Source organism: Deltaproteobacteria bacterium (assembly GCA_023382265.1).
Classification (GTDB): domain Bacteria; phylum JAMCPX01; class JAMCPX01; order JAMCPX01; family JAMCPX01; genus JAMCPX01.
In genome coordinates, this window is record JAMCPX010000004.1 from 1 (window position 1) to 57,671 (window position 57,671).

57 protein-coding genes and 1 tRNA gene (1 of these 58 running past the window's edge) are annotated in these 57,671 nt (G+C 40.2%); 29 read left to right on the plus strand and 29 right to left on the minus strand.

What is annotated here, in order from left to right; translation table 11 throughout:
• The 11 genes from M1381_00410 to M1381_00460 all read right to left on the minus strand — a co-directional run.
• The coding region (locus M1381_00410; protein MCL4477551.1) for a hypothetical protein at positions 1-326 on the minus strand (326 nt) is incomplete at its 3' end.
• A gap of 106 nt (positions 327-432) precedes the next feature.
• Positions 433-505, minus strand: a tRNA-Ala gene (locus M1381_00415).
• Positions 506-521: 16 nt separating this feature from the next.
• Positions 522-830 (minus strand): hypothetical protein, encoded by a 309-nt coding sequence (locus M1381_00420; GenBank protein ID MCL4477552.1) that lies wholly within the window; start codon positions 828-830, stop codon positions 522-524.
• Between the two features lie 185 nt (positions 831-1,015).
• Positions 1,016-1,345 carry an ATP synthase F0 subunit C gene (locus M1381_00425; protein ID MCL4477553.1) on the minus strand — a complete coding sequence of 110 codons (330 nt, stop codon included), beginning with the start codon at positions 1,343-1,345 and terminating at the stop codon, positions 1,016-1,018.
• Between the two features lie 19 nt (positions 1,346-1,364).
• Positions 1,365-2,063, minus strand: a complete 699-nt coding sequence (gene atpB / locus M1381_00430; GenBank protein MCL4477554.1) for a F0F1 ATP synthase subunit A — start codon at positions 2,061-2,063, stop codon at positions 1,365-1,367.
• Positions 2,056-2,415 carry a hypothetical protein gene (locus M1381_00435; GenBank protein MCL4477555.1) on the minus strand — a complete coding sequence of 120 codons (360 nt, stop codon included), beginning with the start codon at positions 2,413-2,415 and terminating at the stop codon, positions 2,056-2,058. The genes atpB and M1381_00435 overlap by 8 nt, the downstream gene beginning before the upstream one ends.
• Complete coding sequence (locus M1381_00440; GenBank protein MCL4477556.1) at positions 2,412-2,627, minus strand: AtpZ/AtpI family protein; 216 nt, start codon at positions 2,625-2,627, stop codon at positions 2,412-2,414. The genes M1381_00435 and M1381_00440 overlap by 4 nt, the downstream gene beginning before the upstream one ends.
• A 60-nt stretch (positions 2,628-2,687) precedes the next feature.
• Positions 2,688-2,981: a hypothetical protein gene (locus M1381_00445; GenBank protein ID MCL4477557.1), complete on the minus strand. Its 294-nt coding sequence runs from the start codon at positions 2,979-2,981 to the stop codon at positions 2,688-2,690.
• A gap of 1 nt (position 2,982) precedes the next feature.
• The gene (locus M1381_00450) at positions 2,983-4,962 is read right to left on the minus strand and encodes an ATP-dependent helicase (protein MCL4477558.1); all 1,980 of its coding nucleotides are present in this window, start codon (positions 4,960-4,962) and stop codon (positions 2,983-2,985) included.
• Between the two features lie 3 nt (positions 4,963-4,965).
• Positions 4,966-6,030, minus strand: a complete 1,065-nt coding sequence (locus M1381_00455; GenBank protein ID MCL4477559.1) for a peptidylprolyl isomerase — start codon at positions 6,028-6,030, stop codon at positions 4,966-4,968.
• Positions 6,031-6,101: 71 nt separating this feature from the next.
• Positions 6,102-7,079, minus strand: a complete 978-nt coding sequence (locus M1381_00460; protein ID MCL4477560.1) for a M48 family metallopeptidase — start codon at positions 7,077-7,079, stop codon at positions 6,102-6,104.
• A 386-nt stretch (positions 7,080-7,465) separates the two neighbouring features.
• On the opposite strand from M1381_00460, the gene M1381_00465 reads away from it, so the two are divergent.
• Positions 7,466-7,984: a hypothetical protein gene (locus tag M1381_00465; protein MCL4477561.1), complete on the plus strand. Its 519-nt coding sequence runs from the start codon at positions 7,466-7,468 to the stop codon at positions 7,982-7,984.
• Positions 7,985-7,987: 3 nt separating this feature from the next.
• Positions 7,988-9,628 (plus strand): methylmalonyl-CoA mutase family protein, encoded by a 1,641-nt coding sequence (locus M1381_00470; protein ID MCL4477562.1) that lies wholly within the window; start codon positions 7,988-7,990, stop codon positions 9,626-9,628.
• Between the two features lie 121 nt (positions 9,629-9,749).
• On the opposite strand, the gene M1381_00475 is transcribed toward M1381_00470, so the two are convergent.
• Both M1381_00475 and M1381_00480 read right to left on the minus strand, forming a co-directional pair.
• On the minus strand, positions 9,750-10,532 hold the full coding sequence (locus tag M1381_00475; protein ID MCL4477563.1) for a hypothetical protein: 783 nt from the start codon (positions 10,530-10,532) through the stop codon (positions 9,750-9,752).
• Positions 10,533-10,938: 406 nt separating this feature from the next.
• Positions 10,939-11,103, minus strand: coding sequence for a hypothetical protein (locus M1381_00480; GenBank protein ID MCL4477564.1), 165 nt, complete (start codon positions 11,101-11,103; stop codon positions 10,939-10,941).
• 218 nt (positions 11,104-11,321) lie between these two features.
• Here M1381_00480 and M1381_00485 point away from each other — a divergent pair, with 218 nt between their 5' ends.
• Genes M1381_00485 through M1381_00495 form a run of 3 tightly spaced genes read left to right on the plus strand, consistent with a single transcriptional unit; the run spans position 11,322 to position 14,024 of the window.
• Entirely contained in the window at positions 11,322-12,077 is a 756-nt protein-coding gene (locus M1381_00485) for an enoyl-CoA hydratase/isomerase family protein (protein ID MCL4477565.1), read from the plus strand.
• A gap of 34 nt (positions 12,078-12,111) precedes the next feature.
• Positions 12,112-12,609 (plus strand): hypothetical protein, encoded by a 498-nt coding sequence (locus tag M1381_00490; protein MCL4477566.1) that lies wholly within the window; start codon positions 12,112-12,114, stop codon positions 12,607-12,609.
• Positions 12,606-14,024, plus strand: a complete 1,419-nt coding sequence (locus M1381_00495) for a B12-binding domain-containing radical SAM protein (protein ID MCL4477567.1) — start codon at positions 12,606-12,608, stop codon at positions 14,022-14,024. The genes M1381_00490 and M1381_00495 overlap by 4 nt, the downstream gene beginning before the upstream one ends.
• Here the strand turns inward: M1381_00495 and M1381_00500 are convergent.
• A complete protein-coding gene (locus M1381_00500; GenBank protein MCL4477568.1) occupies positions 14,000-14,752 on the minus strand; it encodes an alpha/beta hydrolase in 753 nt (250 codons plus the stop codon). The two genes, M1381_00495 and M1381_00500, sit on opposite strands and share 25 nt — an antisense overlap.
• 165 nt (positions 14,753-14,917) lie before the next feature.
• On the opposite strand from M1381_00500, the gene argF reads away from it, so the two are divergent.
• The 4 genes from argF (at position 14,918) to M1381_00520 (ending at position 20,350) form a co-directional block, all read left to right on the plus strand.
• Positions 14,918-15,823 carry an ornithine carbamoyltransferase gene (gene argF, locus M1381_00505; protein ID MCL4477569.1) on the plus strand — a complete coding sequence of 302 codons (906 nt, stop codon included), beginning with the start codon at positions 14,918-14,920 and terminating at the stop codon, positions 15,821-15,823.
• Positions 15,824-15,839: 16 nt separating this feature from the next.
• Positions 15,840-17,231: a bifunctional UDP-N-acetylglucosamine diphosphorylase/glucosamine-1-phosphate N-acetyltransferase GlmU gene (gene glmU / locus M1381_00510; GenBank protein ID MCL4477570.1), complete on the plus strand. Its 1,392-nt coding sequence runs from the start codon at positions 15,840-15,842 to the stop codon at positions 17,229-17,231.
• Positions 17,231-19,060 (plus strand): glutamine--fructose-6-phosphate transaminase (isomerizing), encoded by a 1,830-nt coding sequence (gene glmS, locus M1381_00515; protein MCL4477571.1) that lies wholly within the window; start codon positions 17,231-17,233, stop codon positions 19,058-19,060. Before glmU ends, glmS begins: the two co-directional genes overlap by 1 nt.
• Positions 19,061-19,300: 240 nt before the next feature.
• On the plus strand, positions 19,301-20,350 hold the full coding sequence (locus M1381_00520; protein ID MCL4477572.1) for a DUF1646 domain-containing protein: 1,050 nt from the start codon (positions 19,301-19,303) through the stop codon (positions 20,348-20,350).
• Positions 20,351-20,394: 44 nt separating this feature from the next.
• On the opposite strand, the gene M1381_00525 is transcribed toward M1381_00520, so the two are convergent.
• The 5 genes from M1381_00525 to M1381_00545 form a co-directional block, all read right to left on the minus strand.
• On the minus strand, positions 20,395-21,357 hold the full coding sequence (locus tag M1381_00525) for a thioredoxin domain-containing protein (protein MCL4477573.1): 963 nt from the start codon (positions 21,355-21,357) through the stop codon (positions 20,395-20,397).
• Between the two features lie 13 nt (positions 21,358-21,370).
• On the minus strand, positions 21,371-24,343 hold the full coding sequence (locus M1381_00530) for a penicillin acylase family protein (protein MCL4477574.1): 2,973 nt from the start codon (positions 24,341-24,343) through the stop codon (positions 21,371-21,373).
• Between the two features lie 131 nt (positions 24,344-24,474).
• Positions 24,475-25,719, minus strand: coding sequence for a hypothetical protein (locus tag M1381_00535; protein ID MCL4477575.1), 1,245 nt, complete (start codon positions 25,717-25,719; stop codon positions 24,475-24,477).
• A 114-nt stretch (positions 25,720-25,833) separates the two neighbouring features.
• Positions 25,834-27,804 (minus strand): alpha/beta hydrolase, encoded by a 1,971-nt coding sequence (locus M1381_00540; protein ID MCL4477576.1) that lies wholly within the window; start codon positions 27,802-27,804, stop codon positions 25,834-25,836.
• Positions 27,805-27,815: 11 nt separating this feature from the next.
• The gene (locus M1381_00545) at positions 27,816-28,589 is read right to left on the minus strand and encodes an enoyl-ACP reductase (protein ID MCL4477577.1); all 774 of its coding nucleotides are present in this window, start codon (positions 28,587-28,589) and stop codon (positions 27,816-27,818) included.
• 118 nt (positions 28,590-28,707) lie between these two features.
• Between M1381_00545 and M1381_00550 the strand changes: the two genes are divergently transcribed.
• The 5 genes from M1381_00550 to M1381_00570 all read left to right on the plus strand — a co-directional run bounded on the left by M1381_00550 (position 28,708) and on the right by M1381_00570 (position 33,014).
• Entirely contained in the window at positions 28,708-29,988 is a 1,281-nt protein-coding gene (locus M1381_00550; GenBank protein ID MCL4477578.1) for a hypothetical protein, read from the plus strand.
• A 2-nt stretch (positions 29,989-29,990) separates the two neighbouring features.
• On the plus strand, positions 29,991-30,290 hold the full coding sequence (locus M1381_00555; GenBank protein MCL4477579.1) for a metal-sulfur cluster assembly factor: 300 nt from the start codon (positions 29,991-29,993) through the stop codon (positions 30,288-30,290).
• 2 nt (positions 30,291-30,292) lie between these two features.
• Positions 30,293-31,093 carry a DUF2249 domain-containing protein gene (locus M1381_00560; GenBank protein ID MCL4477580.1) on the plus strand — a complete coding sequence of 267 codons (801 nt, stop codon included), beginning with the start codon at positions 30,293-30,295 and terminating at the stop codon, positions 31,091-31,093.
• Between the two features lie 127 nt (positions 31,094-31,220).
• Positions 31,221-31,925 (plus strand): MBL fold metallo-hydrolase, encoded by a 705-nt coding sequence (locus tag M1381_00565; protein ID MCL4477581.1) that lies wholly within the window; start codon positions 31,221-31,223, stop codon positions 31,923-31,925.
• Positions 31,926-32,045: 120 nt separating this feature from the next.
• Positions 32,046-33,014 carry a 2-hydroxyacid dehydrogenase gene (locus M1381_00570; GenBank protein ID MCL4477582.1) on the plus strand — a complete coding sequence of 323 codons (969 nt, stop codon included), beginning with the start codon at positions 32,046-32,048 and terminating at the stop codon, positions 33,012-33,014.
• Positions 33,015-33,059: 45 nt separating this feature from the next.
• Here the strand turns inward: M1381_00570 and M1381_00575 are convergent, their stop codons facing one another.
• The 3 genes from M1381_00575 to M1381_00585 all read right to left on the minus strand — a co-directional run bounded on the left by M1381_00575 (position 33,060) and on the right by M1381_00585 (position 36,909).
• Complete coding sequence (locus tag M1381_00575) at positions 33,060-33,221, minus strand: rubredoxin (GenBank protein ID MCL4477583.1); 162 nt, start codon at positions 33,219-33,221, stop codon at positions 33,060-33,062.
• 8 nt (positions 33,222-33,229) lie between these two features.
• A complete protein-coding gene (locus tag M1381_00580; GenBank protein MCL4477584.1) occupies positions 33,230-34,408 on the minus strand; it encodes an FprA family A-type flavoprotein in 1,179 nt (392 codons plus the stop codon).
• Positions 34,409-34,554: 146 nt separating this feature from the next.
• On the minus strand, positions 34,555-36,909 hold the full coding sequence (locus M1381_00585; GenBank protein ID MCL4477585.1) for a beta-propeller fold lactonase family protein: 2,355 nt from the start codon (positions 36,907-36,909) through the stop codon (positions 34,555-34,557).
• A gap of 245 nt (positions 36,910-37,154) precedes the next feature.
• Here M1381_00585 and M1381_00590 point away from each other — a divergent pair, with 245 nt between their 5' ends.
• Genes M1381_00590 through M1381_00600 form a run of 3 tightly spaced genes read left to right on the plus strand, consistent with a single transcriptional unit; the run spans position 37,155 to position 39,767 of the window.
• Positions 37,155-38,252 carry an acyl-CoA dehydrogenase family protein gene (locus M1381_00590; protein ID MCL4477586.1) on the plus strand — a complete coding sequence of 366 codons (1,098 nt, stop codon included), beginning with the start codon at positions 37,155-37,157 and terminating at the stop codon, positions 38,250-38,252.
• Between the two features lie 10 nt (positions 38,253-38,262).
• Positions 38,263-39,504, plus strand: coding sequence for an acyl-CoA dehydrogenase family protein (locus M1381_00595; protein ID MCL4477587.1), 1,242 nt, complete (start codon positions 38,263-38,265; stop codon positions 39,502-39,504).
• Positions 39,505-39,512: 8 nt separating this feature from the next.
• Entirely contained in the window at positions 39,513-39,767 is a 255-nt protein-coding gene (locus tag M1381_00600; protein MCL4477588.1) for a ferritin, read from the plus strand.
• Between the two features lie 176 nt (positions 39,768-39,943).
• Here the strand turns inward: M1381_00600 and M1381_00605 are convergent, their stop codons facing one another.
• Complete coding sequence (locus M1381_00605; GenBank protein MCL4477589.1) at positions 39,944-40,546, minus strand: DUF799 family lipoprotein; 603 nt, start codon at positions 40,544-40,546, stop codon at positions 39,944-39,946.
• Positions 40,547-41,026: 480 nt separating this feature from the next.
• Between M1381_00605 and M1381_00610 the strand changes: the two genes are divergently transcribed.
• From M1381_00610 to mutL, 9 genes are all read left to right on the plus strand, one after another.
• On the plus strand, positions 41,027-41,509 hold the full coding sequence (locus M1381_00610) for a CarD family transcriptional regulator (GenBank protein ID MCL4477590.1): 483 nt from the start codon (positions 41,027-41,029) through the stop codon (positions 41,507-41,509).
• Positions 41,510-41,562: 53 nt separating this feature from the next.
• Entirely contained in the window at positions 41,563-42,579 is a 1,017-nt protein-coding gene (locus M1381_00615) for a PIN domain-containing protein (protein ID MCL4477591.1), read from the plus strand.
• Between the two features lie 58 nt (positions 42,580-42,637).
• Positions 42,638-43,270, plus strand: a complete 633-nt coding sequence (gene ispD / locus M1381_00620) for a 2-C-methyl-D-erythritol 4-phosphate cytidylyltransferase (protein ID MCL4477592.1) — start codon at positions 42,638-42,640, stop codon at positions 43,268-43,270.
• Complete coding sequence (ispF, locus tag M1381_00625) at positions 43,258-43,731, plus strand: 2-C-methyl-D-erythritol 2,4-cyclodiphosphate synthase (protein ID MCL4477593.1); 474 nt, start codon at positions 43,258-43,260, stop codon at positions 43,729-43,731. Before ispD ends, ispF begins: the two co-directional genes overlap by 13 nt.
• Positions 43,732-45,189 (plus strand): cysteine--tRNA ligase, encoded by a 1,458-nt coding sequence (gene cysS, locus M1381_00630; protein ID MCL4477594.1) that lies wholly within the window; start codon positions 43,732-43,734, stop codon positions 45,187-45,189. It begins immediately after the preceding gene.
• A 67-nt stretch (positions 45,190-45,256) separates the two neighbouring features.
• A complete protein-coding gene (gene uvrB / locus M1381_00635; GenBank protein MCL4477595.1) occupies positions 45,257-47,251 on the plus strand; it encodes an excinuclease ABC subunit UvrB in 1,995 nt (664 codons plus the stop codon).
• Positions 47,252-47,455: 204 nt separating this feature from the next.
• Complete coding sequence (locus M1381_00640; GenBank protein ID MCL4477596.1) at positions 47,456-48,901, plus strand: aspartate ammonia-lyase; 1,446 nt, start codon at positions 47,456-47,458, stop codon at positions 48,899-48,901.
• Position 48,902: 1 nt separating this feature from the next.
• Entirely contained in the window at positions 48,903-49,931 is a 1,029-nt protein-coding gene (locus M1381_00645; GenBank protein ID MCL4477597.1) for a redoxin family protein, read from the plus strand.
• 6 nt (positions 49,932-49,937) lie between these two features.
• Positions 49,938-51,710 (plus strand): DNA mismatch repair endonuclease MutL, encoded by a 1,773-nt coding sequence (gene mutL, locus M1381_00650; GenBank protein ID MCL4477598.1) that lies wholly within the window; start codon positions 49,938-49,940, stop codon positions 51,708-51,710.
• Positions 51,711-51,819: 109 nt separating this feature from the next.
• Here mutL and M1381_00655 read toward each other — a convergent pair whose 3' ends face one another.
• The 6 genes from M1381_00655 to hisB form a co-directional block, all read right to left on the minus strand.
• Entirely contained in the window at positions 51,820-52,200 is a 381-nt protein-coding gene (locus tag M1381_00655; GenBank protein MCL4477599.1) for a methylglyoxal synthase, read from the minus strand.
• Entirely contained in the window at positions 52,197-52,796 is a 600-nt protein-coding gene (gene tadA / locus M1381_00660; protein ID MCL4477600.1) for a tRNA adenosine(34) deaminase TadA, read from the minus strand. The genes M1381_00655 and tadA overlap by 4 nt, the downstream gene beginning before the upstream one ends.
• A 65-nt stretch (positions 52,797-52,861) precedes the next feature.
• Positions 52,862-53,668, minus strand: a complete 807-nt coding sequence (gene hisF, locus M1381_00665) for an imidazole glycerol phosphate synthase subunit HisF (GenBank protein ID MCL4477601.1) — start codon at positions 53,666-53,668, stop codon at positions 52,862-52,864.
• Positions 53,669-54,391 carry a 1-(5-phosphoribosyl)-5-[(5-phosphoribosylamino)methylideneamino]imidazole-4-carboxamide isomerase gene (gene hisA / locus M1381_00670; protein MCL4477602.1) on the minus strand — a complete coding sequence of 241 codons (723 nt, stop codon included), beginning with the start codon at positions 54,389-54,391 and terminating at the stop codon, positions 53,669-53,671.
• Between the two features lies 1 nt (position 54,392).
• On the minus strand, positions 54,393-55,013 hold the full coding sequence (gene hisH / locus M1381_00675; protein ID MCL4477603.1) for an imidazole glycerol phosphate synthase subunit HisH: 621 nt from the start codon (positions 55,011-55,013) through the stop codon (positions 54,393-54,395).
• A 2-nt stretch (positions 55,014-55,015) separates the two neighbouring features.
• Positions 55,016-55,594 (minus strand): imidazoleglycerol-phosphate dehydratase HisB, encoded by a 579-nt coding sequence (gene hisB, locus M1381_00680; protein MCL4477604.1) that lies wholly within the window; start codon positions 55,592-55,594, stop codon positions 55,016-55,018.
• 302 nt (positions 55,595-55,896) lie between these two features.
• Here hisB and M1381_00685 point away from each other — a divergent pair, with 302 nt between their 5' ends.
• The 3 genes from M1381_00685 to M1381_00695 form a co-directional block, all read left to right on the plus strand.
• Entirely contained in the window at positions 55,897-56,205 is a 309-nt protein-coding gene (locus tag M1381_00685; protein ID MCL4477605.1) for an RNA-binding protein, read from the plus strand.
• A 286-nt stretch (positions 56,206-56,491) separates the two neighbouring features.
• Positions 56,492-57,172: a gamma-glutamyl-gamma-aminobutyrate hydrolase family protein gene (locus M1381_00690; GenBank protein MCL4477606.1), complete on the plus strand. Its 681-nt coding sequence runs from the start codon at positions 56,492-56,494 to the stop codon at positions 57,170-57,172.
• 155 nt (positions 57,173-57,327) lie between these two features.
• Positions 57,328-57,671, plus strand: partial view of a UbiX family flavin prenyltransferase gene (locus M1381_00695; GenBank protein MCL4477607.1) — the 5' portion only. The gene runs 229 nt beyond the window's last position; 344 of the gene's 573 nt are visible here — the first part of the coding sequence; it begins with the start codon at positions 57,328-57,330; its stop codon lies beyond the right edge, outside the window.

Here is a 57,671-nt window from a genome sequence, read left to right on the forward strand (position 1 = left end):
CTGCCGGATACACCTCCCTCCCCAAGACCTGATGGAACCGCCTCTGTTGTTGGACTTGTTGCACCCATGCCTATCGGTGCAAGACCTTCAGGGGCTATTGTGCCTGCAGGAGCCGTGCTGCCGGATACACCTCCCTCCCCAAGCCCTGATGGAACCGCCTCTGTTGTGGTAGTTAAAACAGTACTTGTTTGGGGCATACCTTCTAATAAACTCTGCGCAGGCCGTTCGGCCCCAGTCTTTTGTGTTACAATAATTCCTCTTGCACAAGATGTGAGTAGTATGATTATTAAAAATAAAAATATTTTTTTTAATTTATAACTTTTCATTGTTATCACTCCTTTTTTTATATATCACAAAAACATATCATTTTAAAGTAAACCGAAACTTTATCATATTAGGATATAACAATATTTTATGTATATCAAAAAAATATGGAGCTGAAGGGGATCGAACCCTCAACCTCTACAATGCCATTGTAGCGCTCTCCCAACTGAGCTACAGCCCCCCATTTACAAATAGTTTTATGCCTGATCAGTATTTCCTGATTTTCTTTTATCTTGCATGTTATTTATCTCTTCTTTCGCGATGATTATGTTCTGTTCAAGGTTATTCAACCTTTCGATAGATGAGGAAAAGATTTTTACATCGTTAATTCCTGATTTTGCAATTGTATAGAATTGTTCTCCCAGTTCAAAGAGAGCTTTATTATATTGTCTGGTGACTTCATACAATTTAAGTTTCTTTTTAAAGAAGTTCGTATACAGCAAAATTGTTTCTTTAAATTTTTCCATTATAACAATTATTTTATTCTTCAGATTTTCTTCATGCATATTGTTCTGTAATAACAGATATGCATATAGAAGTCAATATTTTCGAAGTCTTAAACATCAGGGTTTCAAATCCAACAGCTACGCATGATGCAGCAAATAAACTTAATCCAGGATACCTTACACAAACTCATCTAAGATAAAACCAGATTAGAAAAATAAAATGGGAGGCATGAACCTCCCATTTTTTATATCTTACCTTGTAATAAAAATGCTATAACAAAGGCGTATATAACAAGTGACTCTACCAGAGCAAGACCAATGATCATGGGCGTTACGATTTTGCCGGACGCACCAGGGTTTCTCGCAATACCATCAAGCGCAGAAGCGATTGATCTGCCCTGTCCAAGTGCACCGCCAAATGCAGCTATACCAATTCCAAGACCGCTTGCAAGAGCAAGTGCTGCATCCTTAAGACCTGTACCTTGCGGCTGCACAGTAGCACCAGCCTCTGCTGCAAGTGCGGGGATCGCTGTGATCATTAGCAGTACGATAGATGTAAATATTCGTTTAAACATGTTTTTTCCTCCTTTTATATTAATGTTCTTCTTCGTGTGCGACGGCAAGTGCTATGTATATGGCACTTAAAATAGAGAATACAAGTGCTTGAATAAAAGATACAAATATTCCAAGCATCATAAATATGATAGGAACCCCTACAGGCACGAGGTGCGAAAATATGTGTAGTGCCGTATGATCTCCGAGCATGTTTGCAAAGAGCCTGAGGGAAAGCGACAGCGGTCTAACAAGATTACTTATCAGTTCAACTACTATCATTATAGGTGCAAGTACCCAGACGGGTCCCATAAAATGTTTGAGATATTTTATGCCATGTGCTCTAAACCCAAAATAGTTGTAAGCAATAAACACAATAACAGCCATTGCAAAATTTGTGTGTAAGTTGTCGGTTGGAGGCACCATACCCGGAATCACCCCAAAAAGATTTGATATAAAGATAAATACAAATAACGTTCCAATCAAAGGCAGATACCTTTCCGGTTCTTCCGGTATTACAGATGCCGTAAAATTATAAAGAGCCTCATAGATCATATCAAATATAGAAAGTAGGGTAAATCCACCGTCAGGGACCTCAGGATAATTTCTTTTTTTTAATAATCTATAGGTAAACAAAGAGAATAATATAAGTATTATGCCTGAAATAAAGTATGTAATTACGTAATCATGTACTTTGTTTAATTCCGGTATAATGCTAAACCATGTTAATTGTTCATGCATTTTGCTCTCCCCCTATCATGGATATTATACCTGTGATAACAATACTAACGGGTGCTACTGTTATTCCTAATATGAATGGAATGACAGGTAATTTTATTGTTACGATGGATATATAAAGCGATGCAAGTAATAATGGATATTTTAAAAATATCAAAAGCCCGAAGAATAGCTTATTTTTATGCTTTAATAGTTTCGCTATGCCAAAACCAATCACGCCAATGTCTATTATGATGATCACAGCACCTATTAAGAATGATAGAAAATTGTGTTTATCATGAGAAAACACTACCCCGCCAGCTATAATAACAGCAGCACATACTGCGATCCATATTTTATAAATAAACGGTTTCATTTTTTATTAGCCCCTAAAAACTTAACCAGCTCTATCAACCTCATTACACTTGCCAGAAAGCCAAGTATAGTAAAAGCTATAGTAAACCACGGCGTTGTCTTAAGGTATTTATCAATATAATCTCCTATCAGTATACCTACTACTACAGAGAGTCCTGCCTCAATACTCAGAGAAAATACGGTGCCAACCTTTTTTAAATTAAATCCGAGCACGATAATATTGTTGCTAACACAATGATAAAAAACAAGTCAAATGAATTAAACGATATCAGTTTAATTGGAATGCTCTCTTATGAACTCATCGAGTTTTTTTGTGTCTTCTTGATGTTTTATAACTGCTTTTTTAGGTTTTTCCTGCTGTACCTGTTTCTCTGGTTCGGAATTTTTAGGTTGTTTTTCGGAAAGGAACTGTTTTTTAAGTTCCTCTGTCCTTTGCTTAATATCTTCTATTTTATGCCGGTTTTTGAGTGTTATCTCCAGAGCGTTATGCTGCAATCTGATTCTGATAAAATAGATCAGGGCTGCTATAATAATAATTAAAATAATAAATTTCAAAATTTTCAGCATTTTAATCTTTCCATTTCTCATACGCATAAGATGGAAGTTCTTTTATGAACCTTGATGGTTTTGTTATCATATTATCGTAGTTACCTCTTTCCGGCAAGGCTTCAGGATAGCAAAGATATAAAATATCTTTTGCACGGGTTATCGCAACATAAAATAATCGCCTTTCTTCCTCGATAGCATCGTTATCAACTTCTGCATGACTTTTTTGCGTGCCTCTTATAATCGGGAACTTGCCGTCCACGAGCCATGGAATAAATACTGCTTTCCATTCAAGCCCCTTTGCCTGGTGTATGCTTGAAAGAACAACCTGCTCTTTTTCTCCTGCATCGTTAGCAGACGCTGAAACAGTTGCTACGAGTGCCATTTCACTTAAAAAATCGGTAACATTTTTGAATTTCGTAGAATAATTAATTAGCTGCTTTATATCTTCAAGCCTTGTTTCATAGTTTGTATAAGCAAGTTTGAGATATTCATTGTAGCCGTTATCAAGGATAAGCATAAGCATGTCGGAAGGCAGTTTTTCTTCTATATTTGATAGCATTTGCAAGAGCTCATAAAATTTATTTAAATGGTGCATAGCTTTTTTTGATATTATCCCGGATAGTTCGTTAGAGTTTAATAGGGAGATATCGGATTCATGTTTGCTAAAAAAGTCCCAGACAACTCCTGATGTTTTAACACCAATACCCGGATACAGCTTTAAAGCCCTTTTAAATCCAAGTTCATCGGAAGGGTTATTCATAAACCTCAAATAACTAAGAACATCCTTTATATGCGACTGTTCAAAAAATCGGATCCCTGATCTTACTTCATAAGGTATACCAAGCCTTGTAAGTTCCATCTGTATCTCCATGGAATGGTAATGCGATCTGTAAAGAACCGCAATTTCATTAAGATTGAGATCTGATGAAATCGAGAGTATATGTTTTGCTATAAAACCGGCTTGTTCGTCTGTACTTTCCAATTCCACTACCACAGGTAAAACTCCTGCCCCTCTTGTTGCTATAAGATGTTTTTGATACTGTTTTTTATTCCGAATTATTGTAGCATTCGCGAGGTCGAGTATTGCCTGAGTGCTTCTATAATTTGTCTGAAGCTTATAAACAACAGCATCAGGATATCGCTCTGTAAACCCTAGGATGTTATCATAATGTGCACCCCTGAATGCGTATATGGACTGAGAATCATCTCCCACGACCATAAGGTTTCTATGCTTCTGTGATATTATATCAATAATATCGGCCTGGAGCTTGCTTGTATCCTGATACTCATCAACAAGTATATGCTGGAAGTGCTCTTCATAATGTGTTCTTACGTCATCATGTTCAAGTAGAAGCTGTTTCAAAAGCAACAACAGATCATCAAAATCCAGTGCATTAAGCTTTGCCTTTTTAGTGACCAAACGTTCATGAATCAAGAAAAGGTCATCTATATATTCCGTCAATTGCGGGAATCTCTTTGTTACGGTATGCTCCACATTTATAGAGAGATTGGAGCTGAGGCTGAGTATTGTGTTTACCGTATCCTCCGACGGAAATCGCCTGTTATCGTTAAGACCAAACTCCGTTATCGTATCGGATATGAGGTCTTTTCTATCTTCTTCATCAAGGATTGTAAAATTGTGTTTAAAACCAAGTAGCCCAATGTGTCTTCTAAGGATGAGGTTTGCAATGTGATGAAATGTCCCACCCCAAATACCGGAATTATCCATTGATAAAAGCTTCTGAACCCGGGACAGCATCTCTCTTGCAGCTTTGTTTGTAAATGTTACAAGCAGGAGGCGAGAAGGCGGGACACCATCTTTAATTAGTTTTGCCACTCTATATATGAGTGTCCGTGTTTTCCCACTTCCCGCTCCTGCTATAACCAGAGAAGGCCCTGATGCCGAGAGAACAACTTTTAATTGTTCTTCATTTAAAGCATTCTCAAAATCCAATACAGTATTTATATGCGTTTGTTTTAATAATGGTTGATTAGTCACCAGTTATACTTTTGTTTCAATCTTTGTTTTCGCTTTTAAAGCATTAATCAATGTCTCAAATGCATTTTTTGCTTTCTGTTGTACAAGCATCTGTTTAATCATATCTTTTACGCTTTTAAAATCTTTTTTCTCTGCGGCTTTCTTCGCTACAAGCTGAATAATGTGATAACCAAACTGGGTATGCACTATAGGGCTTATCTGTCCCGGTTTCTTAAGTGCAAAAGCCGCCTCTGAAAATGCAGGAACCATTGCACCTTTTTCAGGAAAAAATCCTACATCACCGCCATTGACCGCAGAAGCCTTATCAATAGATTTTTCCATTGCAAGGGTTGTAAAGGGTACACCTTTTTTTAATTCTTTTTCAATCTGTTCTGCCTCTGCCTGTGTTTTTACAAGTATGTGTCTTACATCAACTTCTTGCGGAACAGTAAACTCTGCCTTATGCTTTTTATAAAAAGCCTGCGCATCTGCGTCTGATACAGTTATACCCTTTTCAAGAGATAAGAAGACCTGCCTTGCAACAAGTTGATCTTTTACCTGTTTTCTGATCTCATCTTCGCTCATACCCGATTCATTCAAAATTTTTTCAAACTTGACTTTGCCAAACTTTGATTCAAGTCCTGAGAGCGTATTGTTAACATCGGTATCGGTAACTGTTATACCGTTTTGCTTTGCATAGCCTAACAGTAGATTTAGCGATATAAGCCCCTGAATCACATTTTGTTTTAGCTCATTTATTATATTAGCATTTTGTTTACTATAAGGATCAAACGGCTTACCCTGTGCAGCAGAAAATTCTTTTAACAAAGCAACCTGTAAGTTGAGTTCCTTGTTTAACTCTTTTTTTGAGATAGTTTTATCCCCGATGATTATGGCAGGTCCTGAACCACTGATCAGCTCAAAAGGTTTTTTACCGCCTTTTAAAACATTGGTTTTCCATAATATGGCAATAGCCGCTATCACTATTACAATTAAAGCAGAAGAAATGACCAATATAGCTTTTCTGCCGGCAGGTTTTGTTCCCTGATCCTTGTTTATACTTTCATTGTTTGTTTCATTGTCAGACATGTAGCCTCCTTAAAATAAGTTGTTTTGACAATCTCATAATTTTTAAAGCATGTCAACTATGTGTATTCTTTTTATCTTTTATTAAAACCCTGTACGATTGTTTGATGGGACATTACCCTTAATTTTGCAATGCGTTTATCAATGGGCGGGTGTGTCGATAGCAGGTCAGCAAGAAAGCCTTCTTTGTTGTCAATACCTCTTGCAAGGGGATCCGATATGAACATGTGTGCCGTTCCTCTGTTTGCATTTCGCATGGGCGTAAAATCCATTCTTATTTTTTCAAGGGCAGATGCAAGAGCCATTGAATTCCTTGTAAATTCTACAGAGGATGCATCTGCTGCATACTCGCGTTCTCTTGATACCGCCATTGCCATGATCTGGCCGATGATGGGTGCAATCACGGCAAGCGATATGGCAATAATTATAAGAAATGCCGGACTGCTTATACCTTCATCCTTTCTTCTTCTTGGTCCATAAAAAGATATACGCCATAGCCAATCACTAATGAGAACAATGGTCCCGAGTAAAACAGCTACAACCATCATGGTTTTAATATCACGGCTTTTTATATGTCCCATTTCATGGCCTATAACAGCCTGAAGCTCTTCTCTGTTCATCTTATCAAGCAATCCCTCAGTAACCGCGATACTTGAATGCATCTGGTCCCTACCTGTTGCAAATGCATTAGGCTGATCGGATGGGATAAGATATACACTTGGCATAGGGTTACCGGATGCAACAGACATTTCTTTTACAACATCCAAAAGTAATCTTCCCTTTGGGAATGCGATCGTATCGGCTGGATCTACGGGCACCGCATTTACAGATGTTAGTACAAAATAATCCCCGTTATAGTACGAAACCCATGCCCAGAAGCCTGCAGTCATGAATGCTACAACCGTTGCAAAGGGGAATCCGCCGTTTAACACATCAATACCAAGATAGAAATGATCTATGAAGTAACCGATAGAAAGGACGACCGCAAAAAAAACAATTATAAGTACAATTGTTGTCCTATTATTGTTTCTTTGTTCCTGAAAAAAATCCATAAATAATCCCGCAAATATCCCTTATTCATCTCGTATATTTACTCTTCTAGACCCAATAAAGCGGTGTTAGTACTCCGCATCAAACAACAATGAATTCTTTTATAAGAATACCGCTCTTCAAATAAATCATACAATTTGTTTAAAGTAAAGTAAAAGTATGCTTTAATTGGACAATGGAAGACACTATGAAGAGAGGAACCACAAAGTTATTCAGAAGCATTGCTGAAGAAATGACCCACACAAAAGGTATCTCTGATAATATAAAGCAACAGACAACCCGCATTATTAAACACAATTTTATATAGGATAGCATGGAAAGGCTTTACATGCATATTTCTTGCCCTATAGTCTTGTACTCTGGTATATAAAAAGGCTATCAGGGATATATGAAAATAAATGTAGAAATAGATAACACCGAGCATGCCGTGGATATTATAAAGGCAGAGCATGAAATATACAAATGCCTTGTAGATGGCAGGGATCTGCACGTTAATCTTTCCATTATTAAGCAGGACAACAATATCAGTGTATACTCAATTATTAGTAATGGGACGTCATACGATGTGGTTGTCCACAAAAATAGGGTTAGTGAGATCGTATGCGTTAATGGCATCACTTATAGTGTTAAAGTGAAGAACATGCTTGATCTTATCAAGTCTAAAGAGAAAAAACTCCATGCTGATGGTAAAGGTTTTAAAATACTCGCACCGATTCCAGGCAAGGTTATTGCGGTTAAAGTTGATAGCGGCAGCAATGTAAAAAAAGGGCAGTCTGTTATTGTTATAGAAGCCATGAAAATGGAAAATGAAATAAGAACACCGGTAGACGGTGTTATAACAGGCATACATGTTAAAGAGGGCGATAAGGTTGAGAAAGATACGAGGCTCATTACTATCGCATTTTAAACTATGAATAAGAATGATAAATTAAAAAATGGGATCAGAGAATATGAGCAGGGCCTTTCAGGTGTAAAAAAGAGAAAGGACAGGTTTGAAACCTTTTCACATATAAACTTAGAGGATCTTTACACTCCCGAAAGTTTAGAACCTTATGATTATGTATCACAACTCGGATTTCCCGGTGAATATCCGTTTACACGGGGTATTCAGCCTCTTATGTATAGAACAAGGTTGTGGACAATGCGGCAGTATGCAGGCTTTGGAGATGCTTTAAAAACAAATCAAAGGTTTAGATATTTACTTGATGCAGGTCAAACAGGACTATCTGTTGCCTTCGATCTGCCCACACAGATGGGGTATGACCCTGATTCTCCTTTTTCGGCAGGCGAGGTCGGCAGGGTTGGTGTTTCAATAAGCACACTTAAGGATATGGAAATATTGTTTGATAAAATACCTCTTGATAAGGTAAGCACATCAATGACTATAAACGCCACTGCTATAATATTACTGACAATGTACATGGCGGTTGCGGACAAGCAGCATGTACCGCACACGAAATTGCAGGGCACTATACAGAATGATATATTAAAGGAATATATTGCAAGAGGTACATATATATTCCCAGTAGAACCTTCAATCCGTATCACTACTGATATATTCGCTTATTGCAAATCACACCTCCCCAACTTTAATACCATCAGTATATCGGGCTATCATATAAGAGAAGCAGGAGCTAACGCTGTTCAGGAGCTTGCGTTTACATTTGCTGATGCAATCGAATATGTAAAAAGCGGGATTAAAGCAGGTCTGGTTATAGATGATTTTGCACCAAGGCTTTCATTCTTTTTTGGAGTTCATAATAACCTTATTGAAGAAATAGCAAAGTTCAGAGCCGCAAGAAGGATATGGGCAAAAATAATGAAAGATATATTCCATGCGGAAAACCCAAAATCAATGATGCTGAGATTCCATACACAAACCTGCGGTTCGACTTTAACGGCACAACAGCCGGATAACAATATAATAAGGGTAACCATACAGGCACTTGCATCAGCCCTTGGAGGAACACAATCGCTCCATACTAATTCAAAAGATGAAGCCCTTGCATTACCTACAGAAGCCTCTGTTAAACTTGCACTGAGGACCCAACAGATTATTGCACACGAATCAGGCATCGCTGATTTTGTGGATCCGCTTGCGGGTTCTTACGCAGTAGAATCATTGACCAACGAGATTGAGAAAAAGGTTATGAACTATCTTGATAAAATAGAAAAAACAGGCGGCGCCGTAAAATGGATACAGTACGGCATGTTTAAGAACGATATAGAAGACTCAGCATACGTGTATCAGCAGGCCATAGAAAAGAAAGAAAGCATTATAGTTGGTGTTAATGAATTTACAGATCACGAGGACGGGCATTTTGATATATTAAAGGTTGATCCTGAGATAGAGAAGGCACAGATCAAAAAACTTAACTTCATCAGGAAGAACAGAGATAATGAATCTGCAGAGCAGACACTTAAAAAGCTAAAACAAGCAGCGCGTTCTCAAGAGAATCTCATGCCTCATATATACGAGGCTGTAAAGGCGTACACATCGATAGGCGAGATCTCTAGTACTTTGAAAGAGGTATTTGGGGAGTTCAGATAAAGATCGGCAATCCCTTGCCATTGTGGACTGTATTTAAATAGCATGCATCAAAAAGACTTGATCCTATTACGGATAGTATCCATGCCAAAAGCTCAGTTTTGTAAAAATCATACAAGTTAATCTAATCATTGATATTATCAAGATAGAAAACAATCCGCTGCCCGTATGGTATGTCGTTTGCATGGGCGTCGATATAAAATTCAGGTGCTACCCCTGTAACGTTCACACCCGATAAAGAGATGGCTATGGTTGACCATGTGTATACAGGCAGTGATTGAGGAAGAGGTGCATCATATAGAATTTTATTCCCCGGTATCAACATGAGGTATACAAAGTCGGTTGCACTTCTGTATAGACCTGACTGTGTATATAAACTGTCAGGATACACATCAAATGATAACACCGCAGAACTGGTAATTGGAACAAGCTCATTCATGCCGAGTGTGACTATGGCGATTACTGGTAACCCTGCCTGCAATACAAGACCGTTTAGCGTAAAGCTGATCATTGCCGATTGGACTGCAGTATCTTTTATAACCCCCTCAGACACGACAACCCCATTTCCGACGGCGTTGTCAGGGTTCGGGAATGTGTCGGTTATGTTATTCGTAAAACATCCGGGATCCGTCATGTCCATGCAGAGCCTGGAGTTGTTCATAGATGCATTTACTGAGAAGCCTGTAAGGGTACTGAAATCGCTCTGGGTATTATTCTGTCCGAGTACCTTTACACCAAACCACCATATACCCTGCGGCAGTGAATATGGAAGAGTGTTATGTATGATCAAGTATGTACATAAGCGTCCTTTTGCCGGCATAAGCAGGGGGTAATTCAATATAATCATCGGCAAGCGTATAATCGGGGTTGTACCAAAGCTGAGCACCGCCAAACCATGATATTTCATTATCTGGAAAATATCCTATAAGCCAATGTTATTCATGGCCAGCATGTATACATCTGACAATCTCGACTTATTACAAGTGCTCTTTACCTTTATTTAGTAAGCCACAGGACTTATAAGCTTCCGGCTTTAAAGGAAGTTTGTGAAGCAAGAGATTAGTCTGTCATTACCGCACCCGCGAAAATCCAAGTCTTAAATATACAGTCTCTGAATTCCCGTTTTAACTGGATAACACTCTTAGCTTCGCCTAAAAGTGCTGGGTTTCAATCATCCGCATCAGCAAAAAAAGACACCGGGAATCTTTATCCTACACGAAGCTCATTGATAGAAGTTACAGGATCTTCAAAAAAAATCATAGAATCAAATGCAGCATCATCAAGAAAACCCTTTCTGCGGAAAGATGGGTTTATTATTTTTTCCCCATCACTGTGCCGCAGCATATTAACTCGGTAAACTCCGGGCCGCATTCAGTCATAACAACCTCTGTTCCGCATGATGTGCAAACGTATTTTTCCTTCTTTGCAGAGTTACCTCTTTTTACTGCCTTTTTTGCTTTTGACTTTTTTATCGCCATAACCGGTCCTCCTCTCATTCTTACTATTTATATAGTATGCCTTACATCCGTATAAGTCAATGAGATACATTCACTCCCTGCTCCCCTTTTTAAGCAAGCCCATGATATGCGGACAGTCAATTCATCAATCATTCATACTCGGTCACAACATCTTATTTACTATTTATAAATTCATTGCTATATTTAGCCTTAGAAAAAGGAATTTCATGAGTTCTATTTTGATTGAGAAAAGAGAAAAAGGCATTGTTGTTTTAACAATAGACAGTCCTGGCAAGCAAAATGCATTTAATGCAAGTATGCTTGAAGAGCTTCAGACAACACTTGAAAGGCTTAAAAAGAATAAAGATATAAAGATTTTATACATAACCGGCTCTGGGGATAAATCCTTTTCAGCCGGCGTGTTTTTAAAAGACCTTGTAGAGTTTGCCAATCCGGCAGAGGCAAGGGTATATGCAGAGCTGCTTGAAAGTACAATGGACAGGCTGTTTAATTTTCCTAAGCCAGTAATTGCACTTATAAACGGATACGCTCTTGGCGGTGGATTCGGTATTGCAATGTCATCGGATATAAGAATTATGACAGAAAATGCCGTCATTGGGTTTCCGGCGGTCAGGATTGGTGCCATACTCCCTGCCGGGTGCACATACAGGTTACTTGAACTTGCCGGTGCAGGCAAAGCAAAAGAATTACTTTTAACGGGAAGACATGTAAAATCTGATGAGGCTTTAAATATGGGACTTGTAAACTATGTTGTTAAAGATAGGGAATCACTCTTTGCAAAGGCTGATGAACTTTCAGAACAGATTCTTCAGGCTTCCGGCCATGCAATTGCTATGACAAAGGCAACCGTTAACCAACATACAAATGAACTCATTTACAGGTATAGCCTATATTCATCCGATAATTTTGCATACCTGTTTACAACAAAGGACTGGAAAGAACGTATCGATAGTTTCTTAAAAAGAAAAAACTGATTGATAAAAAAACTTTTAAAGGTATTATAGTAAAATGGATGCCATGAGTGTGACGGTTACAAAAAAAAGATACAATGTACTTGCATCTCTTTGTATAATAGTAGGTTTCTTACTTATTCTTGAGAACTATGGTTATGTAAGCGGCATGTATAAGCTATGGCCCGTGTTCCCGCTTGTCATTGGTATAGGTTTATATCTTGTCTATAGGGATAGGGGTAGAATAGACCCGGTTATTCTCGCAATCGGTGTTTATATTATTCAGTTCAGTATACTTGCTTTTTATGCAACATATACATCATGGTCCAGTATGGAATACCTGTGGCCGTTGTATATAGGTTTTCTTGGTGTATCAATTCTCTCAATATATATAAGTAATAATAAAAGCATCATATTTTTTCATCTTTCTTTCTTCTTGATCGGCCTGTGTGTGGTATTTTTTCTTGTATTTTCTATCAGTGCAAGACTATGGCCTATTTCACTTATTTTACTTGGAATAAGCATATTACTCATAAAGGAGTTTAACAAATTATGAAAAAAGTATTGTTCATAGAACCAAAAGCTGTTGAAGCAAACGTGTTTGCAAAATTCATTAACCTGCCGTTGTTAGGACCGCTCTATCTCGGTACAATGATAAAGCAGGCAGGTTTTGATGTTAAGATCATTAATGAAAATCTACTTGGAAGGAAGCTCACCCTAAATGAACTTGAGGGCGATGTCCTTTTACTAACATCCCTTACCTGTACATCGGAAAGAGCTTATGAGATTGCAAGGCAGTTCAAGTCAAAGAATCCTAATTCCACGGTCATCATGGGTGGTATTCATGCGACATTTTTACAGGAAGAGGCAGGCAAATATGTAGACTACGTTGTGGCAGGCGAGGGCGAAAATGTCATTATTGATCTATTAAAGCATGGCTCTGATAAACGCATAATTCAGGGGGAATTCCTGCATAAGCTTGATAATATACCGGTACCGGATTTTGATCTGCTCGTCAATAGTAAAAAGTTGAACATTACTCCTGTTATGACATCAAGGGGCTGTCCTTATGATTGCAACTTCTGCTCTGTAACAAAGATGTTCGGTCAGGGTTACAGGACATTCTCGGTAGACAGGGTTATAGAAGAGCTCAAAAATGTAAAAACAGAAAAGGTTTTTTTCTATGATGATAATTTTACCGCAAATATCAACAGAACCTACGAACTGATGGAACGCATAGCAAAAGAAAATTTTAAATTTAGATGGTCAGCCCAGGTAAGGACAGACATTACCCGCTACCCAGATCTTGTAAATGATATGAAACGGGCAGGCTGTGATACTGTTTATGTCGGTTTTGAATCAATCAGCGATAAAACACTAAAGGACCTGAGCAAACATCAAACAATCGAAGATATTAAAAGGGCAATAGATACATTCCATACGAATGACATATATGTTCACGGTATGTTCATTTTTGGCAGCGACGAAGATGAAAAGAATATATTCAAGGAAACAGCAGATTTCTCAATAAAAAATAAGGTTGACACCGTTCAATACGCTATTCTTACACCTCTTCCCGGAACAGAAACATTTGAAAAACTTGAATCACAGGGCAGGTTATTACATAAGATGTGGCAGTATTACGATGGATTGCATGCTGTATTTCAGCCCGAACAGATGTCTGCAATTGAGCTCCAGCAGGGCATGCTTGATGCATTCGAAGAATTTTATTCATACACGAGGATATTTAACGAGGCATTGAATGCATCCTACGATCACAGCATTGGCAAAATAATTGGAGTGATCAAGAAGAAAGTCCATACGCTGGATTTTAAAGACGTAACAATAAAGGTTATTGCAAACCACATTATAAAAAACTGGTACAGGTTAAATAAAGATTATCTTTTGTATCTCTCGCGTGTAAAGGCGTCGGTAAAAGAAGCTACTCATAATTTATTGCCGTCAAGGTAGCCGGATATAGCTTTGTTTACAGCTTCAGGCTTTTCCATCATAACCATGTGGCCTGCACCTGGTATGATCGTAAGAGAGGAGTTTCTAATCTTCTGATTAAGATAACGTGCATACTTCACAGGAGTCATAATATCTTCTGCACCGAAAACAAGCAGGGTATTTATACCGATTTTTTCTACTTCATCCATGATGTCAAACCTGTCGCAAGCCGTGAAATCTGATAACGCAATATGCGCATTAGATTCTGAGATGCTGTCTTTAAATAAAGACTTTTTATGTTCATCCGCAGCCTCTGCAACTGAAAAATCGACAGACATATTAATAAAATTATTGAAGTCGGATTCGATTGTATCGAACACCTGCGGCGAGACCCTTAACCTCGCGCCTGTTCCTATAAGTATCAAACCTGAAATCATGTCAGGGTTATCTAGTGTAATCTTCTGGGATATTGCTCCACCCATAGAATGACCGACAAGAATTATCTTTTTAAGGTTCAATTCCTTTACAGTATGCAGTACCGCATCAGAGTATTCATCTATAGTTTCTTTTGGACTATCCTTTGAATCACCATGCCCAGGCAGATCAAGTACAATGACAGATCTTTTACCCTTAAAAAACTCCCACTGGTATGTCCATACCTTATGGGATCCTGCTGCACCATGAATAAAGATCACCGGTAAACCATCTCTGTTATCAGATATTAAATAGTTAAGTTTGGGTTCAACCATATATTGATCATACTACAACAATTTTTTTCTTTTTTCAAAAAACCCTGGGTTACACGTCTAAAAGGATAATTTTACCCTGCAAGAAAACATTACAGCGCATTTCTATTTGATAAAAGAACATAGCCATGTTACAATGATCGGATAAAATAAAAATAAGAGGAGCTTATGCCTAAAAGGGATTTGATCAGTATATTTGACTTAAAAAAACCTGAGATTGATAGTCTGATAAAGGAAGCGGTAAAGCTTAAGAAGGAAAAACGGTGTTCACTACCATTGAAAGGGAAAACGCTTGCCATGCTCTTTGAGAAATCCTCAACAAGAACGAGGGTTTCATTCGAGGTAGGCATGTACCAGCTCGGAGGAGCTGCTCTATATCTGAATTCCGGCGACATACAGCTCGGCAGAGGAGAAACGATTCAAGACACTGCCAGAACTATTTCAAGATACGTTGACGGCATAATGATAAGAACATTTGCCCATGACAATGTTGTACGGCTTGCAAGTGCAGCATCAGTGCCCGTTATTAACGGGCTTTCCGATCTTTCTCATCCATGCCAGATACTCAGCGACCTTTTAACCGTATATGAAAAAAAGGGGGATTACAAAAAACTCACCTACGCTTACGTTGGCGACGGCAATAATGTTTTGAACTCATGGATTGAGGCAGCAGGATTGCTTGGGCTCAAACTCAGGATTGTAACGCCGGCATCACATTCGCCGTCAAAAGCTATATTGAAAAAAGCAATGACTATGAATCAAAAGTTCATAACTCTGTACAATAATCCGGTTGATGCGGTTAAAGATGCCGATATCGTTTATACCGATGTATGGGTCAGCATGGGACAGGAGGATTTAAGGGAAGCAAAACTCAAGGATTTTTCCGGATTACAGATTAATGAAGCATTGATTAAACATGCAAGGCACGATGCAATTGTAATGCACTGCCTTCCTGCACATAGAGGCGAAGAGATAACATCAGAGGTCATGGACGGCAGGCAGTCGGTTGTGTTTGATCAGGCAGAGAACAGACTTCATATGCAAAAGGCAATATTAAAATTCTTGATTAAATAACAGTGGAGGGAAATTGATGGAAACAAAGCTTTATACCATTATCCTCGCAGCCGGTGAAGGCAAAAGGATGCAGTCGGACATTCCAAAGGTTTTTCATCCTATCGGCGGACTTCCAATGATAGAGTACGTCCTTAGGCGAGCAATTGATTTGCATTCAGATAAGGTTATGATTGTTGTTGGAACTGGTAAGGAAATAATAATGGGCTATGTCTCAAAGAGATACGAAGACGCAATATTTATCCATCAGAACAAGCAGCTCGGCACCGCGGATGCCGTTAAATCAGCTGCACAAGAGCTTTCCGAGCTCGAAGGAGATGCACTTATACTGAACGGAGACGTGCCTTTAATAAGGCATGCACTTATCAAGGAATTCTATGCGCGGTATAAAAAGTCAGGTGCCTCGCTTGGATTTATAACCTCTAAACTGGATGAGCCTGAAGGATACGGAAGGGTCGTTAAAAGGGCAGGTAAATATGAGATTGTTGAAGAAAATGACGCGGACGATAAAGTCAAAAAGATAAAAGAGATCAATGCCGGTATTTATCTGGTATCCTCCAAACTGCTCTTTAAGGCACTTGAACGTGTAAAGCCTTCGGATACTACGGGAGAGTATTATCTTACAGATATAATAACCATCGTTCAGTCTATGAAAAAAAAGGTGATCAACTTCCATACGGACGACGCAGATCAGGTGCTTGGCGTAAACGACAGAAAGGCGCTCGCTCATTCTGAGAGCATACTCAATCAACGAAAGTTAAACAGTCTTATGGCAAGCGGCGTAACGATTTTTGATCCGAACACCACGTACATTGAGCAGGATGTTATGATAGGCAAAGACAGTATAGTGTATCCGAACAACTTTATAATGAACGGGACCAAAATCGGGAAAAGATGCACTATATGGAACGGAGCCGTCATTTCGAACTCTATTATAAATGATGAGTCAGAAGTCAAACCCTACTCTATCATTGATCAAAGTATAGTCGGGAGAAATTCAATAATAGGCCCTTTCGCAAGACTAAGGCCCGATACTGTTCTCGACGAGCAGGTTCATGTGGGCAACTTTGTAGAGATAAAGAAATCGGTCCTTGGTAAAAAAACAAAAGCAAATCATCTATCATATATAGGTGATGCTACAATAGGTAACAATGTAAATATAGGTGCAGGAACAATTACATGTAACTATGATGGTGTAAAGAAGAACCTTACCGTGATTGAGGATGAAGCTTTTATAGGCAGCGATACTGCACTCGTTGCTCCTGTCCGCATAGGGAAAGGTGCGTTGATAGGTGCAGGCTCCGTTATAACGAAAAGTGTGCCCGCCGATGCTCTTGGTATAGAGCGGACTGAACAAAAAAATATAGAAGGCTACGCGAGAAAAAGAAAAACGAAATTGGGACAGAAATAATGTGCGGTATTGTTGGGTACATAGGTAAAAAAAATGCACTGCCCATTATACTTGATGGGCTTAAAAGGCTGGAGTACAGAGGCTATGACTCCGCAGGCGTTGCAATACTTTCAGAACACGGGCTTGTAGTAAGAAGGAAAAAAGGCAAGATCAGAGAGCTTACGGATCATATACAGAATGAGTCTATAAGCGGTAAAATAGGCATAGGACATACAAGATGGGCTACGCACGGTAAACCATCCGATGAAAATGCACATCCTCACAAAGCAGGCGATATCGTCGTCGTTCACAATGGAATAATAGAAAACTACTCAGAACTTAAATTAATGCTCAAAAGCAGGGGACATCATTTTAAATCGGACACGGATACAGAGATTATAGCTCATCTTATAGAAGATTACATAAAATCAGGGCTGTCTTTTGAACAGTCTGTTTTATCGGCAGTTGGAATATTAAAAGGGTCTTTTGCCCTTGGTGTTTTATACTCAAAACGGCCGGATACATTAATAGCGGTAAGAGAGGCAAGTCCGCTTGTGATTGGGCTTGGAGACAGGGAGAATATGTTTGCATCAGACATACCCGCCATCCTTCCTTATACCGACAGGATGCTGATCATGGATGACGGCAATATTGCAGTGCTGACCGATACGGATATAAGGCTTATGGATTTTGCAGGACATGAGCTATCCGCAGCCCCCCGTAATATCAATATGAACCCGGCAATGGCTGAAAAGGGCGGATACAAGCATTTCATGCTTAAAGAGATATTTGAGCAGCCCTCGGCAATAACTGATACATTAAGGAATAGAATAAACTTTGACAAAAAAGATGTAAATCTTGACGAGGTTTCCCTGCCTGAAAAGATTATTCATTCTATCAAAAGAATAAATTTTGTGGCCTGCGGTACATCATATCATGCAGGGCTTGTAGGCAAATATATTATAGAAGAAATGATCGGCATACCAGTCGACGTCGATGTTGCATCAGAATTCAGGTATAGAACACCGCTGATAAGCAGTGAGACGCTTACAATAGCCATATCCCAGTCCGGAGAAACAGCGGATACCCTTGCAGGCATAAGGCTTGCAAAAAAGCATGGCAGCAAGGTTTTAAGTATATGTAATGTTATAGATAGTACCATAGCAAGGGAATCGGATCACGTTATCTACACCCATGCCGGTCCCGAGATCAGCGTTGCATCCACAAAGGCATTTACATCACAGATCATGGCGATCTATCTTTTTGCAATATACATTGGCAAGGTTCTCAGACACATTTCTCATGAGCAGCTTACCCGATACGTGGATGCTTTAATTTCAATACCGGGATTTATTGACAGCATTCTTAAAAGTGACGACAGGATTGCAAGCGTTGCGAAGAAATATTCAAAATATTCAAACTTTTTATATCTCGGCAGAGGGATAAGCTTTCCTGTTGCACTTGAAGGTGCATTGAAATTAAAAGAGATCTCTTACATACATGCGGAAGGCTATACGGCAGGAGAGATCAAACATGGTCCGATAGCTTTGATAAGCGCTGACATGCCGGCAGTTTTTGTTGCTGTAAGAGGCAGGGTTTATGACAAGACTAAAAACAACATAGAGGAGGTAAAGGCACGGAACGGGAAGATCCTATGCATCACAACGACAAAAGACAATGAGCTTCAAGGACTTTCTGATGATATTATTTTTGTTCCCGATATAGACGAATTGTTTACACCAATCCTGTCCATAGTACCTTTACAACTATTCGCATATCACATTGCAGTGATTAACGGCACAGATGTGGATCAGCCAAAAAATCTGGCAAAAAGTGTAACCGTGGAATAGCTCATAACATCCTTAAAAAAAACATAATGTCATAGCTTTCCCTGCTGTGCATAGCTGCGTTTCTTTGAAGAATAACAGACCGGGTTAACCCAAAAATGCAAATGAAAAAGCATCCGTGTTTTATTGCAGGGGCGGTTAGATGAATCGCACGGAACAGGCGGAGCGCAGTGTTAAACTAATAAGCAGGCTTCCCTATTGCATTGTTCGGATTAAGCGGTATTATCTTTAAAATTAAAAAAGATGATTACATATATTCTTTTGTTGATATTATTTTTTATATTGTTCCTTCCTTTGTTCCTGAAGAGGATTGAGAGGAATATCGAGGTATTTTTCTTTGTCATGGCAATCATGACTTTAACTCTTTCTCACATCTTTGGCACTGAGCCAGCATTCAGCCTTAAGCTTGTATGGACCTCCATTATTGCCCCTGTAAAACTCGTAATTGCAACACTGGTATTTGGATTACTTTTTAAGATGTACAGGAAACCTTTAGAAAAAGAGATCCTTTACATAGAAAGATCGATCGGGACAAGATTTTTTTCGGCATTGCTCATATTGTTTCTCGGCTTGGTCTCGAGTGTAATAACGGCAATAATCGCAGCACTGATACTCTCGGAAGTTATAACAATACTCGGACTTGATAAAAAATACGAGAGCGGACTCGTGATACTTGCATGCTTTTCTATCGGTATGGGTGCTGCCCTTACACCGATAGGAGAGCCTTTATCAACAATCGCCATAGTAAAGATCAAAGGAACGGTTAACAATACCGATCTTTTTTTTCTGATAAAACTCCTGGGGCCATACGTCTTTTCCGGTTTGATCCTGGTTTCAACGGCTGGATTCCTTTTAAAAGGAAAAAAGGTAAAAAAGAGCAACAGCTTAACAGAAGATTTCCCCGAGACCTTTAAAGATACAGCAATAAGGGCACTGAAGGTTTATGTCTTTGTTATGTCTCTTGTACTGCTCGGCGACGGATTTAAACCGCTTGTGAAAAATCACATCTCAAAACTGTCGGGTCCATTACTTTACTGGATCAACATGCTGTCCGCTGTTGTCGATAATGCCACCCTTGCAGCAGCAGAACTTGGTCCTCACCTGTCACTGCCGCAAATAAGGGGCATACTCATGGGCCTCATAATATCAGGCGGTATGCTCATACCGGGTAACATTCCCAATATCATTGCTGCCGGGAAGCTCAAGATATCAATCAGGACATGGGCAAAAATAGGGATACCGATGGGACTTATTTTGATGAGTTTGTATTATGTTATGTTGTTTATAAAATAGGGGCGTATTTTAATACGCCCCTATTGATCTCGAATAGTTGAACCTTATTTTTCTGCTAAAATCTCGTTTATTGTATTAGCAAATTGCGTCTCAGGCTGGGCACCCTGTATAATCCTGCCATTTATTACGAATGTCGGTGTTGAACTAACTCCAACATTAGCGGCCTCTTTCATGTCTCTATCTACCAGGGGTTTTGTTTCCTGCTTATTAAGGCATGTTTGAAATTTACCCACATTAAGCTTTGCGGCCTTTGCATATCCTGTTAGCTTTGCCTTAACATTATCCGGCGTTATAGAGCCCTGTTCCTTAAATAGGTGGTTATAAAAATACCAGAATGCATTATTGTTTTGAACATAAGCACATTCTGAACCAATAGCTGCCGTCATTGCCCACGGGTGCATGGGTAATGGGAACTGTTTATACAAAATCCTTATTTTCCCATGAAATTTCTTAAGAAGATCCTCTACAGTTGAATAAGCCCTTCCACAGAATGGACATTCGAAATCAGAATATTCAACTATCGTAACCTTTGCATTTGCCGGGCCCTGTGCGGGTGAATCATGCAGATTGATCTTGCTCCATGCAGCTTTAAATGGATTTTCATTAATGTTGAAAACCCTTCCGACAAACAGGTATTTGTTGTCCTTCGATAGATACATTTCCTGTGACTGAGTTCTTCCTCCGGCTGAAATCTCTACATCAATCTTATCAAAGCCCTTTATATTTGACGGTTTTATATCCTTAACCAGAATATTTACGTTGGACGGTATGTTAAAAGCCTTTCTAAGATATGAGCCTATCTTACCCTGTATACCCGTTTGATGCTCTTCTTTGACCGGTTGAATAGCAGGAGACTGGTTAGCCGATCCCTGTGCCTGTTTGGTATTTTGAGTAACTTGCTGTGCAGCCTGTGGCGATGCAGCTTTTGAAGCAGCAGGCTCCTTTTTTGTGCATCCTGCACTCACTGCTAAGAACACGGCAGCTAATATGATCAATCTGTTTTTCATTTATTTTCTCCTTTTATTTAATATTCATAGGCTTATATGTGAAAGATTTGAAAAGATCAACCTGATCCCCAAAATTAGGTCCTACAGTGCCCATGCCTGTGGCAGGATCAAATGTGATAAATCCATTCTCACCTGGTGCAACTACATTTTCTCCAAATATCGGATTTGTAAGGTTAATAATCTGCATGTAGGTACTTCTGTTCTGCGATGGGACAGTCCCGAAGTTTGTCGGGTTAACTGCATTACTTGTTAAGAATATAGCCGCTGTCTGAGCAAGGCTGTCAATAGCATCAAAGTCGAGATCGTTGACAGGTATATAACCCCATGTAGTTGGATCAGAGGCACTGAAATTTGCAGGGAAATTTGCACCGTTTGCGTGTCCTTGTGATAGTTGATCCATGGCAAGCTGAAGTGCATAGATGATTATGTGATCCCTGTCCTTCGGTATGCCTGCCGGTAGACTGGCAAATGCATAGTAGCCTCCTTGTGTAAAATGTCCTCCAGTGGTTGGGCCTGTAAGATAATTTGCTTTGGTTGTCCCAGTAAAGTTCAAAGGCACGCCTGTATTGGGCTCATCAAATATATGGAGAAGCATGCTATGGGTAGTTTCACCGAGGATTCCACCCATCATGTTGCTAAACATCACCTGCTGTATCTCTTGAAACCACTTTGCAAAGATCATTGCGCCCGGCTGTCCTATAACAGGGCTGTATCCTGGAACACCCGGTGTTATCGAGTAGCCTGCGGGCGTAAATATCTGAGTAGGATCCGTAAAATAGGTGTTCCATTTACTCAAAATATCTACACCCTGAGTAATGAATGTGGAGCTCGTAATTGTTATAAGTGGATCACCGGCAGTCTTCAAAGTATTATAAGCATTCACGATAAATGGGATAAAATATGTCCCTGCTACTGTTACATTGTCATTGATTGTACCCACATCCTTCTCAATATTTTCCATATCAGCTACACTCAGCTTTTTAGGATTGCTCTTTATAAGGAATGCAATCCTGTCTGACCTGAATATCTGGCCCCAGTGTTCGTCCCCGCTATTACCTTCCATTATTACGCCGGGAACATTAAGAGGCTTTGTATTCCAGTTAACCAGATACCCCTGGGCCGGATTTACAGAGTATAGCCAGCTACTGTACGGCACAAACATCTGTCCATTGGGCCATGGTGTCCATTCTGCACTTCCGTCACCAGGAGAAGGCAGCCTGTCATCATAACCCTTAGGGAAATTAGGTTCAAAGCCTGCAGACCAGAATGTAATATTGCCAAGCTGATCCGCATACATAAAGTTGTGTAATGATGCAATCTTTGCAGCAGCATTGCTAAAGTCCTGCCAGTTTTTTGCATCATTCATATCTGCAAATCCTTCAACCGTTGAGAATTCTTTTTTCCAGAAAGCAACCTTGTATGTGTATGCAAGTTGATCAGGTAGATCAAATGAGATTACAGGACCATGATAATGTACCGGGTCAGAATCATTAACCCTGAAAACATTGTAGAGTAAAGGCCCCGGACCTGTCGGATTACCGTTTTGATCAGGGTACATTGCCGGTGCAGACGGGTTTTCCCCTGCATAATGAATTGTATCTACAATCCTGTCCATTGGAACATAAGAACCGTTGTAAAGCACGTTATAATTGCTGTTTGCAGTTTGCGGGTTTGTAAATTGTAAAGCAGAATTATCAAGATGCTCTACATAAATTACAGAGTCCTCAATCTCGCCTGATGTTGTTGTCCATCCATATTTATTTGTCATTCCTATCAGTATAACAGGCTCGCCTGGAATCTTCATGCCGCCTACTGTTATATCCGGACTGTGCAGATACATCTCATCGTCTATATTGGGGTCTGAGAATCCTTCTTGCGGGCCGCCCCACAGCATGGCAGAATCGGTTGTTGACAGGGTTGGAACAACTGCCCATGCGTTACTGCCCTCTGTGAAAAACACCCCGAGATGTTTCTTCATGTCCGTTAATCTCTGGAGATTTCCATAGAAATCATTTATCGCCTTTTGTACAGAGGCCTGCGGAATCTTGGATAAAAATGCATACTGCTTTTGTGCATTTGGATTATCAGAGAACGCACTTAAGTTAAAACTTGTTGGATTTACAGTAATACCCGGTGGTATTTGAGGTGTTGTTTTCATCGGTCCATTCGGCATAATAGCTGTACCGCCAGGTGTATTATCAGGTATCGATATAGGTGCCAACGGATCATTAAGCCATCTTATGTCATCAAATACCCGTGTTGCATAAGTAGTTGACTCGGTAAGGTTCATGCCCTGATTAGTTTGAAACCAGTGTATCAGATAATCCAGATCGCCGAGCTGCTGGAGCTGCCTGCCTCCGCCGGTACCAAAGAAATCAACAAGCAGATCGGCCACTGCAATAACGTCAGCGGGCGTCCACGGCCCTGGTTTAAATATTGTATACTTTCCATCAGGGATAAGCTGATATGTAACGCCGCCAGGTAAACCGTATTGAGAAGTAAGCGATTTTAAATATCCGCCTAACTGGAAGAATTCAAAAGGCACCTTTGAATAAGTAGGGTCGGAATAAATACTCTGTATGTATGCATTGACCCCGTCAACATAGGCAAGTACGGCATTTTTAATCGTTGTATCGGTAATAGCATTGAAAGCAGCCTCTCTTTCAGCTTCTGTATAATAAAGATACTGCCTTAAAGATATATCGTTACCAAGTGCCAATGCACCGAAGATCTCGGCTAATGTCCCATTCCCATCACGACGCATGAACTCCATTTGAACAAGCCTGTCCTGTGCTTCTGCCCATCCGACACCATAAAACAAGGAATAGTCATTCCCTGCATATATGTGTGCTACACCATAACTATCCCTGACGATAGTGGGAAGTGTAGAACTCGAAGATGTCGATTTTGAACAGCCTGTAAAGTACACAGACCCGGTAAAAATTAGTACCAAAGATATTATTATTTTCAGCCATTTTTTTTTCATAATCCCTCCTAATAATTTTTATAGCAAAAGAATATTATCAGGAGCATAAATCAAAGTCAATAAAGTCTGTTTTAAACATAAAAAAAAGGGGCGGTTTAGCCGTCCCTTTTAGTTCATGCCGGTAATTTTATTTATAAGTTACAATCCAATTTAGCTGCTCCGCTACCTTCGCTAACATTAGCACAACCACAATTTGATCCATTTGAGTTCACTGAAAAATCAACTGTAAAAGTGCGGTCCGCTGTAATGGTAAGTGTACCGTTAGCGGGCCATTGACCGCTGCATATTGCATCATTAAAGGTTATATTTCTTAAACCTACACTCACCTTTCCAGAATACGAAGCAGAATTTGTAACAGGTGTTCCACATGTTGATGTAGCAGTGCCTGTTACTATTTGACCAAATGTCCCTGAGCCGTTGATTGTCCTTGTTGTCTGTGATGTTGAACTAATAGTTATTGATGCCTTAGCATAGCTGCCCTGTTTAAACGTTTCGGAGCTGCCATTTGATAATGTGCCTGATATATCTGTTTCATTTCCATCCTCTTTGGAAGACGCAAGCGAATTAGGGCTGCCGGTAAATGAGTCATCTATAGTCATCCAGCCGTTAAATGAACCTGATGCTGTCGTTGTACCTGTTGTGCCGCAGCCAGCATCTATAGGCATATTCGTGACACTCCCGCTGATGTTGAGTGAACCCTTTTCTGTATATGTGATGTTCGTAGTAGCTATGCCGCTGCCATTTACAGATTCCCCACCTTTAAAATTAATCTGTGCAGAACCGCCGTTGGTAAAGTTTTCACCTGCTGACACATCTAATGAGGTGGTGATGCTGACTGTCCCGGATGAGCCGTCATAGCTGCCGTTTACAGAAGCACTGCCGTTAATTGTCATTTGTGTGCCCGTAGACGGATCCGTGCATGGTACACTGTTCCATGTTATTGTGACATATACGGTCCCCGATTGGTTATTGCCTGTTGAATTGTTTACGATACTTGTAGGTGAACACGATGACCCCGATGTTTGTAAAGTCTTTAGATTTGTTAAGACATTTAAAACAGCACCTCTCATTGACTGCGGCTTTACAACGACATTATTAAGATGACTGAACATGTAAGATAGCACCGGTAACTGAGGACCGGAACTTACGACAGATGATACACTTGAAGGCGGCTGGGCATTAACACCATCAAATACCTGTGCTGCTACGCTGCCCACGTTAGAAACTGTAAGGTTCGCATTGGGTAATGAGCTTAACGATGAGCTTACTCCAGTGGTGCTGCTTCCCGAACTTGATGATGAGCCGCAACTCATTCCCATACCGGCTAACCCGATCGCCAATATACCGATTGTTACTAAATTAAATAACTTTTTCATAAATTACCTCCTTTTCTTTATCTTATTTTGTATCATATCAGTTATCTATGATCAAGATCACACAAATGGTTAGTCCGGAGAACGCAATATGGAAATCTGTGAAGTGTGTAATGTCTATGGAATAATCGCAGTGCCTGTGTAAACAAGCGACTGTAAAAAGCCTGAATATTTATACTGTGCTGTTGTATCTGTAAATATGGCAAAATGATCATCATAAGGAAATTGTAAGAGACCTGCTGTAACCTTTTCGAGGTTAGACGCGGTTATATTATCATATACGGGCGGCGTGAATACGGATAATCCTATTATTGAAAGTCCTGTAACAGGCTCTGCAACCGGAGCTATAAGAGGTATACCGGAAGCGACTGCAAGCGCCTCTGCAGTTATAGGCGGTGCATAAACATCAAGCAACCCTTCCGTTAAAACAACATCTTTAGGAGTGCCGTTGGCATATGGATTAAATAAGTAGTGTCCATAATTTATAGGGTCGGTAACCTCAACAAGCATCTGTGCGAGACCTACGATGGGATGGAATGTTGTGATGGCCTGGGTAATCAGAATGCCGAAAAGCATTTCTACAGCCTGCTGAATATCAATGGGGTCTTTTCTATAGATAATGGTTAAAGACAGGTCTCCTCCATCCCCTGATAACACGGCACCTTTTACATCCGGCTCAAGCGCTGCATAGAGTGTGCCTGTAATGCCGCCCTGTGAATGGCCGATAAAGATGATGTTGTTAGTATCAAATGTGATCGGACTTTTAGTTGGTGAAATACCGGATGTAATATAAAGTCCGCCTGTTTTTATAAGCCTTGTTAAAACGAAAGAATCAACAGCAGACTGCCTGAAGTTTGTTCTGCCCTCGTCCGGATTAAAAAAATTAAATGAATAAAGGTCAAGATCGGACAGAGATAATGGCGGATTTACCCTGTTGCCGTGCAACGGTTGATCTATACCAATACATGCAATGCCCCGGCTTGCAAGCATTAAGCCTACACCTCCAGTCTCTTCTATGACACTCATATGGCTCCCTCCGGTTCCATGCGCATAAAGCGCGATGGGCCAGCCGTTCTTAGGCTGGGGTCCTGGAGGAACGGTAAGGCTAAAATCAAGGGACTCCCATCTTTGAATTATAGGTGTCCCGTTTGTATCAAAAGAAAAATCACCGCCTGTTACAGCATAAGGCGGCGTGCCGTACTGAAAATTGGGCGATGTATATGTACCGCCGAATACATTGATGTTTGTGCCTGTCCATGCTTGCCATTCAGGATAATAGCCCATAGTTGATATGCCGAGCCCTGTCAAATTCGACACAAACTGTCTAATCGTCCTCAGGTCTTTTGTGGGATCCTGCGTCGTGAATACGGTTGCAGCACCAATCGAATCAGGGTTGATCTTGTCCCGGATTAAATAATTATAAAGCGGCTTATATACGTTTATAAGCCTTGATAATGCAGGGTCATTGCCTGTCTTCGAAAGCAGTGCCTCTGACATAAGCTGCGGCATTACGATAGAATGATTATTTATGTCCTTTACCTGTGTTGTGAGGATAAGTGCATATTTTGTTGCCCCAAATAATGGAAAGCCATACATGGGAGAAACCTCAAGCGTGTTTGAGGATACATAATCCGTATCCGTAATTTCATAAGACCATATTAAAGGAACACGACTGCCGTATTGTGAGGATGACGGATCGATATTCACGAGGAACATGGATGCATTCTTGCTTAAACTGTCCTTGGGTGTTTGTGGAAGTGTCGATAGGGATATGGAAGAACCTGTGAATCGCATATACATTGGTGCATTTGTCCCGAATCCGACCACCTCTGTCCTTGCAGTTTCAAGGTATTGATTTAAAAGCGGTATTTTAAGAGGATTGGGAAATCCTGTAAGCAAAGGATGACCCTCGGCATCTGTTTCATAATCGTTAGGGAAAGGCATGCTGTAAAAATCCGCTCCACTCGGGTTAAAGTAAACAGTAGTAGGCGTATAGCTTAAGCCATGTTTATTATTAGAACATGCTGTTAACAGTACACACGCAAAAGATAAAATAAGAATTCTTTTTATATAATCAGCGATTGTCATATTGCATCATGTTAAAGTCCTACAATATTATAACCTGCATCAACAAACAGTATTTCGCCTGTTATACCGCTGCTCATAGGAGATAAAAGGAACAGCGCTGCATTCCCGATCTCATCGGGTGTAATATTTCTAGCAAGAGGTGCTTTTTGCGGATAGTACTCAAGGATCTTCGTAAACCCTTTTATGCCTCTTGCGGATAAGGTATTCACAGGTCCTGAAGATATCCCGTTTACCCTTACACCTTTTTTACCGAGATCATAAGCAAGATATCTAATATTACTTTCGAGAGCAGATTTTGCTACAGCCATTACATTATAACCCGGTATAACCTTTTGAGACGCAATATACGTCATTGCAATTATACTGCCTCCTTCTTTCATAAGAGGCAGTAGGGTATTTGTTAAAGAGATAAGGGAATATGCGCTTATATCGAGGGCCGTTATAAAACCGTTCCTTGATGTGTTTAAAAACTCTCCACCAAGCTCTTCTCTCTGTGCGAACGCTATACTGTGAACAAACGCATGGATTTTATCGTGTGTTTTGGTAATCTCATTGTACAGGTTCTTAACCATCTCCTCATTCTGAACATCGCATTCTATAAGCCCCAATGGGCTTAAGCCCTGAACGGCCTCTTCAATCCTGTCCTTAAGAGATTGATGCGCATAAGTAAAAAACAGGTCCATACCTGCCTGACGAAGCTTTTTTGCGATATGCAGGGATATGCTGTATTTGTTTACAACCCCTGTAACAACCCCGACCTTTCCTGTTAGATCTATTGTATACATATTGACTCATGCATCCCATAAATACTAAGTATTGTAAATGATTTTAATACTAATTTATCTGTAACCAATATGATCTTTCTCATACACATTTATTATTGCAGTGTATAGATTTATTTATATGGAGTTAGCAACTGCAAAATCGCCAAAACTGAATATCCCCTTCAGGTACCTGTTTACAGGTACAGGAATACTTATTTTTATATGTTTAATAATTGTATTAAAGCCGGAGGCACTTACACAGAATTATTTCAGGTCCCCGGTGCTTCTGCCGCTCACACATCTGTTGACGCTCGGCTGTATTACAATAACGATCATCGGGGCAATGTTCCAGCTCGTGCCTGTCATAACAGAGAGGCAATTGTACAGCGAGGGCATTGCAAGGGCAGCGTATTATATTTATATCATTAGCATCGCATGGCTTATTTATGCATTCTCTACATTTAATACACCCGCGGTCCCGGCGGGACTGTTAAGTTTGGCAATCTTATTATTCATTGTTGATATGATACTCACATTTACAAATAAGGGAACCGCTGCAGCCCAAAATGGTGTTAAATTAAGACGTGATATCTCGGTTTGGTTTATTGTTACGGCGATCGGATTCCTATTCATCACATTAATTATCGGCTCCATCGCTGCAGCAGGTCTGGACAAACAATTCATTGTCCATCCCATGGCATTGCTGCACATACACATAGCTATTGCAGGAATCGGCTTTGTTACACTTGTGATCATAGGGTTCTCATTCAAACTTGTGCCCATGTTTATACTTTCACACGGCTACGAAGAGACAAAGGCATTGGTAGCCTTTGTTTTGTTTTTATCCGGAATAATCTTGCTTACATTGCATTTTTTCTTACTTCATTCATATACCTTTGTTTACTGGCTCGGCATATTAGCAGGCATAATAATATTTACAGGCATAATATTTTATGTGCTTCAGATGCTGGACATTTACAGGCATCGTGCAAGAAAGCATATTGATCCCGGTATATGGCTTTCGATAACAGCAACAGGCTATCTTATAATAACAGGGGTACTCGGGTTATATATCATTGCATTTAAGCATTCTTTCCGCCTTGATATCGTTTATGCCGTTCTTGGACTCTTTGGATGGGCAGTACTTTACATTATGGGCATGATGCATAAAATAGTCCCTTTCCTGCATTGGTATAATAAGTACAGCTCAAAGATAGGACTTCAAAAGGTGCCCATGACAAAGGATATGATCAATGAAAGGCTCACATGGATACAATTATATCTATCCAATATCGGGCTTATTTTATTGGTCAGCGGGATTCTGACAGGTCTTATCGGTCTTATATTTGCCGGAGGCATTATTTTATTTGTCGATACAATCATATACGGATGGAATATCTTTAATGTAATCAGGAGGTGAGTATGGTAACAAAAGAACAGGTTTACAATGCACTCGAGAATGTTATTGACCCTGAAATAGGGCTTAACCTGGTAGAGCTTGGGTTGATCTATGAGCTGAATATAAACAATGACGAAGTTGATGTCAAAATGACTCTAACCGCAAGGGGATGCCCTCTGCACCTAAGCATACAGGCTGCCGCGGAAAATGTGATAAAGATGATCGACGGTATAAAAGGTGTTCGTGTTGATGTTGTATGGGAACCTCAATGGACGCCCGATAGAATCTCGCCTGAAGCTAAACTCAAACTCGGCATGGAATAATTATGAAGATCACACCTCAAACCAATGTCTTAGAGATGATAAAGGCACATCCGGAACTTGTTGACGTACTCATAAAGTATAATGAACATTTTAAGCTATTGAAAAACCCCATAATGAAAAAGACGTTCGCAAGGCTCGCAACGGTTAAGCATGCTGCAAAGGCTGCAGGTGTTAACCTCCCGGATATGATCAAGGTTTTAAATAATGCCACAGGCGAAACCGTATCGGATAACGACATTGATTCTGTAACAGCGGATACAGAGCCGCTTATCCGCGTAAAAGCACTTGTGGAAGAAAAGCACGCAAAGGTTTATAAGCTTGACGTGCGTGAACTTATGAGAACAGGCGGTGAACCTTTTAATCAGATCATGCAAACCGCTGCAAAGGTAAAGAACAGCGAGGCATTATTGCTTGAGACAATCTTTGAACCTGCCCCGTTGTACGATATGCTTAAAAAAAAGGGTTTTATTCATGAAACAGAGATGCCGGGTAGCGGCCATTATAAAATATGGTTTTATAAGATTGAAAAGGCGGAGCGGCACGAGGAAACACAGGATACAAAAAAGCGGGTATGGACAGAGGATGGCACGGTATACATTGACGTAAAAGGACTTGAACCTCCGCAGCCAATGGCTTTAGTGCTTGAAACACTTGCAAAAACAGAGGCTCATAAAACAGTAATTGTTTTCCATGAAAGGAAGCCTGTGTTCCTTTTACCAAAGCTTGAAGAAAAAGGTTACAAATACGAGATTCAGGAACTCAGTGAGCACGATGTAAGAATCATAATTCATAATCCTGAATAATAGAAAAACCATGGCAACCATTTAACCGCAATGATCAAAATACCCCGCATCTTTCAGAAATGCATAAGTAAAAATTAACGTCTGCAGACAATTGACTGAACCAAAGAATCGTTTTAATATATAATATATGAAGCAACTGAAGGATGATACATATCTGTTAGAGTCAGGTAAGTTTGTGAATATTTATGCAATAGTACAGGGCAAGAACGTTTTGATTATTGACACAGGAACGCCTGGCAAGGCAGACAATATGCTCAAAGAGCTTGCGGGAATAGGTATCAAACCTTCCGACGTTAAAGCCGTAATAATAACCCATGCCCATCCAGATCATACAGGTTCATGCGCCGCACTCATAGATAAGACACGCGCAAAACTCTATGTACATAAGGACGACCTTGATGTTCTCGTGGGTAAATCCGGGCCTCCCAGACCGCGATATCTCTTAGAAAAGCTTTCTGCATTTATGATCAAGCATGTATGGAAATATAAACCGCCGCTTGATGCAATACCTGTGGATGAGGATTCCAGCATAAGTGGTTTTGATGGACTTAAAATTATACATACACCCGGGCATACACCCGGCTCCATATCTGTTCTTTATGAAAGGACCGGTACACTCTTCTGCGGTGATGCAATAAACAAAAGGTCAGACAAACTTACCGGCCCGATTAAATACTTTACCGTCGATGCAGATCAGGCATGGCATTCTGTAGGGAAAATCGCTGCTTTGAACTTTAATAGCCTATGTCCCGGACATGGCAATTGGCTCTATCAAGATGCACAGCAAAAGGTCCATGACCTGCTTACAAATAATAAACCCGATCAACCCTAAGATGCATCAAAAAATAATGGGGTTTATGTGACGAATGATTGGTTTGTCATTCCCACGAAAGCAGGAATCCAGTGGGAGCATGTTTGCGAGGATATATAATTTTGAATTAAATCTATTACTATGAATAATGTGATTGTAACATTTTCAACGGATGATGAGACGAGGAAACTTATCAGGGAGTTTATTCCTGAAGTCGTTTTTATAAACGGGCTTTCTGGCTATGAGCGTCTTGATGCCATTAAAAATGCATCCATTCTGTTCGCATGGAATATCAATCGTGAACTCTCTCATGATGAGATAAAGCTTCTCTCAGGTATCAAGTTCATCCAGCTTTTATCGGCTGGTGCTGATCACCTGCCTTTTGAGTCTCTCCCTGTGGATGCAGTAATCGCGAGTAACGCTGGTGCGTACGCAGCGGCAATGGCAGAACACGTGCTGGGTATGATACTCGCACTCTCAAAGAACCTTCTACAGGGTCATAAGAAACTTAAAAATCTCGAATTTGATCACTCGGTAATGAGCGGCTATATCAGGGGTAGTGTATGCGGAATTCTTGGATTCGGCGGTATAGGGAAGGCAGTGGCAGAGCTTATGATCCCGTTTGAAGCGAAGATATACGCAATAAATACATCAGGGAAAACAGATGAAAGGGTAGACTTTATAGCTACATTAAATGACATTGACACCGTACTTAGAGAATCCGACATCCTTGTTATTGCGCTGCCACTCACAAAATACACAAGAGGTGTAATAGGCGAAAGAGAACTCGGGCTAATGAAACATAACGCAATTCTCGTCAACGTTGCCAGAGGCGACATCATAAATGAGAAGGCCCTGTATGATCACCTTAAAGATAACCCGGATTTTAAAGCAGGCATTGATGCATGGTGGATCGAACCTTTCAGGTCTGGAGAGTTTAGGATGACCTACCCGTTCCTTGACCTTCCGAATGTAATAGGGTCACCCCACAATTCCGCACTTGTAAAAGCGACCCTCGTAGAGGCTGTACGATATGCTGCAAAAAATGTTTCCGCTTTTATCAATGGAAAATCCATAAAAGGACTCATAAGAAGGTCTGACTACGTATAGCTAAAACTCTCAGAGCTAACTTATATACGCATTGCGGTACTGGGTTTATTCCTCTATCCCGAACTCATCTTTCATTGCACCGCACAGCGGACATACCCATGTATCGGGCAAGTCATTAAAGTCTGTTCCTGGCGGTATACCACCTTCGTGATCACCTAAAGCAGGGTCATATACATATCCGCATACTGTGCATCTATATTTTTTCATATGACTACTCACAGTATATTAATCTCATGGTGTTTTGCAGCTATCTCGTTTGCCAGTCTCTCAACGGCACTGTATGCCTGGGCATCCGGCTTGCCCTTTATAAGTACATTCTCCAACATCTGAATCTTCAGGTTAGGTATTGTTTTTTGTATATCCTCTATCATCCTGCCACCCCACCCGTAAGAGCCGATTATGGATGCGAACTTTAATTTTGGTCTAAGCGCATTTGCAAGGAATGCTGCGGACATAACAATAGGATGCGCACCTGAAAGCACTGTTGGCGATCCCATCACCATGGTTGCAGCGTCAACCAGAGATATGGCAAGTTTCCCGAGGTCGGTTACGGTCAGATCAAACCTTTCTACTTTAATACCCTTGCCTGTCAACGCATCCGTTAAATAATCTACAAGCAGCTGGGTACTACCGTGCATTGATACGTAGGGTATAATAACCTCATTGCTCACAGTATCGGCAACCCACTTCGTGTGTGATTTTACAATGCAGTCAATATTGTTATACAGAGGACCATGGCTTGGGGCGATGATCTCTGTACTATATTTTGCAAGCCGCTCAAGATGTTTATTTATGTTTGCCCTGAACGGCATCATCACCTCTGCATAGTACCTTTTTGCTGCTTCACACACCTTCCATTCTTCTTTACAGTACAGCTCCGACAAAGCAAGATGTGAGCCGAAGAGGTCACATGTAAAAAGTATTTTATCTTCATGAAGATAGCTGACCATTGTCTCGGGCCAGTGCACCCACGGCGTGTATATGAATTCCAGCGTCTTGCCTCCGAGATCAAGTTTGGCACCGTCTTCTACCGTGGCAATACGATCTTCGGGAATATGAAGGTGATCTATCAGCATGGGCTTGCCCTTTGATGATGTAATAACCTGCGCATTACCGTATCTGTTGAGTACAGCCGGTATTGAACCCGAATGATCCTGTTCCGCATGATGTGATATGATAAAATCTATGTTTTTTACATCCTTAAGATTTTGCATAAGCATATCCGTCATCGACGGATCCACAGTATCCAGCAGAGCTGTTTTGTTTTTTCCGTATATCAGGTAAGCATTATAGCTTGTACCGTCCGGGATCGGGATAAGCGAGTCAAACAACCTTCTGTCCCAGTCCACTGCCCCAGCCAAGAACACATTATCTTTAATTTTCTTTAACCCCATAACAATCTCCCTTTATTAAAATTCCACCCCTGCTCCTCAATGCAAAAATGCGCGTAAGTCACTTGAAGCAGGACCGCCCAAAAAAAGGGGCAATCCATGAATTGCCCCTACGATTAATTTTAAGCAATATATCTCGTTTATTACCCTCACGTTGTCGGGCTTGAAATAGTCGACCATGTTTCCGGCAATGCTGTGAATGGGGTAAGATCAGGCGTTGATTGAAACATATCGTACATGGGCAATGCCGTATCATCATACTGAGTCATTGGAGGTAAATTAAAGATCAACTCAATGGTTTTAAGTATGCTTGTAAACGTGTAGTGCTCATTTGAGATATAACCATGCTTTACGTACGGACTTATTACAATGGCAAAAGACCTCTTCTGATCAATGTGATCAATCCCTACCTGCGGATCGTCCTCGTCTATGAAAATAACCGTATTTTTCCAGTACGGGCTGTGTGATATGGCATCCACGATCATTGCTGTTGCATAATCATTTTCAGAATAATCACCAGGCGGATAATGATCATCTCCTAACGTAAGATATACAAATTGCGGGAATGAGTTTGTCTGGACCATGTTATTAAAGGTTGAAACAAAGTACGCGGCCCTTTGAGTATCACTAAATAGGTTTGCCCATGTAGCATTATAGCCCGGCATAACCATCTCAGGCAGGAGGTTATTGTTCTGAATGCTTATCGGTCTTAATGTAATAAGGCTCTCACCAAAATCAGAGAACGTGATACCAGCATTATAAAGTTCCTGGAACAGCGAATTTGATGGAAGTGTCGCAATAGGATCAGTAGAGTCGTCTGCCCGGTTAGACCCGCCGTAATCTGTGTTTATTGACCATATCCTTTGCAGATAATCACTGAGAAACCCGTCAATCGCAAGAGGATGTCCCTGAATGGATGTTTCCACATCAAGATAAAAGTTCGTATCAAGTGCAAACTGTCTTGCCATTGCGTGTGTATTCGGCGTTGTGAAACCTATGCCGCTGCCTGAGCAGCCAAGCTCTGGTGTTCTTGCACTTAAACTTCCGGGCGCATAATACGGACATGGTATAGGCTCGCCATTTGCAGATGGTCCGAGATCGCCAAACTCCATATCGTATGTTTTATTCTCTCTTAAGATATAAACAACATGGGTTATGTTCGACCATGCTGCTTTTATATTAGCAGGTACCGGTGCGTGTTCAGGATTGACAAAATCATTCTTAAGTACCTGTGCAGTATAAATGCTTAATTGCGATACTGCAGGCTTTGTAATATCCGATACAGAACTGTGCACATACCAATCATAATGGGCAAAATCAAGGATATTCCACGTGTTTGGTGCTATAAGCGCTGGCATCCATGGACCGTGCCCGATGCCCTCCGTGTTTACGGCAAATATGTGATCATTCATCGGATCAACTGCTATATCGGCAGGATACCATGCGGTTGGTATTCTGCCGATAACCTGATCACTTGCTGTATCTATTACCGCAATAGAGTTATCCGCTGCAAGTGCTACGTACAACCATTTCCCGTCATTTGAAAATGCAAGCCCATCAGGCGAGCCTCCTACTACTGGCGCTCCTGTATACGCTGCGAGTGTTATCGTATCCGCTACTATATTTGTTTTTGTGTTTATTACACTCACCGAATCGCTAAGCGTGTTTGCAACATAAACCTTTGTTCCGTCAGCTGATGAGGCAATTGCCGCAGGGCCTGTTTGAACAGGAATAGTTGCTGTTACTGTAGGTGCACCTGCGAGTGATATTACAGATACCGTCCCGGAGCCCCTGTTTGTCACATAAGCGTTCTTTCCATCAGGTGTTACTGCTATTGCCCATGGATACTGTCCTACGGTTACTGTATAGGTCTGAGACATGGTTGACAGGTCTATAATGGATACCGTTTCACCGGGATACTGGTAGCCTGAATTATAACCAACATTATTTGCTGTAAGCAGTGTATTCCCGCTTATTGTGATACCTGCGGGTGTCGGCATAAGTGTCTTTGCTAATGTAGCTGAATAATAAGATGCTAGGGGGATAGAATTTTGCAAACTCATTTTTCTGCTCGCATCTATACTGATGTCAAGCACATACCCTTTTTGATTTTGTATGCCGGGCACAAAAATATTAAAGCCGCTAAATGTACTTGTTACTGCCATACCGTAAAAAGATTCATAAGGTCTAAGGGAAAGATATGAAGTAATCGTATCCGCCATTGCATCAATTGCCGTTATTCCATGGCTCCCACCGGTTTTCACCCAGCCTGTACTTAGAACAAGCACTGTTTTACCATCGGGTGTTATAGCCATTGTTCCAGCCTGAGCTATGCTTTTCCTATCAGCGCCTATCTGAACGCCGGCAGGTGTAAGTTTATAACCATTGGCAGCCCATAGTATATTCGGGGATACCGCTACCGTGCTTGTTGTGCCTCTACCACATCCGGAGATAGCTGCTGCCATTAGAAATGATGCAATGTTAAATAATAGTAACCTTTTCATAATCACGTCTCCTTTTTGAATGGCATATTCTATAGCATAATATTTAAAACCTGCAAGAAACTTTTGCATTGCACCGTCTTATCTTGCTTCAATCTGATAATTCCCTGCGGTTTGCTGCGTGGTAGTTTATTGGTTTCGGCTTTTCTGAAAATTTTAACTTATATTGTTTGTGCGGGTATTTAAAAGGTTATTGACACATTAATCAAAAAAACATTATACATCAATATAAAAATTAAGGAGGCAATATGGTTTCTTTCCAATTAAGCGAAGAACAAACCTTACTGAGAGATACATGCAGAGATTTTGCATTAACGGTAATGAGAAAAAGCGACAGAAACGCTGACGAATCCGGTGAGATACCACTGGAAATAATACAGCAGGGGCATCAGCTTGGTTTAACATTCAGTTATATCCCAGTGGCGTACGGAGGTGCCGGTGAAAAGGTTTCTGCAATTAATAGCATAATTGCCTTAGAAGAACTCGCTTATGGTAACCTCTCTATGACCCTCAACATTACAGCACCATCATTGTTCACACTGCCTGTACTTTTTTTCGGAACAGAAGAGCAAAAAAAGAAATACTTCGCTATGATCAATGCAGAAAAGTTTCAGCCCTTTACAGCAGCAATAGTAGAGCCGTTGGTTAAATTCGATATGGAATATTTAAAAACTACGGCAAAAGATGACGGCGAAGATATTGTTATAAATGGTGAAAAAGCGAGTGTTGCACTTGGTGAAGCTGCAATCGCAACACTCGTTTTTGCAAGAAAGGGAAGCGGTCAGGGGTTTGCAGGTGTTGACGGCTATATCGTTTCCAAAGACGGCTTTGTTGTAAAAGAAAGGGAAAAGAACCAGGGACTAAGGGCTTTACAACAAGCTTCAATAACACTTGAGGGGACAAGAATTTCAAAAGATAATGTGTTATCCTTAACAGGCGGCTTTGCAACACTCGTTGCAAGATCTCGTGTGGCAATGACCGCATTAACAACTGGCGTTTGCAGAGCTGCTTATGATTACGCGCTTAACTACTCAAAAGAAAGGATTGCTTTTGGAGAGCCGATTGCGTCAAGGCAATCCATTGCGTTTACACTAGCGGAGATGGCAATAGAGATTGATGCAATGAGACTTATGGCATGGAAAGCGGCATGGATGCTCGATAAAGGTATGGATGCTTATAAAGAAGCAGCTATAGCAAAAAGGTATTCTGCAGATGCGGCAATGTTTATAACGAGAAATGCTGTCCAGATACTCGGCGGGCACGGCTTTATTAGAGAACATCCTGTAGAGATGTGGTACAGGGATGCAAGGGTATTTGCTGCAACAGAATTTTTAGCTATAATATAAGGAGGAAACAATGATAGATTTTGAGCTTACACCTTTAATGAAAATGGCAAAGGAATTTTTACACAATTATGCCAAGGATGTTATGAGACCCATATCAAGGCAATACGATGAAAACGAGCATACCGAGCCTACCGAATTTATCCAGAAAACGTATGAGATGTTTAAATCGCTCGGGTTTGGTTTTTCAACTACAAAAGTAAGCGGAGAAGATGAAGCAAAAAGCGAAATTAAGAAAGAGAAGACCGATAAGCCTAAAATAGAAATGAATCTTCTCGGTGTTATGGCACTTGAAGAACTTGCATGGGGATGCCCTGCTCTAACGCTTAGAATACCCGGTCCCGGGCTTGGAGGTGCTGCAATCATGGCGGCAGGTACACCCGAACAAAAAAAGCGGTTTATGAAGATATTGAATGGCCCAAAACCAAGCTACGGAGCAATGGCATTAACAGAACCGGGGTTTGGTTCCGATGCATCCGCGGTCGGCACAACCGCTGTAAAGGATGGGGATTATTACATACTCAACGGAACAAAAATATTCGTAACAGGCGGTGAGATGGCCGAGCTCTATGTTGTATGGGCAACACTCGGTAAGGAGCTTGGCCGGTCAGGCATAAAGGCTTTTGTTGTAGAGAAAGGAACACCTGGGCTAAAAATGGCAAGGCTTGAAAATAAACTCGGCTTAAGGGCATCAGATACAGCGGAGATCGTGCTTGATGATTGCAGGGTCCACAAGGATAACCTTCTTGGCGGAGAGAAAAAAGAAGAGAAGGGATTTAAAGGGGCAATGCAAACATTTGATGCAACAAGACCCATTGTTGCAGCTATGGCAGTAGGAATAGCAAGGGCGGCTTACGATTATATTTATGAAGACCTTGTAACAAAAGATGGACTAGAGATAAATTATGGAAGATCAATCCATAAAAGGGGCTATGTCGAAACACTGCTTGAAGATATGGAGGCAAAACTGGAAGCCGCGAGATTGCTCACATGGAAGGCGGCATGGATGCTCGACAAAGGTGAACCCAATCTTAAAGAAGCATCAATGGCAAAGGCAAAGGCAGGGGCTGTAGTTGATGAGATTACTCAAAAGGCGATAGAGCTATACGGTCCGGAAGGGTATTCTCGCAGGCATATGCTTGAGAAATGGATGCGGGATGCAAAGGTATACGATGTCTTCGAAGGCACAGGGCAGGTGCAAAGACTTGTTATAGCAAGGGCAATACTTAATTATACAAGAAAAGAACTTAGATAGGAGGCGTTATGTCCGCAACTTATAATGACTGGGAAAAACTTGATGAGTTATCAAAAGACCTTGAAAGGGTAAGAACTTCGATTAACGAAGAATCGGATGCTATAAACTGGTATCAACAACGTATCTCAGCAACAAAAGATCCGGAGTTGAGACATATACTCGAACATAACCGTGATGAGGAGAAAGAGCATCTTGCAATGCTTATTGAATGGATCAGAAAACATGACACAGCACAGGATAAAGCGTTTAAAGAGCATGATTGATCTGCCGTTGCAAAATATCGTACCTCTATATTTAATTAGAAAACCCAGCCGTATATAAGATGATAAACTCCGTTAAACCCATTTTGTCTGAAGACCAAAGTTTTCCGGTGTAACGGGGTAATTTTTAAGTCATTAGAGAAAGAGGTAGACTAAAAGCATACCCTTCCTAACCCGGTTTACTGCTGATTCTTGTAATTGCTTAATGGAAACCGTGAAAAAGCTATATTTACCACCCGTCTGGCCATCGGGGTGTAAGGAGATACTGCTGCACCTATTGCAAGTGCGGCCATTTGTCTGGGATTTACAGCAACGCCTCTCTCCGTATCTGTGTAATGGTTTTTCCATAATAGCTGGCCATCCTTAGCGCTTTTAAGTACAAACTGTAATCCAACTGTCTGTGAGGCATAAACAATTAACCATGTTGTAGCCCAATCCGTTATTGTTGTATAGAGTACTGCATCTACATCGAACATTTTACCTAATTCCTCAGGAGTATACATGTTTATCTCGCCGGCGTAATGTATATGATGCTGCAGCAATACCTGTTTGACAAAAGCTATGGAAGGAGATTTATAGCCCCTTACGATTATTTGATTATGGACAATCGGCCATACAACGTCGGGAGCGCTTAAATCTACCGTATCATTCATTGGAGGAATTACCAAAATACTGCTGGGCATTATCCTTTCGGGTCCAAAGTTTTTTGGTATAGTTGCGCAACTTATTGTAAATAAGATTGCTATTATGGCAAGATACACTTTATTTTTATTGTTCCGCATACGTTGTTTTCAATATATTACCTTTGTAGATTGTCAAGGAATCAAGAAGTATTTCAGGATCATGCCTTTGAGGTAAATGGTATCATTAATGAACCCTACAATAGAATACCGCTATTTACGTAATCTGTAAGTTTAGCCCATTAGAGACTCTACCCTCATACATGGTATAATAGGTTAAGAATTAATTATAAAATTATGCGGCAACATGCCGCCGTCAATATGAAGTCAGGCAATTGCCATTCTCAGGCAACAGCCGAAGAATCTCATCTTGTAACATATTAAAAAGATTAGATTTATTTAAATTTACACTGAACGAAGCGTATGTGTTGGAATGAAAAAAGCGGGGTATTACACAGCCTATTGTCATTTGGCGGGTCATTGCGTTTTTTGGGTTAACCACTTTTATTGGCAGAAAAATATGTTTTATTGACTTTTTAGTATATTTTTGTTAAACTCTTAAAGTTTTAAGGAGGTTATAAAATGTTTAAAGTAGGCGATATCGCTGTTTACCCTGCCCATGGGGTAGGAAAAATAGTTGAAATAGAGATGAAAGAAATAGGTGGCGGTAAAGATACATTTTATGTAATGAAGATTTTTGAGAACAACATGAAAGTAATGGTCCCGACACATAATGCAAATGCAGTTGGATTAAGAAGAGTTATATCGAATGATATGGTTTCTAAAGTTTTTGAGATATTTAAAGAAAAAAGGATTACCGTTGATAATCAAACATGGAACAGAAGATTTAGAGAATACACAGAGAAGATAAAAACAGGATCTGTTTTTGAAATCGCAGAAGTTTTGAAAGATCTCTACCTGTTGAAAACTCAAAAAGATCTTTCCTTCGGCGAAAGAAAGTTATTTGACACAGCTAAGAATTTGTTATTAAAAGAATTAGTTGTTGTTACAGGTAAAGATGAAGAAGTACTTGAAAAAGAGATAAATAGTATTTTTGGAAGATAAATTCTTTATTATATAAAAGGATCTATATTAATTAATGGAAAGGATGGATTATAATGGGTATTATTATCGTAAGGGCGCTCGTCCTGATACTCTCAGGATTAGCAGGATATATAGTATTTTTGAGAATACCGTATACGTACCCTATAATAGGAGCTCTGGTAGGTTTAGGCATCGGACTGCTCGCGATTCTGTTTGAACTTCTTATAAGAAGACAAACGGTAAAAGCTATTATAGGGGGAACAGCAGGGTTTATTGCAGGACTTGTAGCAGGCAACCTTTTAACTTTTGGGGTATTAAAAGAACTTTTGAAAGAACCGTACATAAGTCTTACAACCTATCTGACTATTAACATGCTCCTCGGATATCTTGGTATTGTTATTGGTTCTCGTAAAGGGATAGAGTTTTCTTTTGGTAACTCAAAGGGTGATGGAGCTAAAGCCCCGGGGTCATCCATAAGCTATAAAATACTTGATACATCCGTAATAATAGATGGAAGAATAGCAGATGTGTGCGAAACATCATTTATAGAAGGTATTTTTGTTGTACCCCAATTTGTCCTTCTTGAACTTCAGTACATAGCCGACTCTGCGGATCCGCTTAAAAGAACAAGGGGCCGAAGGGGACTTGATATACTCAAACGTATGCAGAAGATGACGGATCTGGAGATACAGGTTACAGAACAGGATTTCCCAAAGGTAAAGGGTGTTGATTCAAAGCTTATTGTACTTGCAAAACAAATGAATGCAAAGATTATAACAAACGATTTTAACCTTAATAAAGTAGCCGAATTACAGGGTGTAACAGTGCTTAATCTAAATCAATTATCAAATGCGTTAAAACCCATTGTTATACCCGGTGAGTTTATGAAGTTAAAGGTTATCAAAGAAGGCTCCGAGGCAAACCAGGGTATTGCTTATCTTGATGACGGCACAATGGTGGTAGTTGATAATGGGAGAAAGCTCATTGGCAAAACCATTGATACGGTTGTAACGAGTGTGCTGCAAACTACGGCGGGAAGAATGATCTTCGTGAGACCTAAAGAAGAAAACGGAGGTTTTCAGCATCAATAACGTTCGTATCACAGCTATAATACCTGCAGCAGGGAATGGTTCAAGATTAGGTTCCGATATACCAAAACAATTCATAGATATTGCCGGTAAGCCATTGTTGGTATATGCGCTTGAGATAATAGATAATATTCCCCTGATCAATGATATCATTATATCTTCACCGGCAAATAATATAAATTTTATTAAGAAGCTCATAAACGATTTTAATATAAAAAAGGTTAGCGATGTAGTTGTAGGCGGTAATACACGTACCCAATCGGTAAGGAATGCATTTAACAAAATCAAAGCAACGGATTATGTTTTTATTCATGACGCTGTCCGGCCTTTTATAACAACACGCATTATAACGGATGTAATAAATCGATGTCTGTCAACAGGTGCAGCAATATGCGCCCTACCTGTTATGGATACAGTAAAACTTATAGACGGTGATGATATCGTCGTAAAAAATGTGGATCGTACAAATTTGTGGGTTGCCCAGACACCGCAGATGTTCAAATACAGCATGCTGACAAAGGCTTATGAATACTATGATCAGCAGCCTTATGATGCAACGGATGAATCAAGCATAATAGAGCAGACAGGCACCAAGGTGAGCATTGTAAGAGGCGATATCGTAAATATAAAGATCACCACAGAGGCTGATCTCAATTTTGCAAAAACAATAGTGAGCATGTTGTGCATAGAATAGGCATTGGCTACGACATACATGAGCTTAAAGAACCAGGGCCTTTAAAGATTGGCGGTATTATAATTCCCTATGAAAAAAGCCTTAAAGGACACTCGGACGGCGATGTCGTATTGCACGCAATAAGCGATGCAATGCTTGGGGCGGCTGCAAAAGGAGATATAGGTATTTTTTTCCCCCCGGATAATGCTGAATACAGAGGCATTGACAGCTCAATTATATTAAAAAAGGCACTATCGGTTGTAATGGAAGCAGGGTTTCATGTGGTTAACATAGATTGCGTTATCGTTGCACAAAAACCGAAGCTTTCCGTATATTACGGAACATTATCCGGTTCTATCTCAAAATTATTGGATATCGATGCATCTTTTGTATCGGTTAAAGCAAAAACAAACGAAGGATTGGATGCTACAGGCAGAGAGGAGGCTATATCTGCTTATGCAATTGTGTTGCTTGAGAATTGAATGGCACTGAAAGTCTATAATACGCTTACACGCAGCAAAGAAGAGTTCAAACCAGTACTTGATAACCATGTCGGTATGTATGTGTGCGGTGTTACAGTCTATGACCTCTGTCATATAGGACATGCCCGTTCTGCAATAGTGTTTGATGTGATCTACAGGTATCTTAAAAAAAAAGGTTATGATGTTAAATTCGTAAAGAACTTCACCGACATAGATGATAAGATTATCAAAAGGGCAAATGAACAGTCCGTCAGTGCAGCAGATATCGCAGAGAAATACATAAATGAATATTATAAAGATATGGACACTCTTGGGCTTGAAAAACCAGATTATGAACCAAAGGTTACCGACCATATATCAGATATTATCGGGTTTATACAGGGTCTTGTGCAAAATGGATCTGCCTATGAATTAAATGGCGATGTTTATTTCTCTGTAAGAAAGTTTGGCAGCTATGGAAAGCTTTCGGGTAAAGATATAGAAGACCTTGAGGCAGGGGCAAGGGTTGGGATCGATGAAACAAAGCAGGATCCCCTCGATTTTGCCTTATGGAAAAAAAGCAAAGAAAAAGAGCCGTGGTGGAGCAGCCCATGGGGTAAAGGCAGGCCGGGCTGGCATATCGAATGCTCCGTTATGAGTACAAAATATCTTGGCGAAACCTTTGATATTCATGGCGGCGGCATGGATCTCATTTTCCCTCACCATGAAAATGAAATAGCTCAAACGGAGGCGCTCACGGGTAAAAGGTTTGTGAATTACTGGCTTCATAACGGGTTTGTTCAAATCAATAAAGAAAAGATGTCCAAATCACTCGGTAATTTTTTCACGATCCGTGATATTGTTAAAACATATGAGCCTCAAGCGCTCAGGCTGTTTATTCTTACAAAACATTATAGAAGCCCGCTTGATTTTACAGAACAGACACTGAAAGAAGAAGAGAAAGCCTTGTACAGAGGTTATGCGAGTCTGAGAATTCTAAGCAAGCTGCCCGAAAAGGGTAAAAAAGAGCTGTCCGATGAGCAAATGACGGCATTTTCCAATAAGCTGAATCGGTACATAGCAGATTTCTATAATGCAATGGATGACGACTTTAACACCGCATCTGCCTTATCAAGCCTGTTTGATATAATGCATTTAATAAATACGTATCTTAAAAACAACACCGCAAAGCCGAAAATGGAGCCGATCAAAAAATCAAAGGATTTTATAAAAGATGCTATAGAGATACTTGGTATTTTTAATAATGATCCTTATGAATTCCTGAGATCAAGGCGAAGTAAACGGCTTAAAGATACAGGGCTTACAGAAATAGAAATTGAAGGATTGCTTAAAAGTAGAGATACCTTAAGACAGGAAAAGAAGTTCAAAGAATCCGATGAAGTAAGGGCAAAACTTCTAAATCACGGCATTGCAGTTATGGACACACCGGACGGAACAACATGGGACATAATTGATTAACCCGGATAATATCTTTTAAAAAAGATACATTATTCCATAACAGGAGCTTATAAAAAGCTGTATAAATATGGCACGATTCAAAATCGTTTCTGATTACAAGCCTTCCGGAGATCAACCGCAGGCAATAGAAGAACTGGTCAAAGGTATCAAAAACAACCAGAAGAATCAGGTTTTACTGGGTGTTACCGGTTCCGGTAAAACATTTACAATGGCTCATGTTATTGAGCAAATCCAGATTCCAACGCTTATCATTGCCCCAAACAAAACCCTTGCTGCCCAGCTTTACACGGAGATGCAGGCACTGTTTCCTGATAATGCTGTGGAATATTTTGTAAGTTATTATGATTATTATCAGCCCGAAGCTTATGTACCGGAAACGGACACATATATAGAAAAAGATGCATCAATAAATGATGAGATCGACAAATTAAGGCATTCTGCAACACATTCTTTGCTTGAGAGAAAAGATGTAATCATTGTTGCAAGTGTGTCGTGCATCTATGGACTTGGTTCTCCTGAGGCTTATAAAGGTATGCTTGCTTATGCAGAAACGGGCAGGCAGCTAAACAGGGACGAGTTCATTCACAGGCTTGTGAATATCCAATATACGAGGAACAATTATGACTTTTATAGAGGTGTATTTAGAGTAATAGGCGATACTGTAGAGGTGTTTCCTGCTTATGAAAGCGATATAGCAATACACGTAGAGTTTTTTGGGAATACCGTTGATACAATCTACACTTTTGATCCTGTCAGAGGGAAAAAGAAGGATATACTTAAAAGGGTGGTTATTTACCCTGCAAGCCATTATGTCGCCGATGAAGTAAGCCTGAAGCATGCAGTGGAAGCAATAAGACAGGAACTTGCCGAAAGACTAAAAGAGTTCAGAAACTCGGGTAAGCTGCTTGAAGAAGAAAGGCTCAAAAGACGAACTCTTTATGATATAGAAATGCTCGGAGAAATGGGTTATTGCACAGGAATAGAGAACTATTCCAGACATTTAAGTAAAAGAGCACCTGGAGATCCTCCGTATACATTGCTTGATTATTTTCCAAAGCAATTCCTGTCCATTATTGATGAAAGCCATCTAACAGTCCCTCAGATAGGCGGGATGTATGAGGGCGATAGAAGCAGGAAACGAACGCTCGTCGAATACGGTTTCAGATTACCGTCCGCACTCGACAATAGACCGCTTAAGTTCTCGGAATTCGAGCAAAGGATCGATAAAGTTGTTTATGTATCAGCAACGCCTTCAGAATACGAGATAAAAATATCAAGCCGCAGAATCATAGAACAGATAATAAGGCCGACAGGTCTTGTTGATCCCAAGGTTATTATTAAAGATGCAACCAACCAGGTTGATACATTGCTTGAGGAGATCAGAAAACGCGTTGGAGTGAATGAAAGGGTTCTCGTAACAACACTAACAAAACGCATGGCAGAAGAGCTTACAGAATACTATGCAAGTCTTGGTATCAAGGTCAAATATATGCACTCCGATATAGTAACACTTGAGAGGGTCGATATTATCCGTGATTTAAGGATGGGCAAATTTGATGTGTTGATAGGTATAAATCTATTAAGAGAAGGACTTGATCTGCCGGAAGTATCTCTTGTTGCAATCCTTGATGGAGATAAGGAGGGTTTTTTAAGATCAGCCCGTTCTCTCATACAAACCATTGGAAGGGCGGCAAGAAATGTCAATGGTACGGTGATCATATTTGCCGACAGGATCACTGGTGCGATAAAACAAGCACTCGACGAAACAAATAGAAGACGGATCAAGCAGCTCGCGTACAACAAAGAGTATGGTATTGTGCCGGAAACAATAAAAAAACAGATCAGAGAGCTACGGACATCTATATACGAAAAGGATTATTATACGGTACCTGTCGAGATGGCGGATGGCACAGAAGAGTACATTGATCCGGAAAACATACCATCAAGAATAAAAGAGCTCAAAAGTGAAATGAGACGCGCTGCCAAGGAGCTTGAGTTTGAAAAGGCGACAGAGCTAAGAGACAGGATTAAAAAGTTAAGCGATCTTTATCTGAAGATATGATCCCGAAATCGCATTAGAGATATAGGGGGACCGTGGAGTGTGTGTAATAGGATCGCAGAGCTGGACAGTGTGCAGGGACTTAATATATTAAGCCCCTGCACTAATTATTATATCATCCTGATCAATAGTCTTACAAAAATAAACTACCCGGGCATGAGCCCGTTGTGCATTGACCTTTTGTATCTTTAAGTATATCTTTTCTCTATGACGTATAGATTAGAACATGATTCATTGGGAGAGGTAAAGGTTCCACAGGATGTGTATTACGGTGCTCAGACAAAAAGGGCATTGGATAACTTTCCGGTGAGCGGTGAGAAAAACCATCCTCTACTCATCAAGGCTTATTTAATACTTAAGAAGGCGTGCGCCCTTACAAATGCAGAACTGGGTGTACTTGATAAAAAACGTTCAAAAGCGATCATACACGGGTGTGATGAATTGATTTCAGACAGATACACGGAACAAATTGTTATTGACAAATATCAGGCAGGGGCCGGCACGTCACTTAACATGAACATTAACGAGGTTATTGCAAATATTGCCCTTGAGAGACTCGGGTATAAAAAGGGGAATTACGATTATTTGAGCCCAAACGACCACGTAAACATGTCTCAATCAACGAATGATACATTTCCAACCGCATCCCATATTGCTTTAATATGGAACACCCAAGAACTTATTGGGTCGCTGGTTTTACTCGTAAAATCATTGCATAAAAAAGCCGCAGCTTTTAAGCATCTATTGAAATCGGGAAGAACACACCTGCAGGCTGCAGTGCCTGTTACGCTCGGTCAGGAATTCTTTGCCTACGAAGAAACAATTAAAAAATCAATATCAATGCTTCGCCATATATCGGAACCGGTAAATCCGTCTAAATATCCGTTTCCGTCTTTGCTTGAAGTAGCAATCGGAGGAACTGCCGTAGGAACGGGTTTAAACACTCCAAAATATTATAGAGATACCGTTATTAAAAATTTAAACAAAGCAACAGGGCTTAATCTTATCAAATCTGCGGATCCAAGAGAGGCACTGCAGAGCAGGATTGCGATAAGCCGCATGTCCTCAACCATACACGACATAGCCCTGGAGCTAATCCGCATAGCAAACGATCTGAGGCTTTTATCGTCAGGAACTATAACTGGTATCGGTGAGATAAACCTTCCCGCGGTTCAGCCTGGCTCTTCAATTATGCCGGGTAAAGCCAATCCAGTTATGGCAGAAGCACTCAACATGATCTGCTTTAGGGTAATCGGTAACGCTTTGACCGTTTCTATGGCAGAACAAGCCGGCCAGCTTGAACTGAACGTTATGATGCCTGTCATGATAAATACCCTGCTTGAATCGATTGATATCCTTAAAAATTTTATACCTGTCTTTGCAAGAAAGGCGGTTGATGGTATCACGGTAAACAAAGACAGGCTTGATTATTATTTTAAAAATACACCATCAATAGCAACTATACTGAATCCAATAATAGGCTATCTCAAAGCCGCTGAGGTAGTAAAACAGTCCATATCAGAAAAAAGACCCGTTACAGATATAATAATAGAAAAAGGATTGATGGGAAAAAAAGAGCTCGATGGACTTCTTAAAAGTGACCGCATTACCGGTATCCTGGATAACGAAAGGAACAAACATGCCAGTAATTGAAATGAAGGACCAGCTATATAACATACTTCAACCAAGATGGATCAACTCAATACCGTTAATAGTCGCAACATCCGAAAAAGATGAGGATGAACTGAACCTTTATATAATAAATGAAATGTTAAACGGTAAGGTAATATTATTAGATTTCTGGGAGTACACGTGCATAAATTGTCTCAGAACGCTCCCCTATGTAAAGGAATGGCATAAGCGTTATGCCGATAAAGGACTTGTGGTTATCGGTGTACATACGCCCGAGTTCAGTGTATCTGTTGAAAAAAAGAACGTTGAGAATGCAGTAAAAGAACTCGGTATAACATACCCTGTTGTTCTAGACGGTGATTATGCGATATGGACAAGCCTTCATAATCAATACTGGCCGAGAAAACTGCTGTTTAATTCAAAGCTTGAGATCGTGTACGATAGTGCGGGAGAAGGCGGATATAGAGAGGTTGAGATTAAGATACAGCAGGCACTTCTCGAGCTTGACGGTACATTAAAAATGCCGCCAATTATGGAGCCTGTAAGGGATGCCGATATGGAGGGAACCCATTGCTATCCGGCTACGCCGGAGTTGTATTGCGGTTTTGTAAGGGGCAGGCTTGGGAACACAGAGGGTTATAATAAGGATAGTAATCCCGTAGTATACTCCATGCCTGAAACATTAACATCGGGCATGCTTTATCTTAACGGAACATGGGCATCTACAGAAGAAAGCATTATTGCAACGGAACTACCTGCAAATATTGAAATCATTTACAAAGCGGCTCAAATCAATGCAGTAATATCTTCAGCTTCAAGTGAACCGATAAAGGTTTATATCGAGATAAACGGGGCTCCCATCAGTGAACACGATAAAGGGGATGATATACTGTACGATCAACGTGGAAGCTATGTGCTTGTGGATAAGCCTAAGATGTATAACATAACAGGTAATCAACCCTACAGGGAATACGATATCAAGATATTCCCCGACAATATAGCTCTTGAGTTTTTTGCCTTTACTTTCGTCTCATGTGTTGAACCGCATTAAAACTCTATGGGCATCATAAAATTATTATCCGATACACTTTCAAGCAAAATTGCAGCAGGAGAGGTTATAGAAAAACCGGCTTCTATTGTAAAAGAGCTTGTAGAAAATGCGATAGACGCACACGCGAGTTATATAACGGTTGAACTAACGGACGGCGGGAAGGCATTTATACAGATAAAGGATAATGGAGACGGTATATTATCAGAAGATGTTGAACTTGCGGTTCAAAGGCATGCAACCAGTAAATTAACGGACGAAAAGGGATTATATGAAATAAACACGCTTGGTTTTAGAGGAGAGGCACTCTACAGTATAGGGGTTGTCTCTGAATTGGAACTCATAACAAAACATTCGCACGAAGATACGGGAACAGGGATTGTTATAAAAGGCGGTAAATTGATAAGCAAGGAGATCGTCGCGCATGATCATGGTACTACCGTAAAGGTATCCAACCTGTTTTTTAACACGCCTGTGAGAAAAAAATTCCTTGGCTCTACCCAATCAGAATACAGGGCATGTATTGATGTAATGGATAGGTTTGTCTTTGGCTGGAGCAATGTAGGCTTAAAACTCATAAGCAACTCAAAAGAGCGGTTTAATGTTCCGCCGGCCTCTACTGAAGAGCGTATGATCTTAAGGATAGATCCTGAGCTTAAAGGCAAACTCTACCCTATAAGCGCGGATAATGGGCTTATGAGGGTTGATGGATTTGTTTCTGACCCTGATTACAGCTTGAATACCTCCAGATATATCTACATATATGTTAACAACAGGTATATAATCGACAGATCTTTAAATTATACAATCATAAACTCATATTCAACAACCCTTGAGAAAGGAAGGTATCCCGTTGCCGTGATTAATCTCTCTCTGCCTCCACATTTTATCGATGTTAATGTAAACCCTACAAAAACGGCGGTAAAATTCCCGGATAGAGCAATGGTAAACGATATGCTGATAAATGCCGTAAAAGAGGCTATCGGTAACAGGCATATTACGTACACATCATCGGATAAATATTCTCTAAAAAAACAATACCTTAATGATATAAAAGAATCTGCCGAGAAATACTTTGTCAATCATAGGAACATCGTAAAGACGAATCCCATACCTGAATCGATAAGGCACGAATCCCCAGATATTGCTAAAGAAAAACGGATTCAGGGCGATATCATTCCAAAAGGCGGGTTCTCTTCTCTAAACATATACGGGCAATTTCGTGCTACATACATACTGGCAACAGCAGATGATAGTATTGTTATTATCGATCAACATGCAATGCATGAGCGGATTATTTTCGAAAGGCTTGTCCGTGATGCGAAAGAAAAAAAATCTAACTCTCAAATGCTTCTTACACCGTACGGGATATTTTTGAATGAACATAGATTAGCCGTGCTGAACAGTATTGCCGCTAAATTTGAATCCATAGGTTATGGTATATCGGTGGATGGCCAACAGGTTATAGTAAATGCCATCCCTGCTGCCACACAGTTCGATCCATTATTGCTTATTGAGCTTATAGACGAATATGAGAATGATGTTGATACAACTCATACCGTGCTTGAAGAGATTCACCGGAAAGATCCCGGATACAGAATTATGGCTACTGTAGCATGTAAGAGTGCTGTAAAAGCAGGTGATTTTCTCACACCCGAAAAGATAAAGGCAATGTTTTTTCAACTGGATTCCCTTGACATCCCGCTTAATTGTCCACACGGAAGACCTTTTGTATTTGTCTTAGCAAACATGGAAATAGAGAAGTTTTTTCATAGAAGATGATGCCAATATGACTCCTGTTAAGCCGAAAAACAACTTTTAGTACCGGCAAAAATATCGTACGGCGGCGGGGTTTAAAACCGCCCCGTCCTATTGGGCTTTTCGGGTTTAGCTATTGTTTAAATAAAGGGGATGAGATCAGAAAATCAGCGGTCAGTTTATTGCATGCCATCGGTATATTGTAAAGGACAGCAAGCCTTAACAGTGTTTTTACATCAACATCATGCGGTTGAGGTGTTAAAGGATCCCACAAGAATATCAGGATATCAATCTTACCCTCTGCTATCATAGCACCGATTTCCGCATCACCTCCGTGCGGGCCGCTCAGAAGCAGATTTATATCAAGATTTGTGCTGTTCTTTATTTCCAATCCGGTGGATCGTGTTGCGAAGAGAAAATAATTTTTTAAAGTGCCTTCATTATACTTAGCCCATTCTACAATCGCTGTTTTTTTTGCATCATGGGCTACGAGTGCTATGGTCTTTTTCGTCATACCAACTTTCCTCTTTTCATTAAAAAGAATTTTTTAATAATTACGGCAGCCTCAGCCTTCTTTACCTCAGGTGTTACGATGACCCGGTGATTTACGGAATTATGTTCAAAAACGTTGAATAATGTGATTGCACCGGCCTTCTTATCACGGGCTCCGAATATGAGCCTTTTTATCCTTGCATTAATCGCCGCACCGGCACACATCATGCATGGTTCAATTGTAACATAAAGCTCTACATTGTTTAATCTATAATTTCTAATCTTCTTGCCTGCTCTCTTCAATGCAAGCACCTCAGCGTGTGCGGATGGATCATGTAATCCGATCACACTATTATGGGCAACTGACAGGATTATATTATCCATTACAGCTACCGCACCCACAGGTACTTCACCCTGCTCAAGTCCCCTCATTGCCTCTTTTAAAGCAATTTCCATATAGTAAACATCTCTATTATCCACAGTCATTTTATCAGCTTCTTCTAAACGTTTTAATGGTACATGTTTTATACCTTTACCGTCAATTAAAATCCAGAATATAAAAAATGAAGCTCTCCGACACAGGCATCGGGTATCTGTTATACCATGGTACGCTGGCATACATTCTGAGGATCCCCGCTTTCACGGGAATGAGAAATAGGCGGCACAGCCAACTTTACAAATCCCTACACCATTCTTACATTGATACCTTTTTTGTATAGATAGCTTTTCAGGCTTTTTATTGAAAGTTCCCTGAAATGGAATAGGCTTGCTGCAAGGCATGCATCTGCACCGCCGGCTACAAAGCCTTCGTAAAAATGTTCCATACTGCCTGCACCGCCTGATACGATTACTGGAATCCCTACCCTTTTAGTAACCTCTTTCAACAGCTCTATATCATAGCCCGACTTTGTTCCGTCCCTGTCCATACTTGTAAGCAATATTTCACCGGCACCTGCTTTTTCCATCTGAACAGCCCAGTTTAAAACATCAATACCTGTTTGCTTTCTGCCCCCATAAATATATACTTCCCATCTTGATATTGAGTTACTCCCCATTTGTCCCCTCTCTCTAAGTGGGGGAGTATCCTGAACCTTTTTAGCATCAATGGCTACAACAATGCACTGGGCTCCAAATCTATAAGACGCTTTTTTTACGAAATCGGGTTCAAGAACAGCTTGAGTGTTTATTGATACCTTATCGGCTCCTGCGCGCAGCAGTGTTTTAATATCATCCGTGGTCTTTATTCCACCACCCACTGTTAAAGGCATAAACACAACATCAGCAGTTCGTTCAACCGCGGATATGAGTGTTGAGCGCTGCTCGCTTGATGCCGTTATATCAAGGAATACAATCTCATCGGAGCCTTCCCTGTCATAAACAAGTGCATTATCAGCAGGATCACCTGCATCTCTCAAGGATACAAAGTTTATTCCTTTTACAACCCTGCCGTCTTTTATATCAAGGCATGGAATGATCCTCTTGGTTAGCATCTAAACCGCCGCCTCTATGGCTTCGTTTAATTTTACTGCACCCGTATAAATCGCCCTCCCTATAATAATGCCTTTGATATTTTTAATATCCATCCGCTTTAACTTAACGATATCGTCAACAGAAGAAATCCCGCCGGAGATAACAACCGGCTCTGAAATACCTTCAAGCATATTCCTAATCCTGTTTACATCCATACCGCTGAGTGTCCCATCTTTATATATGTCTGTAAAAATAAACCTGTGTATGGGAATAGAAGAGAATCTTTTTACAAACTCTTTTGCAGTAATACTACCTGTCTGGGTCCACCCCTTTATAGCAACTGCACCCGATATTATATCTACACCAATGGAGATCGTATCTTTATACTGGTTTGCAATCTCTATTACCTCATCAGCCTGTTCATACGCATAAGTTGTTATAACAACCGAGCGAACACCTTTATCAATATAATACTCTATGATTTTTCTATCCCTCATACCGCCGCCTACCTGAACGGGTATTTTAACATGCTTAACAATATCAAGGATATAATCCCTGTTCACAGGCTTACCCGTAACAGCAGCATCCAGATCAACCACATGAAGCATCCCAGCGCCCTGAGCCTCCCATTGCTCTGCCATTCTGACAGGGTCATCACTGTATATGTCCACACGATTGAATGAACCGCGAAACAACCTGACACATTTACCTGATTTTATATCAATTGCTGGAATTATTTGCATCTTAACCTCTAAATTTTATAAAATTAGATAGCATACTTAAACCATTTTGCTGGCTTTTTTCAGGATGGAACTGGGTTGCTATTACATTATCTCTTTGAACCACACTTGTAAATGCTATCCCATAACCGGTATTACCAATTGTTACATCTTCGAGCGGCGCAGGATAATATGAATGCACAAAATAAAAATATGATTTATCTTTAATCCCTTCAAAGATAAAGCTGTACTTAACCTGCTCCACACTATTCCAGCCTATATGAGGGACCTTCAAACCCTGTGATTTGATCCCTGCTTGTTTAAAACCTTTTACACCGCCTTTTATCAAACCAAGCCCTTGAACCCCAGGGTTCTCATCACATTCTTCAAAAAGCATCTGCATACCAAGGCATATACCAAGCATTAATTTACCTGTTTTTACAAAATCTTTTATAGCCTGTTCTATGCCATAGCTTCTTATATTGATCATGCCGTCTCCAAACGCACCAACACCCGGAAGTATCAGCTTATCGGCATTTGATATTTGATCAGGGTCTTTTGAGATTATGACCTTCGTGCCAAAGGAAGCAATAGCCTTTTCTACGCTCCTTAAGTTTCCCATGCCGTAATCAACGATCGTTATCATCTTTATATAACACCCTTTGTGCTTGGTATGCTTGACTGTGTCATCCTAACAGCCTCTTTCATTGCCCTGCCAAAGCCTTTAAAACATGACTCTATTATGTGATGTCCATTATCTCCATAGTTCATATTTATATGAAGCGTAATGTTTGCATGATATGACAGGGCATGAAAAAACTCTTCAATAAGCTGAGAATCCATCTCCCCTATTTTCTCGGGTAGAGGTACGGCTTTATAGACGAGAAATGGCCTGCCGCTTATATCCACAATGACCTGCGTCAATGATTCATCCATCGGTGTAATAGCCTGTCCGAAACGGCTTATACCTGCCTTATCTTTTAATGATACGGAGATTGCCTCTCCGATACATATACCTATGTCCTCTACGATGTGATGAAAATCTACATGTATGTCGCCGTTTGCCGTTAATTCAAGATCGATATCCGAGAAAAAGGAAAACAGCTCAAGCATGTGATTTAGAAAACCGATAGGTGTATTGATTTTCGCATTGCCGTGTCCATCAAGATTTAATACAACCCGCACATCCGTTTCTTTTGTTTTTCTATTATAAGTACCCTTTCTCATAACAACTCCTTTAAAACAATTAAACCACAATTATTAATAATGGCAAATCTTTGTTTTGACAGGCTGGTAAGACGTTGGGCAATGACGATACAACTATTGCAATAAATATTGACTCCAATGCAAATATATTTATAATATTATTAATTATTGCATAGCAGAAGCTGTATAGAATTTATACATAATTATAAATGGGTATCACGATTACATTAAAAATTAGATATAAACATTGCCGTAAAGATTTTTCTTGGCAATTGATATGATTGTGCTATATTAATTTTGTTTTTATTCAGGAGGTCAATGATATGACAAAAAAACTGTACGTTGGTAACATCTCGTTTAAAGCAACAGAGGATGCTGTGAAGACTTTATTCACAACAGTGGGCCCTGTGGAATCTGTTAAAATAATAACAGATCCTCAAACAGGTAAATCAAGAGGTTTTGGGTTTGTAGAAATGAGCACTGATGAAGATGCAAATAAAGCCATATCTTCTCTAAACGGTTCAACCTTATTGGAAAGAACTATTTCTGTCGCTCTTGCAAAACCAAAGTCTGATTCAAGAGATAACTTTGGTGGACATCAAAGAAAAGAAAGAAGGGAAAGAAACTACTAAATAGTCCTGCCTTTTCTCAAAGCTTCATACTAAAGTTTTTCCATTGGCTCTACGTGTATGTTTACAATAGAGTGGGAGATAGTTTTTTTTAATATCTCCCTCAATGGAGTTATATGCTTTATGCGATTCAAGTGCAGACATAACATTTGTAAGCTCAAGGATTTTGATTTTTTAAAAATTTATGCCGATTCGTACAAGCATTTTTCTGAATATGTTAAAATCATGTTATATTAAGTGAAATTTTATGTTATATAAATTTAGTTCTTAGACAAACTTTATTGTTGCTATGGATAAAAAACATCCTTTAATAGGTATAACCGTTGACCTTGGTAAGATAAATGATAAAAATGCATACTTCGTTTACAGATCGTATGCAGATGCCGTAGAACAATGCGGTGGTATACCCATTCTGCTTGTTTATACAAAAGCCGTTACGGCAATGGTTAAACGTATAGATGGCCTGGTTATAACAGGCGGAGGGTTTGATATCCCTCCTTCAATGTACGGAGAGAATAACATTTACAATTTGAAGACTAATCCGGAAAGGACGGGATTTGAATCCCAACTCCTCATGGAAGCATTAAAAAGGCACATCCCTGTGCTTGGTGTATGCGGAGGTATGCAATTAATAAATGTAATATCAGGCGGAAGTCTCTATCAGGATATCAAGACGCAAATACCACACGCCCTGAATCATAGCTCTGGAGAGCATGAAATTAATATTGAACAGAATACATTACTTTATTCTATTATTAACAACCAAAATATTCTCATAAATACAAGCCATCATCAATCAGTTAAAGAACCCGGTAATGGTGTTATTATAAGTGCTAAAAGTAGTGATGGCGTTGCAGAGGCAATAGAACTCTCATACTATCCCGATGTCGTTGGGGTCCAATGGCATCCCGAGAGAATACAGGATAATTCCGTATATGAATGGCTTGTTAAGCGGGCAGCGGAAAATTAACATATCACTTAGAATAATATCTTATATGCCTACAGAAAGATATCATTTTTACTTACACGGTAAACCGGCTAATCTTCTTATAAATATAAATCCGGGATACATGAGACTTCTGCCTGTATTGACATTCTGATACTTTGTTATAGATAATTAAACCTATGAAGAATAAAATTGTAGTCGGAATAACCGGGGCAAGCGGCTCTATCTATTCATTAGAGCTTATAAAGTGGCTAACAAAAAACGGACATACCGTTGAGCTAATAGCATCCGATACGGGTAAAAAAGTTTTTGAGTATGAAACTGGATTCAACTTTTTATTGGATGCCATTGATACAGACAACACAGGACTTCTTAAAATACATAGTAATGATGACCTTTTTTCCCCTCTGTCAAGCGGTTCTTATGGATTCGACGCTGTAATCATAGCCCCATGTTCAATGGGTACGCTCGGGAGACTCGCGGCATCAAGCGGCTCAAAGCTGATAGAGCGGGTGTGTGATGT

What these genes read in the sequence shown, in the direction of transcription:
- M1381_00435 (MCL4477555.1), bottom strand. Translation starts at nt 2,415, where the DNA reads ATGAAACCGTTTATTTATAAAATATGGATCGCAGTATGTGCTGCTGTT.
- M1381_00540 (MCL4477576.1), bottom strand. Translation starts at nt 27,804, where the DNA reads ATGACAATCGCTGATTATATAAAAAGAATTCTTATTTTATCTTTTGCG.
- M1381_00545 (MCL4477577.1), bottom strand. Translation starts at nt 28,589, where the DNA reads ATGTATACAATAGATCTAACAGGAAAGGTCGGGGTTGTTACAGGGGTT.
- M1381_00475 (MCL4477563.1), bottom strand. Translation starts at nt 10,532, where the DNA reads ATGAAATATCATGGTTTGGCGGTGCTCAGCTTTGGTACAACCCCGATT.
- hisB (MCL4477604.1), bottom strand. Translation starts at nt 55,594, where the DNA reads ATGAGAAAGGGTACTTATAATAGAAAAACAAAAGAAACGGATGTGCGG.
- glmU (MCL4477570.1), top strand. Translation starts at nt 15,840, where the DNA reads ATGGAAACAAAGCTTTATACCATTATCCTCGCAGCCGGTGAAGGCAAA.
- argF (MCL4477569.1), top strand. Translation starts at nt 14,918, where the DNA reads ATGCCTAAAAGGGATTTGATCAGTATATTTGACTTAAAAAAACCTGAG.
- M1381_00610 (MCL4477590.1), top strand. Translation starts at nt 41,027, where the DNA reads ATGTTTAAAGTAGGCGATATCGCTGTTTACCCTGCCCATGGGGTAGGA.
- M1381_00480 (MCL4477564.1), bottom strand. Translation starts at nt 11,103, where the DNA reads ATGGCGATAAAAAAGTCAAAAGCAAAAAAGGCAGTAAAAAGAGGTAAC.
- M1381_00490 (MCL4477566.1), top strand. Translation starts at nt 12,112, where the DNA reads ATGGATGCCATGAGTGTGACGGTTACAAAAAAAAGATACAATGTACTT.
- M1381_00555 (MCL4477579.1), top strand. Translation starts at nt 29,991, where the DNA reads ATGGTAACAAAAGAACAGGTTTACAATGCACTCGAGAATGTTATTGAC.
- M1381_00605 (MCL4477589.1), bottom strand. Translation starts at nt 40,546, where the DNA reads ATGCGGAACAATAAAAATAAAGTGTATCTTGCCATAATAGCAATCTTA.
- hisH (MCL4477603.1), bottom strand. Translation starts at nt 55,013, where the DNA reads ATGATAACGATCGTTGATTACGGCATGGGAAACTTAAGGAGCGTAGAA.
- M1381_00425 (MCL4477553.1), bottom strand. Translation starts at nt 1,345, where the DNA reads ATGTTTAAACGAATATTTACATCTATCGTACTGCTAATGATCACAGCG.
- M1381_00565 (MCL4477581.1), top strand. Translation starts at nt 31,221, where the DNA reads ATGAAGCAACTGAAGGATGATACATATCTGTTAGAGTCAGGTAAGTTT.
- M1381_00420 (MCL4477552.1), bottom strand. Translation starts at nt 830, where the DNA reads ATGCATGAAGAAAATCTGAAGAATAAAATAATTGTTATAATGGAAAAA.
- M1381_00470 (MCL4477562.1), top strand. Translation starts at nt 7,988, where the DNA reads ATGAATAAGAATGATAAATTAAAAAATGGGATCAGAGAATATGAGCAG.
- glmS (MCL4477571.1), top strand. Translation starts at nt 17,231, where the DNA reads ATGTGCGGTATTGTTGGGTACATAGGTAAAAAAAATGCACTGCCCATT.
- hisF (MCL4477601.1), bottom strand. Translation starts at nt 53,668, where the DNA reads ATGCTAACCAAGAGGATCATTCCATGCCTTGATATAAAAGACGGCAGG.
- M1381_00640 (MCL4477596.1), top strand. Translation starts at nt 47,456, where the DNA reads ATGACGTATAGATTAGAACATGATTCATTGGGAGAGGTAAAGGTTCCA.
- M1381_00495 (MCL4477567.1), top strand. Translation starts at nt 12,606, where the DNA reads ATGAAAAAAGTATTGTTCATAGAACCAAAAGCTGTTGAAGCAAACGTG.
- M1381_00655 (MCL4477599.1), bottom strand. Translation starts at nt 52,200, where the DNA reads ATGACGAAAAAGACCATAGCACTCGTAGCCCATGATGCAAAAAAAACA.
- tadA (MCL4477600.1), bottom strand. Translation starts at nt 52,796, where the DNA reads ATGCCAGCGTACCATGGTATAACAGATACCCGATGCCTGTGTCGGAGA.
- M1381_00615 (MCL4477591.1), top strand. Translation starts at nt 41,563, where the DNA reads ATGGGTATTATTATCGTAAGGGCGCTCGTCCTGATACTCTCAGGATTA.
- M1381_00535 (MCL4477575.1), bottom strand. Translation starts at nt 25,719, where the DNA reads ATGAAAAAGTTATTTAATTTAGTAACAATCGGTATATTGGCGATCGGG.
- mutL (MCL4477598.1), top strand. Translation starts at nt 49,938, where the DNA reads ATGGGCATCATAAAATTATTATCCGATACACTTTCAAGCAAAATTGCA.
- hisA (MCL4477602.1), bottom strand. Translation starts at nt 54,391, where the DNA reads ATGCAAATAATTCCAGCAATTGATATAAAATCAGGTAAATGTGTCAGG.
- M1381_00525 (MCL4477573.1), bottom strand. Translation starts at nt 21,357, where the DNA reads ATGAAAAACAGATTGATCATATTAGCTGCCGTGTTCTTAGCAGTGAGT.
- M1381_00560 (MCL4477580.1), top strand. Translation starts at nt 30,293, where the DNA reads ATGAAGATCACACCTCAAACCAATGTCTTAGAGATGATAAAGGCACAT.
- M1381_00520 (MCL4477572.1), top strand. Translation starts at nt 19,301, where the DNA reads ATGATTACATATATTCTTTTGTTGATATTATTTTTTATATTGTTCCTT.
- cysS (MCL4477594.1), top strand. Translation starts at nt 43,732, where the DNA reads ATGGCACTGAAAGTCTATAATACGCTTACACGCAGCAAAGAAGAGTTC.
- M1381_00600 (MCL4477588.1), top strand. Translation starts at nt 39,513, where the DNA reads ATGTCCGCAACTTATAATGACTGGGAAAAACTTGATGAGTTATCAAAA.
- M1381_00550 (MCL4477578.1), top strand. Translation starts at nt 28,708, where the DNA reads ATGGAGTTAGCAACTGCAAAATCGCCAAAACTGAATATCCCCTTCAGG.
- M1381_00595 (MCL4477587.1), top strand. Translation starts at nt 38,263, where the DNA reads ATGATAGATTTTGAGCTTACACCTTTAATGAAAATGGCAAAGGAATTT.
- M1381_00460 (MCL4477560.1), bottom strand. Translation starts at nt 7,079, where the DNA reads ATGGATTTTTTTCAGGAACAAAGAAACAATAATAGGACAACAATTGTA.
- M1381_00590 (MCL4477586.1), top strand. Translation starts at nt 37,155, where the DNA reads ATGGTTTCTTTCCAATTAAGCGAAGAACAAACCTTACTGAGAGATACA.
- M1381_00570 (MCL4477582.1), top strand. Translation starts at nt 32,046, where the DNA reads ATGAATAATGTGATTGTAACATTTTCAACGGATGATGAGACGAGGAAA.
- M1381_00500 (MCL4477568.1), bottom strand. Translation starts at nt 14,752, where the DNA reads ATGGTTGAACCCAAACTTAACTATTTAATATCTGATAACAGAGATGGT.
- M1381_00465 (MCL4477561.1), top strand. Translation starts at nt 7,466, where the DNA reads ATGAAAATAAATGTAGAAATAGATAACACCGAGCATGCCGTGGATATT.
- M1381_00690 (MCL4477606.1), top strand. Translation starts at nt 56,492, where the DNA reads ATGGATAAAAAACATCCTTTAATAGGTATAACCGTTGACCTTGGTAAG.
- M1381_00530 (MCL4477574.1), bottom strand. Translation starts at nt 24,343, where the DNA reads ATGAAAAAAAAATGGCTGAAAATAATAATATCTTTGGTACTAATTTTT.
- M1381_00455 (MCL4477559.1), bottom strand. Translation starts at nt 6,030, where the DNA reads ATGTCTGACAATGAAACAAACAATGAAAGTATAAACAAGGATCAGGGA.
- M1381_00575 (MCL4477583.1), bottom strand. Translation starts at nt 33,221, where the DNA reads ATGAAAAAATATAGATGCACAGTATGCGGATATGTATATGACCCTGCT.
- M1381_00645 (MCL4477597.1), top strand. Translation starts at nt 48,903, where the DNA reads ATGAAGGACCAGCTATATAACATACTTCAACCAAGATGGATCAACTCA.
- M1381_00445 (MCL4477557.1), bottom strand. Translation starts at nt 2,981, where the DNA reads ATGCTGAAAATTTTGAAATTTATTATTTTAATTATTATTATAGCAGCC.
- uvrB (MCL4477595.1), top strand. Translation starts at nt 45,257, where the DNA reads ATGGCACGATTCAAAATCGTTTCTGATTACAAGCCTTCCGGAGATCAA.
- M1381_00585 (MCL4477585.1), bottom strand. Translation starts at nt 36,909, where the DNA reads ATGAAAAGGTTACTATTATTTAACATTGCATCATTTCTAATGGCAGCA.
- M1381_00685 (MCL4477605.1), top strand. Translation starts at nt 55,897, where the DNA reads ATGACAAAAAAACTGTACGTTGGTAACATCTCGTTTAAAGCAACAGAG.
- M1381_00580 (MCL4477584.1), bottom strand. Translation starts at nt 34,408, where the DNA reads ATGGGGTTAAAGAAAATTAAAGATAATGTGTTCTTGGCTGGGGCAGTG.
- atpB (MCL4477554.1), bottom strand. Translation starts at nt 2,063, where the DNA reads ATGCATGAACAATTAACATGGTTTAGCATTATACCGGAATTAAACAAA.